Source organism: Terrimonas alba, from assembly GCF_042434975.1.
Lineage (GTDB): Bacteria > Bacteroidota > Bacteroidia > Chitinophagales > Chitinophagaceae > Terrimonas_B > Terrimonas_B alba.
The window spans coordinates 57,672-115,342 of the sequence record NZ_JBHMQM010000008.1 but is presented as its reverse complement, the minus strand read 5'-3'; the positions used below and the strand labels follow the sequence as shown (position 1 = coordinate 115,342).

Sequence of the window (57,671 nt, the reverse complement as noted above, 5' to 3'; positions counted from 1 at the left end):
ATTTGGACTAGTGTTCGTATGAATTATGCGTATAAACGTGGTAAGATAATCGGCCTTAAGACGATTGTTAACTTATTCATCAATGTTCCCGTTGCACAAGAAACTGCGCCAGTTCTTTCACCGGTTGTTTACGTGCCGACAATACGGCTATATCTTCCAGGTGATTGAATGCCTCATCTAAAAACTGGTTTTTTAATTGCAGCGCCCAATCATCCACTTTACAATCATGAAATAACTGTAACACCCTGGCTACTTTGTCATCCGGGTTATTCTTCATCAATGACAGCAGCTCTTTCAATTGTGACGATGTAGCTGTCTCCATCGCATGAATCAACAGGAAGGTTTTTTTATTGGCCAGGATATCGCCGCCCACTTGTTTACCGAATTTCTCCGGGTCGCCAAAACCATCCAAATAATCATCCTGCACCTGGAACGCAAGGCCGAGTTTACGACCAAATTCATACAACAGCTTTTGATTTCTCTCCCCGGCTCCCCCTAAAATCGCTCCCATTTTTAAACTGGCAGCCAGCAATACGGATGTTTTTAATTCAATCATCCGCAGATACTCATCCAGGCTAACGGTTTCTTTCGCTTCAAAATCCATATCGAATTGCTGACCTTCGCACACCTGCCTTGCCGTGAGATTATAGAGCCCGAGTATTTGATGAAGAAAATTGACATGAATTTTGTTAAGATGGTCGTAGGCGACGACCTGCATCACATCGCCGGCTAATATCGCAGTGCTTTCGCCATATTTTTTATGCACGGTTTCCATACCCCGCCGCAGCGGGGCTTTGTCCATAATGTCGTCGTGAATAAGCGTAAAATTGTGAAACAGTTCAATGGCAATAGCTACTTCCCATGCATCAGGTTTTATTTCATCAAACATTTCATTGCCCATGAGGCAAAGAACCGGTCGAACCCGCTTGCCTCCCATTTTCAGGAAATAGTTATTCGCTTCATAGAGCGTAGCGGGTTCAGCAGGAAAAAGAGATTGATCGAAATAGCTGGTAAATTGCTGCGATAACTGTTCAAATGAATGCATGAGGCGAAGATAATGGAAGATTTTTTTCTATTATGGGATCAGCGAATACCAACCGCCCGTTTTGTATCTTCACGGCCTTTGAATATAGAACCGTATGAAAAGACCAATACTACTATTACTTTGTTTTAGCTTTTTTATTTTCTCCACCAATGCACAGGACTCACTGTTGTGGAAGTTTGCGGCCCGGTCGGCCATCTATTCGTCGCCGGTAATTGATGGCGGCATTATTTATTTTGGAAGTCATGATTCCAGTTTTTATGCCTTGGATAAAAATACCGGCGCCCAAAAATGGTCGTATAAAACTAAAGGGCAACTAAAATCGCAGCCTTGTATTTATAAAGGGACCGTTATTTTCAACAGCAGCGACGGGCTGATCTATGCGCTTGATAAAAACAATGGCAAACCGGCCTGGCAGTTCAAAACCAAAGCTGAAAAAACCTATGACTTATGGGATTATTATCTTTCATCGCCCGTGGTTGCTGAGGACCTGCTTTACATCGGGAGCGGCGATAGTTGTGTATATGCATTGAAAGCGGGAACCGGCAAGCTGGTTTGGAAATATAAAACGATGGGCATTGTGCATGCGGCACCTGTTATTGCCGGTAAAAAATTGCTGATCGGAAGTTTTGACGGCAATTTTTATGCACTGGATCACAGGACCGGCAAGCTTATTTGGAAATTCAAAACCATTGGGGATATTAATTTTCCAAAAGGGGAAATAGCCAATGCCGCCGCTGTGTATAAAAACTCGGTTATTTTCGGGAGCCGCGATTATAACATTTATGCATTCGATATAAACTCAGGTACCGGCTTATGGAATATGAAAGAACGGGGAAGCTGGATAGTCGCCACTCCATTCGTTCACAACGACGCCATCTATTTTGGAACATCCGATTCGCACCGGTTTTATTGCATGGATGCAGGTAACGGCGACATCAAATGGACGCTGCCTTTAAGTATGAGGGTTTATGGCCAGGCGGCACTGAATAGGAATAAGATATTTTTTGGATGTTTTAATGGAAAACTGTATGGTGCGGACCATCAATCAGGAAAGGTAGAATACCTGTTTCAAACTCCTGAAAGCCGGGCAAGGTATAACAGCGTTTATACTGACAGCGATAAATTCAAAGACGACTTTAATCTCTATGGAAACAATATGGAGCAATCAGAAAAAACGATACTTGGGTTAGGCGCCATTCTTTCATCGCCGCTAATCGAAAATGACAGCCTTTATTTTGGGGATGCGAATGGTTATTTTTATTGTATAAAGCTGAAGTAAAAGTTCTCTTCCTTTAAAATCTAGTATGATTAACCACAAACTACTGCGGTTAGTATAAAAGAACAGAAACTCACTGAAGAAGACTTTGACATTCCCAGCGACTTATAAAAAATAAAATTTTTATGCCCAGAAAAGGATGGCTTACTCTTGTAGCATTTTTTGTAATATTCTTTGGTATTTTATGTGGCGGGCCCAAATTAACTGCCTTTCTCTTTAGAAAGTATAAGGAAAAAATCGATAAAAATGGGGGCTATTGTCAGGGCCCAGGTATACCTAAAAAAAACTCACAAAGGAAAATCCACTTATTTTAGATATTACTATAACAATCGGGTGTATCAAAACCATGAGCAAAGTACCAGTATTTATAAAGCCGTTGAAATCGGAGACAGTATTACCATTTTAATTGATAGCACCAAGCCTTCAGACTCTTATATAGTCAGTATAGGAAGTTATTAAACTAAGCTACACTTGACAGCACTTTACTTTAAAACACGTCCCATAGATAAGTGACACCGCATCACGGCAATAGAATCTTCAATAACCAAGCGATTATGTCCGGGCTTTACCTTAGCGCTTCTTTTTTCTTTTGGGTCTTTTTATTTCCTCAATGTCTTTACTTTCTATCGCTGTTTCAGAAGATAATACCCATTCATAATCCAGTTGCCGTTTGATAAGATTAGCGGCAGCCACTTTTATTCGCACTTTATCGCCCATCCTGAATTTTTTACCGCTGCGCATTCCCACCAATGCATAATCAGATTCTACATGACGAAACTCATCATATTCCAATAAACTATTGATGCTTACCAGACCCTCGCATTTATGATCAACTGTTTCCACCCAAAAACCAAAACTGGCAACACCGCTGATAACGCCATCAAAATCTTCGCCGAGGTAGTTACGCATATACTGCACCTGTTTATATTTATTGGCAGATCGCTCTGCTTCCATAGCGGCTCTCTCCCTTTCGCTGCAATGCTTACATTTTTCTTCCAGCTTTTTGTCAATTATAAATTGGCTATCGAGCACTTCCTGCAAAATGCGATGCACCATGATGTCGGGATAGCGGCGAATGGGCGAAGTAAAATGGCAATAGTGTTCAAAACCTAACCCGTAATGGCCTACATTTTCGATTGTATACTTTGCCTTGGCCATAGTACGGATACCTAATTGCTCCAACACATGCTGCTCAGGCCTGCCATGTGCATCTTTCAGCAATTGATTAAACGAAGCGGCGATTGCTTCCGGTGAGGACGAATCAAACTTGTGACCAAACTTATTGGCGAATGCTATAAAGGGCAATAGTTTCTCCTCATCCGGTGTATCATGTATCCGGTAAGGAAATGGCAGTGGCTTCCCCTTTACTTTTAATTTGGAAATATTCTCCGCCACATATCGATTGGCCAGCAGCATAAACTCTTCGATCAATTGGTGCGACTCTTTGCTCTCCTTTACCATGATGCCAATCGGGTCGCCTTTTTCATCCAGCTTGAAACGAACTTCCTGCGAAGAAAAATTGATAGCGCCTTTATTGAATCTTTTCTTACGCATTTTCTGCGCCAGTTCATTTAGCAACAGAATTTCTTCTGCATGATCGCCGGCCTTTGTTTCAATAATATCCTGCGCTTCTTCGTAGGTAAACCGGCGGTCAGAATGCATGATTGTTCTGCCCAGCCAGTATTGTTTTACTTCAGCTTTTGAGTTGACCTGGAAAATGGCGGAAAAGGTAAGTTTATCCTCATTGGGACGAAGCGAACAAAGAACATTGGAAATATGTTCGGGCAACATGGGATTCACCCGGTCAGGCAAATACACGGATGTCGCTTTTTGATAGGCCGCTTTGTCCAGCGGGTTATCTGCCTCTACATAGTGGCTTACATCCGCTATATGCACACCGATTTCGTAAAGACCATCCTTGATTTTTTTTACAGAGATCGCATCATCGAAATCTTTCGCATCTACAGGGTCAATCGTAAACGTGAGAATATCCCGGACATCCCGCCGTTTTTTTATCTCCTCCTTACTAATAGTATCGGGTATGCGTCCTGCCACTTCCAGAGCATCATCGGGGAATTCCAGCGGGAAGCCGTTGTCCAGCAGAATTTCCTTCATAGCAGCATCATTGCTGTTTTCGGGATCCATCACTGTCACAACTTCCCCAACAGGCCGCTTATCACCTTTTTCCCAGCGTACCAATCTCACTACTACCCGATCCTTATCCTTCGCCCCGTTGAGATTGCTCAATGGAATAAAAAGATCAGGCATTGGCTTTTCTGTATCTGTTACAAAAAAAGCAAAGTCCTTATTCAGTTGTATATGACCGATAAATTCGGTACGTTTTCGTTCCAGCACTTCAATCACTTCACCCTGCATGCGGCGGCCAAAGCCGCTTTTTATTTTTATCCGCACGGTATCGCCGTGCATCGCCGTATTAAAATCCGATGGGCGAATCAGTACATCGGTTTCCTGCTCCGGTACAATGACAAAGCCCATACCTGAACGGGTGATATCAAGCTTGCCCTTGAGGGTTTTGCCGGAAGAGGAATGATCTTTTTGTTTTTTCCTGGATGAATTTCTTTTACCCATAAATTAAATTTTTGCTGCCCTGGTATTTCGGATAAAATCTATCACGAGTTCACCAAACCGCTTTTCCTCATCAAATAAAAAATGATGCCGGACAGGAATTACAAATAAAGGCAGGTCGGCAATTTCCGTATTGAATTTTTCTAAACGTACAGCATCTTTTTCAGTTGTCAGGATAATTTTATCAACGGCTTCAATGGCTGCAAATTTTTTCCTGATCTCCTTCAGGTCATCAATGGTAAAAATGCGGTGATCGGCATATTGCAGCATATGATAGGTCTTACTGTGTTTCTCCAGCATCGATTTGAGTGGCCTGGGGTTGGCAATGCCGGTGACCAACAAAATTTCGGTGCTTTCCATGAAATAAAAACCGGTTTTATTTAAAATATGGTATGGCTGACCATACTCCATGGCAGCAAAGAATATGGACTGACCTTTCACCGGATTTATTTCGTCAATAATTTTTTGTTTTTCAGCAAGGGTAAGTTCAGGACTGCATTTTGTCACGACGATAATATGGGCCCTTTTATACTCCGACTTGAGGTCACGCAGATCACCTGTCGGCAAATAAAAATCCCGGGTAAAAAGATTAGTGTATTCGGTCAGTAAAATATTCAGACCTGCACTTATGGTCCTGTGCTGAAAAGCATCATCCAGGATGATTACTTCGGTTTCCGGCTTGTCGTGCAATAGCTGCGGAATTGCAACCAGCCTTTCCTCGCCAACCGCTACCGGCACATCAGGAAATTTATGGTGAAACTGCATGGGCTCATCACCAATATCAAGAGCTGTTGATCTTTCATTGGCCAATGCATATCCTTTTGTTCTTCGTTTGTATCCCCGGCTCAATATCCCAATCTTAAACTGATCCTTTAACAATCGAACCAACCATTCTACCATAGGTGATTTACCCGTACCACCCACTGATAGATTGCCGACGCATATCAACGGTAACCCAAACGATGTGCTGCGCAATAATTTTTTATTGTACATCCAGTTACGGACTGCAATGACAAGCCAATAAATCAAAGCGAATGGCAATAAGAGAATGCGAAAGGACTTGAGAAAAAAATTAGAAAACATACACGTTATACGGTGTGATACAAAGATCTAAAGGTAGGTCAAATTCATGTAGCCCCTCAATCTTATCAAGTGGCTCAAAATAGCTGAAACCTACTTTAATGCAATCGGGCCGGCAATGTGCCAGCCATTTATCATAGAAACCTTTACCATAACCGATCCGGAATCCTTTTTTATCAAATGCCAGCAGCGGAACGAAGATCATATCGATTTCATTGGCGGGTAAAAACTCCGCAGTCTGCGGTTCATAAATATTCAATTCTGTTTTGGCAAATGGTGTATCGATATCAGTGATAGCGGCGTACATGACACCCGTAGTAAAATCAGATACGGGATAACAAATTTTCATCTCCGGATTTCTAAATCGGAGAAACTCGGTAAATAAATGCGTATCAGGTTCATGATTTTCTTCGATGGGCCAGTAAGTGAGCAAGCCATCAATAAATGGCAGGTCGGCGGACTGGAATTGTATCAAAAGCAGGTCATCCAGTTTTACCCTTTCTTTTTCTGAAAGAGTCAATCTCTTTTCTTTATATAGCTTTCTTGCTTCCTTTTTTTGCATTACTTATTCATTGACAAAAATGGAAAATATCGTAGTGCCGTAATTTTTTTCATTTTTATAAAAAGGAAATTTTTTATAGTCATTCCGGGGCGTATGCTCCAGCACAAACCAGCCACCTGGATTGAGCAGTTGCTTTTCAAATATTTTCCTGGGCAGGTCATCAATGGTAGTAAGTGCATACGGCGGACCAGCAAAAATAAAATCGAATTTATCTGTACATTGATCAATAAATTTAAAAACGTCCATCTTCACTGTTTTCAGGTTATCGATCCTTAATTCGCCTTTTGTCTTTTTGATAAACTCATACATGGCATTGTCCTTCTCCACAATGGTAAGATCTTTTGCTCCTCTTGAAGCGAGTTCATAACTGATACTCCCCGTGCCACCAAAAAGATCAAGGGTTTTCAATTCTTCGATATCAAGCTGATGTTGCAGGACATTAAAAAGACCTTCTTTCGCAATATCCGTCGTGGGCCTTGTGTAAGGCATTTTGGAAGGCGGGTTAAACTTACGGCCGCCATGTTCACCGCCTATAATTCGCATTTAGCTAAATCGTTGAGTGAGGTAAAAAAGTGAGCGGGATAGCGTAACTCTTCTGCAGGTGATATTTTCCATTCAGATTCCCTGAACTGGATATGCAGGAAATATTGATGCAACTCTTTATACAAAGTGGATTCTTTATCGATTAAACCAGACAGGTATACCCTTACTGTCTCTTGCGAAAAAGAAAACTGGCGGCAGGTATCCAGCAGGTAATAAATAAAATCAGCAGGTGTTGAATAAGGGAATGTTTGCGTGAGCAACAATTTATTTCCCCTGGTAACAACAAGGGAAAAGTCGTCGGTGCGAAAGTCTGCAGCAAGCGATCCTTCGAAATCAGTAGTGATGATGTTCTTTATACCTATTGTGTAGCTGTGCCAGTAGTTGCCTGTTTTAAAATGATCGTAGACCCAGTCATACACTTCTTTTGGCACCGCATATACGTTGTGCATTTGCCAACCGGAAACGGGCTCGTTGACAATGGCATCTTTCCCGCTTATTCCAAACATGGTTTGAAGCATAAGCTTTGCATCATCTTTGTCATATTGATCCATCGGCACCATAATGCTCTGCAGGTAATCATAGCAAATAAAGATGTTTTGATAAGCATGACGGAGCTCAGGATGCTTCATATAAATTTCATCCAGCGTAGATTTATTTATCTCCGTATCGGTGTACCAGCTTAGTTTGTAAAGCTCACCGCCATGCGGGGAAGTAATGGCAAATCCAAAATGTCTTTCACCCACCCTGATCGATAAAACCTGTTGTCCGGCCTCTGCCCCTTTTTCTGATATGATATGATATACCTGTTTCACTATTTCCCTTTTATTACCTGCAATGATATGCAAAAATAATTATTGTAGGTTTGCCGCCCGGCTTTCCGAAACGACGACATTCGTATGGCAAACAGTATTCCAAATACAGATTTACAGGTAGAAATATCCAATAAACAAATATTAAAGATCGCCTTGCCTATTGCTATTGCTATGCTCGTACCCCAAATCAATTTTGTGGCGAACACGGTTTTTTTGAGTGGATTGGGTGAAACGGAACTGGGCGCTGCCGGCATTACCGGTGTTTATTACCTGGTATTTGCTCTCGTAGGCAATGGTCTCAACAGTGGCCTGCAGGCTTTGATAGCCCGCAGGGCCGGTGAAAACAGGCCACTTGAAATAGGGAAAATGTTTTCGCAATCAATTTGGATCGCCCTGCTTTTTGCAATAGCCGGTATTTTTATCACCTATCTTATTGCGCCGGCGTTTCTTTCCACGGTGTTGGCCAGTAACAGGGTGCAGCACGAAGCCATCGGGTTTATCAAGATCCGTATATGGGGGCTGCCGTTCCTGTATTTGTTCCAGATGGGAAATGCAATGCTGGTAGGCACCAACAACAGCCGCTACATGAAATATGGATTTTTTATCGAGGCTGTGATAAACATTTTTCTCGATTATTCGCTGATCTATGGTCATTTCGGAATGCCGGCATTGGGATTTAACGGCGCTGCCATTGCATCTATATTAGCAGAGGCATCCGGCCTTTTGATTGTTTACCTGATTATTTTTTATAAAAAATTTCAGCAGCGTTTTTTGCTGTTTGGTCATTTGAAATTTGACAGTAAAATTTCCGGGCTGATCTTCCGGCAATCCTCACCATTGGTGATGCAATATGTGCTAAGTGTGTCAGCCTGGTTATTGTTTTATATTCTTATCGAACATTATGGGGAAAGGCCGCTGGCGATCAGTAATACCATGCGAAATATCTTTGCTGTGTTCGGCGTCTTTGTATGGTCCTTTGCAAGTACCAGTAATGCCATGGTCAGCAATATCATTGGCCAGGGAAAGAAAGACCAGGTGTTGTTTCTTATCAGGAAAATTGCGAGGCTCAGTTTTATCTCTACGGCGAGCCTTTGCTTAGTGATTAATCTTTTTCCCGGAACTTTCCTGTTATTGTATGGTCGCGACGAAGGGTTTATCCAGGACGCTATACCGGTTATTCGCATCGTCTCGGTTGGTTTATTGTTCATGTGTATATCCACAGTATGGTTAAATGGAGTAACGGGAACAGGCAATACTAAGATCAACCTGGGAATTGAAATAGTGGCAATACTGCTGTATAGCATTTACGTCTATTTTGTCCTCCAGGTATGGAAGTTATCGCTGGTATGGGCCTGGGCTTCCGAAATGCTTTACTGGACAGTGTTGTTCATCTTGTCCTTTATTTATTTGAAGAGTGGGAAATGGAGAAAAAAGGTGATATAGATTTGAAGATATCTTTTATGGACAATTAACCTAGACCGCAAGGTCTTATCAATCCAGAATACACTATTTACTTTTTGTCTTAACATAAAAAAGTAACAAAAAAAGTCAAGGCTTCGGAAAAAATGCTAAAAATTTCCCTGTCCGGCTAAAATGAAATAGTTCAATCGATAGTACAAAGCCAGGCATTTGTGCGACTTGTGAGCTAAGACCATAGCCTGGCAATAGAACATTATTTCATTTTAACGCCTTTCAGGAAAATTTTCTCAACGCATTTTTTCCGAGGCCGCTCCTCAAAACGAGATGCGACTTAAATTAATTATTCTATATCTTTTATATATTGCCTATTCTAATCTTTTAATCTGGATAAATGAAAATATTATCAGGCATCGCTGTTCTGTTAGTGTTCAGTTCCTGTAGTAATACTGACGGCGCAGACAATAAGGAAGGTTCTATAACCGAAACTCCGGCGATCAACTATGTTGTAAAAAACACCTACCCACACGATACTACTTCTTTCACAGAAGGCTTACTGTTTCATAAAGGGCAATTATACGAGAGCACCGGGTCACCTGATGACTTGCCTGGTACTCGTTCGTTGTTTGGTGTGTTAAGTTTAGAGACTGGTCTGATCAGCAAAAAAGTAGAACTGGATCGAAAAAAATATTTTGGAGAAGGAGTCGTCTTTTTTAACGACAAAGTATACCAGCTAACTTATAAAAACAAAATTGGTTTTATATATGATGCAACAACTTTCCGGAAGCTCAGTGAATTTACTATCCCGTCACAGGAGGGCTGGGGAATGACGACAGACGGGCACTTATTGATCATGAGTGACGGAACCAGCCAATTGACCTATTTTGATCCTGGTTCATTACAGGTAAGGAAGACGATTACGGTGTCTGATGCAAGGGGATCGATTCCCTATTTGAACGAACTGGAATTTATAAAAGGATTTATTTATGCAAATGTATATACCACCAATGAGCTTATAAAAATAGACCCCGGTACCGGACGGGTCCTTGCCAAACTTGACCTTTCATCACTTGCTAACGAAGTAAAATCATTGTATCCGGGTTCTTTGGAAATGAACGGAATTGCCTATGATTCGCTGGCCAACAAAACTTACATAACAGGAAAAATGTGGCCTAAAATTTACGAGATATCTTTCGCCTATTAAAAGATCTTTTTATTTAAAATCCGACTTTATAACTCACGGCCGCACTGCCTGTAAATTTATCAATAGGCGGATTCAGTTTTTCTACTGACACATTGATTTCCTTTACCTGTGGAAATTGATGATGTACAGCATGAGCTATGGTCTGCACAAGCGTTTCCAGCAGGTCAACCGGCTTTTGCATAGTCACATTAATGATGTCGAATAGCGCTGCATAATCAATCGTGTCGTCCAATGAAAGAATGGTTCCGCTTTTGGGAACGTAACCAACCTGCATATTGACAACAAAGTCATTTCCCTTTTGTCTTTCTTCCGGGTGCAAACCATGGTAAGCCCTGAAGCGAACATTGTTGAGAGAGATGGTAAGAAGATTGGCCACGCTGCTCATTTGACAATAAATAAAGACAAGAATAGTTTGAAGCAGTTCCCTTATTTGAGCATTGAATATTGAACATTTATACCTGCCTAAATGCTCAATGCCCAATGTTCTATTTTCAATTTGTGAACAATTAATGAATTCCCTTTACACTTAAATATCTTTCCGCATCCAGCGCAGCCATACAACCACTACCGGCGGCGGTCACTGCCTGGCGATAGATCTTATCCTGCACATCGCCGGAGGCGAATACACCTTCTACATTGGTTCTGGAAGTACCGGGTATAGTTTTGATATAGCCAGCTTCATCCATGTCGATATAGGGCTTAAAAATATCTGAATTGGGCTGATGGCCGATGGCAACAAAAAATCCATTAACAGGTATCTCCAGTTTTTCACCTGTTTTATTATTTTTTATGCGTACAGCAGTCACCGTTTTATCACCAATGATTTCTTCGGTTTCTGTATTCCAGTACACTTTTATGTTGGAAGTTTTCAATACTCTTTCCTGCATCACTTTACTGGCCCGCATTTCAGACTTACGAACAAACATGTGAACATTGGTGCAAAGTTTGGAAAGGTATAAAGCTTCTTCTGCTGCCGTGTCGCCAGCGCCTACGATGGCTACTTCTTTGCCCCTGAAGAAGAAACCATCACAAACTGCGCAAGCACTTACGCCGAATCCATTTAAGCGCTGTTCGCTTTCCAATCCCAGCCACTTTGCCGATGCACCTGTTGAGATGATTACGCTGTCGGCTTCAATCCATTTTTCCTCGTCTATTTGTACTTTCAACGGCGATCCGGAAAAGTCAACTTTGGTAGCGATACCATAACGTATATCGGCTCCCATCCTTTTAGCCTGCTTTTCAAAATCGACCATCATCTCAGGCCCCTGGATGCCATCGGCATAACCCGGGTAATTTTCAACTTCTGTAGTAATGGTGAGCTGGCCTCCCGGCTGCAACCCCTGGTATAAAACGGGGTTTAAATTAGCTCTTGATGCGTAAATAGCCGCCGTATATCCTGCCGGCCCGCTTCCTATAATTAACACCTTAACTTTTTCTGTTGCCTTGTCTGTCATAATTTTTAAATATCCCTATTAAAACAATCCCTGCAAAAGAAAGTTTATTTGCCCAAAATGCCAAAATCACTAACGGTAAAATCTAAACCGTTTGTCAACGAAAAAGCCAACCCCTGTGGATTGGCTTTGCACTATTGATCATTTTAGTATTATCCCAGTTTACGATCAACAATTTCTTTGTCTATCTCTTCTTCCTTTTTATGCTCTTCCTGTAGTCGTTTCAGTTTTTTACCATAAGAAAGCCTGGTGATCAGTGCAAACAAAACAGGCACTACAAAGATGGCCAGCGTTGTCGCAGCCAGCATTCCGCCAAATACCGTCCACCCGATTGTTTTGCGGCTCTCGGCAGCCGCTCCGCTTGCGAAAGCCAGCGGCAATACACCAAGTATAAAAGCCATTGATGTCATAATGATAGGACGCAACCTCAACTGAACGGCCTGCAATGTCGCATGAACAATATCCATTCCTTTATCCACCCGTTCCTTTGCAAACTCAACGATCAAAATAGCATTCTTGGCAGCCAGTCCTATAAGCGTTATCAAACCAATTTGTGCATAAATATTATTGGTAAGAGCTGGAATAAATGTCAATGTCAAAATAGAACCGAAGGCACCAATAGGTACGGCAAATAGCACAGAAAAGGGAACGGACCAGCTTTCATACAATGCAGCCAAAAACAGGAAGACAAAGATGAGGGAGATCGCAAAGATGGTTGTTTGCTGGTTGCCTGCTGCTATCTCCTCACGGCTCATACCTGAAAATTCATACCCATAACCGGCCGGCAATGTCTGAGCTACTTCTCTTAATGCGTCAATGGCCTGACCGCTGCTGTATCCAGCTTTGGGCGTTCCATTTATTTCGATTGAACGATAAATGTTGTAATGGGAAATAGCCGCAGGGGTTTCTATCACTTTTGTGGTTACCAGCGAACCCAACGGCACCATACTACCCTGGCTGTTGCGCACATAATACTTTTCAATGTTGGCCAGCGAACCCCGATATGAGCTATCCGCTTGTGACATTACCCGGAAATTCCTTCCATATAAATTAAAGTCGTTGACATAATTACTTCCCAAAAAGTTGGAAAGAGTAGTATAAACATCCGATACCTGCACACCTAATTTTTTTGCCTGTTCCCTGTTTACATCTACCTGGTAGCTGGGAGTACGGGCATTAAAGAAAGTAAAAGCGGCACCAATCTCTGGTCGCTGATACAGTTTTCCTAAGAAATCACGGGCCACTTTCTCAAATTGCTGAATATCGTCAGTGCTGCTGGTTTGTTGAAGCTCAAATGTAAAACCTGAAGTCGCTCCCAAACCGGGAATAGCTGGCGGCGCGATGGGCAACACCCTTGCTTCTTTTATATCTGCCGTCATAGCCCGTATTTTGGCAATAACGGTTTGCACATGATGCTCTTTACCTTTTCTTTCATCCCAGGGTTTTAGCATTACGAAGATGGTCCCTGCATTGGATTTATTCGCAAATGATACGATATTCAACCCGGCCAACCCTCCTACCACTTTTACTTCCGGCAATGACCTGATGCGTTTACTGATCTCCAATAACATTTCAACATTGCGGGTTGTAGATGTAGCTTCCGGCATTTCATACGTTACAAACATCCGGCCCTCATCTTCTATCGGGATAAACCCTGTCGGTTTATTTTTAAACAAAAAGAACAATCCCACAAATAATACTACCAGCATCACCAATACATAAGGCGTTCTTCTGATCCATGTTCCTACTCCTTTTGTATAACGATAGTTTAAACGGCTAAATCCTCTGTTAAACCAGGCAAAGAATTTTTCCAGGATATTTTTCTTTGCATTTTCATCTTTCGATGGCTTTAGCAAAATAGTACACAATGCAGGCGTTAGCGACAAAGCCACGAATGCAGAAATAATAACCGATACAGCAATAGTGATTGCAAACTGCTGATATAATCTTCCAACAATGCCGGGAATAAAACCAACCGGAACAAATACAGCCGCCAGGATCAATGCAATGGCTATTACCGGGGCGGATATATCCTTCATCGCTTTCCTTGTCGCTTCTTTAGGGTTCATTTTTTCATGGTCAATATTATGCTGCACCGCTTCAACAACAACGATTGCGTCATCCACCACAATGCCAATAGCCAAAACAAAGGCAAACAGCGTGAGTGTATTGATGGTAAAACCAAGTGTGTTGAATAGAATAAATGTACCTATCAATGAAACAGGGATAGCTAATACAGGAATGAGTGTGGCCCGCCAGTTTTGTAAAAACAAAAACACCACCAGTACCACCAATATCAACGCCTCCACCAGTGTATGCACAACCTCGTTAATAGACACTTCTACAACAGTAGCCGTTTCAAGCGGTACCAGGTAATCAATGTCCTTCGGAAATGTTTTTTTCATTTCTTCCAGCGCCTTATTAACCCCTCTGTATGTATCCAGTGCATTGGCGCCAGGCGCCTGGTAGATCAAAACAAAAGCTGCAGGCTTGCCATTGGCAAATGCTTTAATTGTATAATCAAATTTTCCTAACTCTACTCTCGCAATGTCTTTCAGATAAACAATACTTCCGTCAGCAGGACGTGTGCGCACAACAATATTTTCAAATTGCTCTTGTGTATTGAGCCGGCTATCGGTAAGCACAGTGTATTCAAAAGTTTGCGTTCCTGGTTGAGGGTTACCGCCAACTGTACCGGCTGCTATTTGTATGTTTTGTTCCTGCAACGCTGCATTTACTTCGCCAGGCGTCATATTTAAAGCAGCAAGTTTTTCAGGATTGAGCCAAATGCGCATACTGAAATCATCGGCACGGGAAAGAATATCACCAACACCCTTCACTCTCGATAATGCATCTTTTACATAAATATTGACATAGTTACCAATGAATGTTGCATCGTGTGTTCCATTAGGCGAATAAAAAGCCAGTACCATCATGATGCTGGGATTACGCTTACGCACCGTAAGGCCTAATCTTTTCACCGCATCGGGCAATGAAGGTTCAGCTACACTTACCCTGTTTTGCACATCCAGCGTTGCAATATTGATATCAGTACCTACCTGAAAATTTACAGTAATGCTACTTTGACCACTGCTGGTACTGTTGCTGGTCATATACGTCATTCCCGGTGTACCATTTACCTGCGATTCAATAGCAGTAGTTGTAGTTTGCTCAACGGTTTTTGCGTCAGCACCAATGAAATTACCGGTAATATTGACGGTAGGAGGAGAAATTTCGGGATACTGAGCTACGGGAAGACTGATCAGCGAAATAATCCCCACCAATACCAACACAACAGAAATAACTATTGCGGTGACGGGTCTTTTTATAAAAGTTTCTGCTATCATGTTAGTGAATAGTGAGTGGTGAATGGTGAATTAACTTCACTCAATCAACACTTATAATGATAATTAGTTTTTTGTTAACCAGTCCCGATAACTATCGGGATACTACCATCATCTTCGTTGCGCCTGCCCCGACGAGGAGCAAAGCGACGGAACTCGGGGTCGCACATTGCATCATTCTGTTCGCTACTGAGCAAAGTCGAAGCATCAGTATTTTTGATTTTACTTTTTTGCTGCCCCGGGTTGTTGTGGCGGCGCCGTGGTGATTACTGCTCCTTCTCTTAAATTCTGCACTCCTTCCGTTACAATTTTCTCTCCTTCCGATAAGCCGTCTTTTATAATTACATTGGCAGCTATCTGTTTTCCCAATACCACTTTTCTTTGCGATACTTTGCTGCTATCACCTACTACGTAAACAAAATATTCGCCCAACTGCTCTGTCACTGCTTTATAAGGAATAGTTACAGATTTTTGTGAAGCGTTATTTAACACTCTTACCGTAGTGCTCATGCCAGCCTTTAATAAGTTTTTATCATTTGGAAATGACAACCTTGTTTTGATAGTTCCGGTTTGTGGATCGACGGCACGGTCTATCAATGTAATTTTTCCATAGTAAGGATATACATCGCTGCCAAAGGCAATGGAAAAAGTGGAGTCGCCATTTTTTTGTGATTGCTGCAATTGGCTAAAACGATAAACTTCTTTCTGATCAACTGTAAAATCTACTGCGATGGGATTATCTGTAGAAATTGTATTTAATACGGTTTGCCCTGCTACAACTGAAGTGCCTGATCTAACCTGTGAAATCCCGATAGTGCCGGTAAAAGGTGCTGTAATTGTCGCAAAATTTACACTGGCTTTTACCGCATTGACATTCGCTTTTGCAGCGGCCACTTGTTTTTTTGCTGCTTCGAGTGCTGCGTCGGCATAGTCTACCTGTTGTTTTGCAATGGCGTCTTTTCTATCCAATTCATGATAACGATCTGCATCTTTCTGCGCTTTCAGCAAATTAGTTTCCTGCACCTGCAGGTTAGCGATTGATTGCTGATAGTTGGCGTTGTACAACTGCTGATCGATTGAATACAATCGCTGTCCTTTCCTTACTTTGGCCCCGTCTTTAAAATAAATACCGGTGACATAACCAGTAACCTGGGCTCTTAGTTCCGTTTGATTCAGTGCCACTACTGTACCGGGATACTCATCATAATAGGCCGCATTGCTTGTTTCTACTCCCTCTACAGTCACAGGGACAGGCGGTGGTGGTCCCTGCTGTTGCTGTTGTTTGGCACCGCAGGAATATAAAAACAACATGACTACTGCTATCGCAACATTCGCTTTAATTGATTGGACTTGCATGGTCTTTAAACTTTGAGCTGAAACCCTCTTTTTTGAAAATTAAAATTTTATTTCCCCCAAACTTCTTTGTACATCGATCTTGCTGCTCAATACCTGGTATAATGCATTAAAATAATTGATCTGTGATGTACGCAGATCCGTCTCTGCTGTTATCACTTCCAGGTAAGTTTTTATACCAGAGCGATATTGAAGGTTGATTACCTCGTATACATCCAGTGCGAGCAGCACATTTTCTTTCACCGCTAAATAATTATACAGGCTCGATTTATAACTGGCTAATGCAGATGTGTATTCCGTATTCACTGAATTTTTTAAATTCACTAAATCCAGGCTGGTCCTGGCTAATTGAACTTCGGCCAATTTGATCTCGTACTTCCTTTTTCCCCCTTGAAAAATTGGGAAGCCTAATGTTATCCCTGCAAAAGAATTTGGAAAAGACTGGCTGTATAGTTTACCAAAATTATTATTCAGGTAATTAAGGTTATATCCACCATTAGCGGATACTGTCGGAATAAAACTCCATTTATTGTATTTCACATTGGCTTCCTGCAGTTTCAACTGTGTTTGCAAAATCTGGTATTCAATACGCCGGGAATAATCGATTGACTGCAGGGTATCAAGCGCAATTTCATTTTCCAGCATAGCACTATCATAAAGAATATTCAGATTAGCTGCTTCAGGATAGTTGATTAGCGATTTCAGGTAATCCGTTTTCGCTTTTAAAGCTTCCCCGTTACTCTTGCGGCTTGCCCTGGCATTATTTAAAGCAATCGTAGCTCTTTTGTAATCCGTTTTGTCAACAACCCCTGCATCATAAGCGGCACGGGCATCATTTAAACTACGCTCCAGTCTTACGATGTTCTCATCAATCACTTTTATTTGCTGATCGGTAGCCAGCACATCGTAAAATGCTTTTGACACATTCGCTACTACATTGATCCTCGTATTTTCTGTTTGATGTCTCGCCTGAATACGTACATCATTTTTTGTCCGGCTTGCCAACAGCACATCCCGGTTAAATATGGCTTGTGATGCTTCAAATTGAAGAGCAGAGGTATTATTTACACCTAACCTTACCGGGTTACCGCCAATGACACTGGTTTGAACCTGGAAATTATGTTGATAGACATAATTGAAATTAACCTGCGGGTACCAATCGGCAAGTTTTGATTTGATTTGAAAGTCGATGCTTTTTTCGTCAATTAATGACTGTTGAATAACGGGCTGCCGTTTCAGCGCATACTGAATAATATTTGGCAGGTCTGCTTGTTGTAGCAAGCTATCAGTTGTTGCTTGCGCATGGGTCGATGATGCAAAAAAGGTTGATGCCAATAAAAAAATAGAGCCAGGGAAAAACTTTTTCCTAACGGATGGATTGTTCAACATAAAGAATTTGACTTTGTATTCTACGGCAGGAATCACATGAATGGATCCCGAAAGATATGAACAACAAGGGTGGCTGAAAATTGTTCAATATTTAACGGGATTTCAAAATTAAAGGTAACACAAGTAAAAAATTTGTTAGCCCTTTTAAATATGACTTTGTTGGCTGAAGGGTGCCAAATAAAAACAGCCCCGTTCAATGACCGGAGCTGCTTTTGTAAATAAACCCACCAATTTTCTCCCGGTGCAACCCAGGAGACGTTGCTATGTTAACCCAGGTAGGCTTTTAATGCACTACTATAACGGGCTTTTTGTAAACGTTTAATTGCTCTTTCCTTGATCTGGCGAATACGTTCTTTGGTAAGATCATACTTCTGACCTATTTGCTCGATCGTAACACCTTGTTCGCCATCCAAACCGAAATAAGCATTCACTATCTCCGCCTCACGGGGACTCAATGATTTTAAAACTCTGCGGATTTCATTTCTCAATGAGTCTTTCATCACGTCATCGTCAGTATCGTCACCACCTTCCAACAGATCACCCATTGCCACATCTTCTGCCTCATGCACGGGCGCATCTAATGAGGTGTGACGAGTGTTACTTTGAAAGATATTGTTGATTTCTGTCTCACTCATTTCAAGTAATTCCGCCAACTCTTCTGTGCTAGGCTCCCGCTCGTGTTCCTGCTCGAAAGCCATATACGCTTTATTAGCTTTATTATAAGTACCGATCTTATTTTGTGGTAAGCGAACCAATCTTCCCTGTTCAGCCAAAGCCTGCAAGATGGACTGACGAATCCACCATACGGCATAAGAGATGAATTTAAATCCTTTTGTTTCGTCGAAACGCTGCGCTGCTTTAATCAAACCAAGATTTCCTTCATTGATAAGGTCACTTAATGACAAACCCTGGTGTTGGTATTGTTTTGCAACTGACACCACGAAACGAAGGTTTGCCTGCACTAATTTGTCCAATGCTTTTTGATCACCCATCTTGATACGCTGGGCCAATGTTGTTTCTTCTTCTGGTGTGATCATCGATATTTTCGAAATCTCCTGAAGGTATTTTTCTACCGCCTGTGAGTCCCTGTTGGTAATCTGGGTAGCAATTTTGAGTTGCCTCATAGTAATTTAAGCTGTTTAATTATTAAACAAATAAGTGCTAATCCTGGTTTAAAGAATATTGCGAAGGGCAGAATAAGGAGACCGTCCGGGTCTACGGGCAAAGGTACACTGCAATGACCGAAAATCATAATAGTTGTGAACAATTAACTGGGAGTCAACCCGAGACAAACGTTTTCCCAAAAAGATTGATTCGATGAAATCATTTATGGGCGGGACTTTCGTCGGATTTGCTAAAGAACAAATAAATTAGAAAAGATGACAGGCCTCAAGGGCTTATAATGTGGATTTCGTAGCCTCCTTCCTCTTTTTTAAAACAATCCATAAAACGAGTCCGGAAATAAAGAGTAAAGAGGAAATCACCTCAGCCTGGGTTGGTTGGAAGCCAAAAATGTTTAGCCTCGTGTTTACTCTTATTTTCTCGACGAAAAACCTTTCCAGTCCATTTAGCATGAGATATAGGGCAAAAAGGGTTCCCGGCGTCTTCAATTTTTTTCTTATGGCCCATAACAAGCCGAAAAGGGCTAAACAAACGACGATCTCGTAGAGCGGAGTGGGATAGACTCCTGCAGGCAACTCATAACAATACTTCGCTTCCGTGCAGCCGGCCATTTTCACCCCGGCTTCATTCACGTTGTGAGGGTAGGTATAAGCCCACATCCAGTCTGGTAACCACGAAAAGGGCTTTGGGCTTGTATTTACGATTCCCCAGTCACCATCACCGGCAACCTGGCAACCCACCCTGCCTACTCCATAAGCGAGCATCAAAGCCGGAGCGGCAGCATCGTTGAGATGCCAAAAGCCGATATTATGTTTTTTAGCATAAATCCAGATAGCAATGGCGGCACAGATCAGTCCCCCGTAGAAAGTAAGCCCGGATGGAGAAAGCAGGTACGAAGAAGGATGTTCCAAAAAATCACCCCAATTTTCAAAAATATCAAACAGCTTAGCGCCAATTAGTCCAAACACCAGGGCCAGGATGGTCATTTCTCCCACTCTGTCCTGTGGCCAGATTCTAACGGCCCTTTTCTCTGGTTTCGGCAATTTTTGTTTATTCTTCTCATACCATTTCAACCCTGCGAAAAGCAAACCCACGATTATACCGGCGGGCCAGCTCCCTATTCCTGAAAAAATAAAGGCCTGTGGATCCTCTGTAGCAGAACTATCCATGATGAATAGAGCGATAATCTTAAAGCCCAATAAAAAGCCCAACAGGAAGTTTAATATTAATTCAGCGGCAGTTGCGGGCCGACCGACCATTACTTGCATTTCGGTGGGGTGCAAGAGGCCTTCGCTGCTCTTTCTCTTCAACTCGGCGGCCAATACGATTGCGGCAAGGATAAATGATATAGCTACGAAAAATCCGAAAGAATTCACAAAACGAAGAAAAGACCACTCTACGCCAAAAAGGTCTTTAAAAGCGAAATATAGATTAGGATACATTTGCCGGTGATTGTTTTTTGAGCAGGCGAATATACAATGGAAAAATCGGTCGTCCTGAAATAATAATAGCTTCCTTAATTGGGAAGCTATTCTGGATGAATATAATAAAGGGCTTAATTACAGTATTCTGTAAATGCTCCTATCAGGTTGTTTGCTATAACCTGTGCCGATCTTCCTTCGATTTGATGTCTTTCGATAAAGTGAACTAACTGACCGTTTTTGAACAAAGCGATGGCTGGAGATGAGGGTGGATAAGGCGCAAGATGTTGGCGCAAAGCCTTCACTGCTTCAATATCATAACCCGCAAAGCTGGTGGTCATATAGTCGGGCTTTTCCTTCGCATTTGCAACAGCCATCAATACACCCGGACGGGCGGTTCCTGCAGAACAACCACAAACAGAATTGATCATAACAAGAGTTGTCCCTTCTTTGGACAGCTGAGCTTCTACATCAGCAGGCGTCAATAATTCGGAAAAGCCATTATCAGTTAGCTCTTCCTTCATTGGAATTACTATTTCTTCTGGATACATATTTTATGAGTCTTTTTTAAAGAACGCAAAAGTAGACAAAAAGTTTATCTTCCGCTGAATAATGAAATTATGTCAGTTCAAAAATTAAAAATATGCAATAATGGCATTTGATCAAATTTGAAAGCTGATCAGGTGGCATAAAAAAATTGTAAAAAGCCAGTGGTACAGCGTTTGAAACTCACTTCCTGTAAATTTTTAAAACAAAAAACATAAATAGCTATGACACTCGTAAAATTTAACCGCAAACCATTTGAAGGAACCTTTAACAGTTTAATAGACGACCTTTTTACAGAGTTCCCCGTCTTTTCAAAAAACGAAGCTTATCCTAAATGGACTGGTTCGGTACCGGCAAACATTAAGGAAAACGAAAAAAGCTATAGCATTGAAATAGTTGCTCCTGGTTTTGAAAAAACAGATTTTAAGGTAAGCCTTGATCAACAGTTGCTTACTATTTCGGCTGAGAAGAAAGATGAAGTGAAAGAAGAAAACGAAAAGAATATTCGCCGTGAATATAGCTATCGTTCGTTCAAAAGATCTTTTACATTGGATGACAAAACTGATGGCACCAACATCGATGCAAAATATGTTAATGGTGTTTTGACATTAAACCTTCCGAAAAAAGAAGTAGTCAAACCAGCAGTAAAAGAAATAACTATTCAATAAGTCCTTTAATAAATTAAAATTTTCTCATAAGCAGTTGGTTTTGGTTTACACCCCGTCGTTTCTACGATGGGGTTTCTTATTTGCACATCACTATCCCGCAGCCATATTTACAACCAAAAGATTTAGATTTGCGTCTTTTAGTACATTATCTATCAAATTTTTAAGGATGAGGAAACTAAGGTTCTGCTTTTTTCTTGTTACCCTATTATCCGTACAGGCCTTTAGCCAGGTACCTGACACTATACCAACCATTACTTCACCCGCTATTGTAGATACACCGCTCCGAATTACAAATCTTAACCCCTACTTTACGGTGCAGGTAGATTCCACCTTATCGTACCAACTAATTATAAATAAGGATGAGGATAAATATTATTGGTACTTGCGTAACTCACCAGCAGGCATGAAAATAAGTAAGGATGGCTTGCTTAGTTTTAAAGCAGAAAAATCTTTTTTTCTTTCAGGTAAATTAAAATACGATACGGAATATTCCATTAAGCTGGGAGTTCAGAATTTGTCCAACCCTGCTGATAAAATTGATACCAGTGTTACATTGGTATTTTATAATACCGAAGTGGTGCAACCTAAAGTAAAGTTTACAGTATCCAATAATCTAACCGTTGAAGAAGGCAGACCCGTTGAATTTGGAGTAGTCTGCGAAGCCGGTAATTTCGCAATTGAAGATATTTTGTTTAGCAGCAGCATCCCGATCAGCGGATATAAACTTGTCAAGCATTGCGATGATCAGTTTTCATGGACGCCACCGTTTGATTTTGTTTCCGATACAGACACTGGTAAACAGAAAACTGTTCTGCTCAATTTTGTGGGTACTACCCGTTTTAAAGTCAGGGACACGGCGGTCATAAAAATAACGGTAAAAGATGCTTTGAATTACCCCTTTGCAGTGCAGGAGCATGCAGCGGTGTCAAATAATGTACGGTTTTACGTTATGCAGTTGCAGTATGTTTTTTTTCAGCTTGACAAAAAAGTAAGAAAGACCAAAGGCGCCCGCACAGGATTTGATCTTACCGCAGCCAGCTCTGCCTTAACGGGAACTATTTTGAATACATCATCCAGCAAATCGTCGCAAAATACCGGTAAAGTGTTACCCAGTGTTGGCGTGGCATTGACACCCATTAAAGAAGCGACTGCACCGAATAAATCAGTTGAACAAAACCAGGCGACGGTAATTCGTGCAGCCATCAAACGCCTGCAGTACATGGTGACTGATAATATGCTCATTGGAGAAAGAGATCCTGATATCAGTAAGAAAACTGCCAAGCTCCGTGAAGAATTAAGACAAGTACAAATACAATTGGTAGACGTGCCGTTGGAAATGGTACCACCGGATATGACCGAAAAGGAACTGAATGATTACTTCAATAGTTCCAGAGTGAATAAGAAGTACCGGTTCAAGAAAAAATAATCAACTACGAAAATCAGGGCTGGCATCCAGCCCTTCTTCTTGTATCAATAAGGTACTGTATTTTCCATACTCCCTCATATCGCACCAATTGAAAAGAGTTGACGCCGCAGTGGCTAAATGAGCCATTGTAGAAAAAGTTGTAAGGCGTCCAAACAATTGCTAAAGGCCCGTCTATTTTTATTGTTTCAAAACTGATCCGTTCATCAGCCGAATCTTTCTTTAGTTTACTGACAAAACTGGCAACTTCGCCGACATTATCTGTCTTCACCAGCAGTTTACCTTCTTTATTGCGGGTGATTGTTTGCAGGATCGCACTATCTGAAAAAACATCTTTAAAGGCAGTGCCATTCCCATTTTTCATTGCCGCAAATAATGTATTAATGGTCGTCTTTATTGAATCTTCAGCAGTTTGTGCTTGCGTTTTATCAATAAAAAATCCAAAGGTTAACAATAGTAAAAAACGTTTCATCTGTATACTTTTTATTTTTTAATTGCCAGATGTAATCTTTCCTGCCGGCAGAGAGGTTCGCCATAAAATTTTCATCGCTCACCTGTTAAAGTAGCTCGAAAATTTTATGGCTCATTTCATATTAACAATACTTAAGCTTTTGTTTTAAAATCGATGACGTCTCTAAACTAAAATAATTCGTTATGAAAAAACTGAGAATTGTACAAGCGGTTTTATTAGTGGCAGCAGTGGCCTTACTGGCAAGCTGCAGCTCAGGCCGCAGAAACTCCTATGGAGAACCTTATCCACCCCGGCAGGCAAACTTTTCTTTGATCATTAGTTCTTCCCCCGGCATGGTCATCCACCGCTATCATGACGGAAGATATTATTACCGTAACCCCTATGGCTATACATACTGGCGGGGATACGATAACCGGTATTATCTTGACAGATCATATATCCGAAGAGTTCATTATGACAGGCGACAATATGACGCCTGGAAACATGGATCAAAAAGATATTACAGGAGAGGCCATTACCGTCGGTAGAAAATAAAAAAGCCCAATGCAATCGTTGCAAAGGGCTTTTTTAATCATTCTTGCAAATACTATTTCATATATCCCAATATCTTCAGCATACTTTGAGCCGTCTGCTGCTTGGCATATACCCAGTCAACTAACTTTCCATTTTTATCATAGTCCACAAGCACATGCTTTGGAGAAGGTATCAGGCAATGTTTGATACCACCATAGCCACTTATTTGATCCTGGTAAGCTCCCGTATGAAAAAAACCAACATACAAAGGTTCGCCATTATTTATCTTGGGTAGAAACACTTCATTGATGTGTTCTTCTGAATCATAATAATCATGACTATCGCAGGTAATACCGCCTAATACGACCCGCTGGTAATCCTGGTCCCATTTATTGACAGGCAGCATCAGGAATTTTTCACCGATCCCCCAGGTATCAGGAAGCGTGGTGATAAATGAAGAGTCGATCATGTACCAGGTCTCTCTATCATTTTGAACCTTTTCGCCAATCACACTGTATATATGCGCCATGCTCTCCCCTACTGTATAACTTCCAAATTCAGTAAAGATATTCGGCATCGGCACCTTTGCTTTTTTGCAGGCAACTTTAATGTTGCGAACAATTTCATTGATCATGAACTGGTAGTCATATTCAAAGCCTAATGAGTGCTTGATCGGAAACCCACCGCCGATGTTAATGGAATCCAGCTCGGGGCATATCTTCTTCAACTGGCAGTAGAGGTTGATGATCTTATTTAGTTCACTCCAATAATAGATATCGTCTTTGATACCTTTATTCAAAAAAATATGAAGCATTTTCAATTGAAATTTGCTTTCATACCCTTCTATCCTGTCTACATAAAACTCCAGAATATCTTTAGCCCGGATGCCTAACCGTGAAGTATAAAAAGGAAAACTTGGCTCTTCTTCGGCAGCTACCCTGATTCCTAATTTAAAGGGGGCTTTTACCGTCTTCGCATACTCTTTCAATTCTTCTTTATTATCAAGGACCGGGATCACATTGGTAAAGCCGCTGTTGATAAGGTTTGCAATCCGTCGTGTATATTCCTTTTGCTTGTAACCATTGCAGACGATATGAATATCTTTCGTGATTTTCTTTTTTTCGTAGAGCTTTTTTATGATCTCAATATCGTAGGCATACGAAGTTTCCAGGTGGATATCATTCTTTAACGCCTGCTCCACCACAAAAGAAAAATGCGAACTCTTGGTACAGTAACAATAAAAATACTTGCCCTCGTATTTATGTTTTTTAAAGGCGTTGGCAAACATAGTTTTCGCCTTTTGTATCTGCATACTGATCTTGGGTAGAAAGCTCAGCTTAAGCGGTGTTCCATACTTATCGATCAGTGCTTTTATATCCACACCATTGTACTGTAGATATTCATTCTTCACCTCAAAGCCTTCCTGCGGAAAATTAAATGTCTGTTGTACGAGGTCCTGGTAAGAGTTTGTCATTTAGAACTTAATGGGAGTTGTTGATCACCGAATTTTTTTAACGGGACAAAAGTAGAATTTTGGAGAAATTTCAAACTAAAATTATTTAGCCTGCTCAATCTATTATTCCGCCTGTTAAAAAGGCTTGTTTATTCAATCTCAGAAATGAAAAACCGTCCCGCCTAAACAGGCGGAACGGTCGAATTTTATTAATCACTTAACGCTTATTTAACCTGGTCAACCAGGCTTTTGAAAGTTTCAGGATTATTCATGGCCAGGTCAGCTAATACCTTACGGTCAAGAGTGATGCCCTTTTTGTTCAGCTTATTGATGAACTCAGAATAGGTCAGGCCTTCAGCACGAACTGCCGCATTGATACGGGCAATCCACAGGCTACGGTATTCTCTTTTCTTTAGTTTACGACCTACAAACATGTAAGTCATACCTTTTTCTACTACGTTCTTGGCAACGGTTAATACATTTTTACGTTTGCCATAGAAACCTTTGGCTTGTTTTAATATTTTTTTGCGGCGAGCTTTTGAAGCTACTGCATTTTTTGAACGAGGCATATTTTTAAGTTTGAGGTCAGAAGTACCAGGTACGAACTGACAGAGTTATCAAAAGTGTTTTAAAAAATATTGAAGGGAAATTGAAGGTCAGACATCTGACTTCAGATTTCTTACTTCAATCGCAAAAGACGTTTTACAAAATCAACGTGAGTTTTGGATACTGTTCCATCCATTCTCAGGCTGCGTTTACGTTTTTTGGATTTCTTTGTCAGGATGTGACGCTTAAAACTCTTTTGGTGCATGATCTTTCCGGTTGCCGTTACTTTGAAGCGTTTTTTGGCACTGGAATTTGTTTTTACTTTAGGCATTTTACCCAGTATTAATAATTATACCCTTGAGGCGTTCCCCACCGGGGGATCCTTGTCGAACCTCTTCAGGAAATGTCCGCCCTTGCGGGGCAAGGGAAAAGAAGAACTTTATTTTCGGGCTGCAAAGATAATGGCGGAATCAATAGTGGCAAAGGCTTCCTGAAAATAAAATGAGGCCCGATAAAAAGCCTCCATTTTACTTGATTCTTTTCAAAATCTCTTGTACTATGGCTTAGGATTCAGGGAGTTGTCAATTCTCGTTACGATATCCTGTAAATGATAGCGGCTCATCGGATCGTTAATTCCACCTATTGACGCTTTGATTTCGCTTCTCAGTGCTGTAAGATGGGCTCTTACTACACTTATTATATCCGACTTTTCCGTGTTGGTAGTAGAGCCGGCTCCAAGGACCATGATCACGATGCCCTGGCCACTGCCACTTTTTGGCGGATTTAGTAAATCACTCAAAATACCGATATAGGACTTTTGCAGGTTTCGGCGATAGACATCAATTTTTGAACGAGACGGCAACTCGGTCCAAATACCTTTTTTAAGATCGCTGAACAGATCGGTGATGGTGTATGCGGCGGAACCCTGCCCTGCTTCCGCATCAATCAGTTTGGAAAGACCGCGGGTAGCTAACAAGCGATTTAAAACATTATCCTGTAAATTTCCGACGGTGCTTATTGCATTGATACCTGTTTTGTCAAAAATATCTTTATTGATCAGCCATGAAGGTGTTGCAAATAGCTGCTTATTTAAAAAATCGACTGCTTCCCGCTGCTTTCCTTTTGAAACCACCTCGTATACTGGCCCTTTTTCTTCCACCATTTTGGGAGTTTCCATAATGCCACCGACATATTTGGCAACATGACTTATGTACATTGAAAACTGGCTAGTTACCTGGTTGTACATACTCCTGAGATTGCTGTAATCTTTATTGGGCATTTTTGTCCAATCTTCCAGGTTAGGAACAATACGTTGCAGGTTTTTGATACCATACATTGCTCCCTTCATACCGTCATCTCCTACCTGCTCTCTTTGCGACCGCGGATCATCCGGGTTTGTTTCTGTGCCAAACCATAAACGATTATCCTTTAATTTTTCCATGACCCATTTATTCAGATAAGTTTTTTCGGCCTCTGAATCTTTAAACTGGGGAAATAGTTTATAGCCCCACTCAATAGCCCAATTATCGTAATCGCCGATGCGGGGGAAAAGACCTGCACGACTTATTTTATCTTCTGGTTGCGCTACGTAGTTGAACCTGGCATAGTCCATAATGGAAGGTGTGTGACCATGCTTTTCAACCCATGCTTTATCCCGAAGTTTTTCAACCGGAACCGATGAACTGGAACCGTAGTTGTGACGAAGTCCTAATGTGTGGCCTACTTCGTGGGAGGAAACAAAGCGGATGAGCTGCCCCATCAACTCATTATCATAAATCATTTTTCTTGCCGCGGTATCCATTGGGGCGCATTGAACAAAATACCAATGGTGGATCAACTCCATCACGTTATGATACCAATTGATATGGCTTTCCATGATCTCCCCACTCCGTGGATCACTAACGCTCGGGCCGCTGGCGTTAGCCACATCAGATGGTTTGTAAACAATAGCTGAATAACGGGCATCCTCGAGGCTCCATTCAGGATCCTCTTCTTTTGAGGGAGCCGTTTTTCCAATAATGGCATTTTTAAACCCGGCTTTTTCGAATGAAGCCTGCCAATCATTTATGCCTTGTATCAGGTATGGAACCCAAACTTTCGGTGTGGCCGGGTCAATATAAAATACGATCGGCTTTTTAGGTTCTACCAATTCACCTCTTTTGTATTTTTCAATGTCTTCATCTTTTGGTTCAAGCCTCCATCTCTTTATTAAACGGGCCGTCTCCACACCCTGAGGGTTTGCATCAAAATCAGTATAGCCGACGGCAAAATAACCAACCCTTGGATCAAAATATCTTGGCTGCATTGGCAGTTTCGGTAACAATACGAATGAACTATTCATTTCAATTGTCAGGTTGCCTCCTGGTGCACCTCCGCCTATCCCTGAAGTAGGTCCGGCCATTCTGCTGTAAGTTTTTACTGATGAGAGTTCAATATTTAATGGAAAAGACCTGATACCAACGATATAAGATTTATCAGACTGTTGCGAGCCAATTCGCATAGATGTTTTTAGCTGGCTGTTGAAAAACAACACGTCGTTATCACCATTGACATAATCAGTAACATCAATGACACTTCCCATGGAATCTTTTGAAAATGCTTTAATATCAAATGCTGCAGCTATGGGCTGAACGTTTGATTTGTTTACTGCCGTAAACATGGGTGAAGTAGAATCCTTTGAATACTCAGCAAAAGAAACATTGCGGAGAAATATCTTATTATTTGGCCCCTTCTCAAAGCGAATAACGTTTTGCCCGATCTGATCTCCCGCATAGCCAAAAAAACCATTGCGCATTCCTGCAGCTGCTTTTGCGATACGATTTACTATCAGTATGTCCCGTCCCAACAGGGTGTCGCCAATTTCAAAAAAGAATTTATCATCTAATTTATGAACACTGAATAAACCCTCATCTGTTACCGCTTTTGCGGTAATTACATCTTTATAAGCTTTCGGCCCTGATGATGGCTGACGGGGGCCTCCGCCTAATGGCGATTTGGTCGTATCAGTTCGTGGCTGTGCGATGGCAAGGGCACAGGTTGTTACTGCAATAAAACTTACAGCCAGGCGGGAAAAAAATGGGTGCATGCAGAGATATTATTTTTTAATTAAATAAACCGGTGTAAGATAAGCAAAGGTTGAATCTGGATATTTTGCCATTGCCGATTTTGTATCAACGGCAGGCAACTCATATAAGCCTCAACAAATTATTGAGTTACCTCTACGAATCTTAACCAAAGTAAAAACCCCGCCTAAGCGGGGTTAACATCGTTTAGACGCTATTATTTGCCGGGACTTGCATCCGGCTTCTCAGTTTTTTCGGCCTTCTTTTTTCCTTTTGGAGCAAACATGGCCAACATTCTTCTTCCTTCCAGTTTGGGCATGCTTTCCAAAACGCCAATCTCGGAAAGACGTTCGGCAAATTTTAGTAATAATAACTGACCCCTGTCCTGGAACTGGATAGCACGGCCCTTGAATTGAACATAAGCTTTCACTTTATTTCCATCCTTCAAAAAACCTTCGGCATGCTTTGCCTTGAAATCAAAGTCGTGATCGTCGGTATTTGGAGTGAACCTGATTTCTTTTACCTCAGAGACTTTGCTTTTAGCTTTCATCTCTTTTTCCTTCTTCTTCTTGTCATAAAGGAATTTATTGTAATCGATAATTTTGCACACAGGCGGATCTACATTTGGCGATATTTCAACAAGATCCAATTGCTGATCCTGTGCCATACGCAACGCTTCCTGGGTTGGATAAATGCCTACTTCTACATTGTCGCCAACAAGACGAACCTGCGGAACCCTGATAAAATGATTGATACGATGTTCGGCTTCTCTACGCGGACCAAATTTGTTCCTGTTGAAACCTCCTTTGTTGAAACCACCACCGCCGGCTGGCCTGTTGAATCCGCCTCCGGGTGGTCTGTTGAACCCGCCTCCGGGTTTTTGTGGTACTGCCATTTACGTTTTTTGAGTGAAACCCCCATCCCCTGAAGGGGGGCTTAAATCTTACTTTATTAATAATACCTCATACAGGATTTGAGGATCTTGAAAATACAATTTTATTCTGCTTTTCTGTCTTTTATTTCTATGGTGATCTCAGATAAAAATTCTTCAATTGTTTTTACACCGAGATCTCCTTTACCCTGCCTTCTGACGGCTACTTTTCCTTCGTTCATTTCCTTTTCACCAATTACCAGCATATAGGGCACTTTCATCAATTCCGTATCGCGGATCTTCTTTCCTATCTTCTCCTGCCGGTCATCCACCTCTGCACGAATATCTGCATTTTTCAGCTTCTGCGTAACAGTTTTGGCGTAATCCAAAAACTTGTCGCTGATGGGCAACACTTTTACCTGCAAAGGTGCCAGCCAGGTTGGAAATTTACCAGCATATTGCTCTAGCAAAAAGCCAATAAAACGTTCATGTGTTCCCAGCGGCGCCCGGTGAATAATCAGGGGTGTTTCAGCTTTGTTATCCTGGCCGGTGTATTGCAGTTTGAAACTCCTGCCTTGTGAAAAATCCACCTGGTTGGTAGCCAGGGTAAACTCCCGGCCTATCGCACTGAAAATCTGAACGTCAATCTTTGGTCCATAAAATGCTGCCTCATCCTGCACTTCCACAAAAGGTATATTGGACTCAGTCAGTACATTCCTGACCATTGTCTCGGTCTCCTTCCAAAGTTCAGGCTCATTTACATATTTCACGCCAAGTTTTTCAGGAGAATGCAAGGATAAGCGCATTACATATTTTTCTATCCCAAATATTTTAAAATACTTCAGGTACATGTCATTCACTGCCCTGAACTCGTCATTGAACTGCTCCTTTGTGCAATAGATATGGGCATCATTCATATGAAGACACCGTACTCTCATTAAACCAAATAACTCGCCGCTTTGTTCATAGCGATATACGGTTCCATATTCGGCAATACGATAAGGAAGATCCCGGTAGCTCTTTGGTTCTGCTGCAAATATCTTGTGATGGTGCGGGCAGTTCATGGATTTGAGATAATATTTCTCTCCTTCCATCTCCATTGGCGGGTACATACTATCAGCATAGTATGGCAAGTGACCGCTCGTCAGGTACATGCTTTCTTTTGCAATATGTGGTGTAACCACTCTTTTATACCCACCTGCGTTTTCTGTTTCCTTCGCCAACTTTTCCAACTCTTCAATTACCACGGTACCATTGGGCATCCACATGATCAGGCCCTGGCCAACATCATCATCCATGGTGTAAATGCCAAGTTCCTTTCCCAGTTTTCGGTGATCCCGCTTTTTGGCTTCTTCCAACAGCGCCAGGTGTTCGTCCAATTCCTTCTGCGAAGGAAATGTAACACCATACACCCTGGTAAGCTGCTTATTCTTCTCATCACCTTTCCAGTAGGCACCGGCAATGCTGGTGAGCTTTATCGCCTTTATCAAACCGGTACTGGGAATATGGGGACCACGACAGAGATCAGTAAAATTTCCCTGCGTGTAAAAGGTTATTTCGCCATCGTTAAGGTTTTGCAACAAATCAAGTTTGTAAGCATCATCTTTTTGTGTGAAATACTGAATAGCCTCGGGTTTGGAAATTTCCTTTCTTACATAAACATTATTTTGCTTCGCCAGTTCATTCATCTTTTTTTCAAGCTTGGCCAAATCCTCCTCCGTCATCTTCTTATCCCCAAGATCCATGTCATAATAAAATCCATTCTCAACCGGTGGACCCACCCAAAATTTTACACCGGGAAACATAGACTCGACTGCCTCGGCCATCAGGTGTGCCGATGAATGCCAAAAAGTGCTCTTACCATCTTTTTCGTTCCAGGTCAGGAGGTTTATTGTCGCATCATCACCAATAGGTCTTGTGGCATCCCAAACCTGGCCATTCACACTTGCTGCCAGCACTTTTCTTGCCAGCCCCTCGGAAATTGATTTTGCAATATCCAATGCAGACACCCCTTTTTCATATTGACGTACTGCACCATCCGGAAATGTAATATTGATCATCTTTTGTTAGTGGTTACCGGTTACCTGTCACCGGCTTTGAACCTGAAATTTTTCATGATTAAAAAACAATGCTACTTTTTAAAAACTAGTATACCAGTAACAGGAAACTGGTAACCTGCTTTTTAGAGTGGGCAAAATTAACAAACTATTGCCGCAGAACAATCAGGGCATACGAACTAATTCGTTAGTTTTGATGCTTCATGAAACTGGTACGACAAAAGAGCTGGCTAATTCTTTTATTATCTGTTTTTTGTTTTTCTGTCACCTCCTTTTCGCAAGGCGTTACAGGTATCTGGCGGGGCTATTTTATTGCCGACAATGGTTATCAATACAAGTTAGAGTTCCAGGTAAAGCAAAATCCCAGTGCGGCTGTAGCAGGGGTTTCCTACTCATGGCAGGATGACATTCGTTTTTATGGTAAAGCCACTATGACCGGTAGCTATATCGGCTCTTCGCAAAATTTCAGAATAAGAGAAATAAAAACAGTAGAAGTCAGAACCGGCGGACTTGGCGGCGGTACCTGCATTATGAATTACAACCTGCAGTATTCCCGATCCGGCAACGAGGAGTTTTTAGAAGGTACCTACCTGGGAAAACAGGAAGTAAAAGAAGGTCCAAATCCTTTTAACTGGGGTGACTGCGGAGGCGGCAAAGTTTTTCTTAGAAAAGTGACTACTTCTGAATTTTACATTGAACCTGCACTGCGACCAAAAAAGAATCAACCCAAAAACAATCCACCGATTGTTAAAAAGTCGACTGAAAAACCACTTACTCCACCACCTGTTGTTAAAAAAACAACTCCAAAAACAACAACCCCCAAGACAGGCATAACCAAGAAGCCGGATACTCCGCCGACAAAAATCCTTGTTGACAGCACTAAAAAGTCGACACCGGAAATCAATAAACCAACAACAAAACCAATCGTCATCACACCATCAGTATTAAAAACCAGGGAAAATAAATTGGCCCAGTCCATCATTGTAAGCGATCCTGATGTAACTGTTAAACTGTACGATAATGGCGAGATCGATGATGACACTATCTCGGTCTATCTCAACAAAAAACTTATTCTATCCAATAAAAGATTATCAGCCGCTCCTATCAAATTAAACTTATCCATGCAGGATGATGAGGACCAGGAGCTAACAATGGTAGCCGAAAATCTTGGGCGCATTCCTCCAAATACTTCACTTATGATAGTGGAAGCAGGCGATCAACGTTTCGAAGTTCGTATCACTTCATCAGAACAGAAGAATGCGGTAGTCCGCTTTAAGTATCAAAAACCGAATTAAAGAAGCCGGAAGCCAGAGATCAGAATTTTGTTTCAGAAGTAAAACTTAGTATTGTGACTCGTTGACCTTTATCATCTTGTGCTTCAGGCCTCTGTCTGCCGTTTCTGTAAATTTTATTTCACCTTCCGGTTTTTCATTTATTTTCATTTTCGATGCGACGTTACCTGTTAATAATTATCTTTTTCACCAGCTCTTTCGGTTCCGTTTTATCACAACAGATAAATGGCTTTTGGAAAGGCATGCTGGTAATGGAACCCGGTGGCTGCTTCCCTGTTTATAACATCGAATTTCAATTACAAATAGAAGGCAATAGAATACGAGGCAATTCCTATCACTACTCCGACACCACCAACTACGTTAAAGAAGAGTTTGAAGGTTTGTTTGATTCAGTAGGCAGGTCATTAAGCATTGACGAACAAAAAGTATCTGTATTTCGCATCCCGGCTGATTGTATTCCCTGCATAAAAAAATATACCCTTACCTATCATACGGATGGAAAAGAAGAACAGTTGAGAGGATCGTGGACAGGTAAAACCATGGATGGTAAGAGCATTTGCCCATCTGGTACCATTGTGCTTACCCGTATTCAAAAATCAGCTTTCAAACCAGAGGTACCCCCTGTATTGATCGAAAGAAAATTAGACCTCGTAAAAGAAATCAAATGCGACACCGGAACCCTGCGGCTTGATTTTTATGATAATGGTGTCATCGATGGAGATACAATTTCAGTCTATGTTAATGATGTGGCAGTTGTTTCAAGACAGGTGCTGGCGACAAAACCTATAACGATCTATGTAAAAATTGAATTGAGCAAACAACGGCAGGAAATGGTGATGGTGGGAGAAAATTTAGGCGCTATCCCGCCAAATACAGCGCTGATGATCGTCGATGCCAATGAAAAAAGATACCAGGTTTACCTGACTTCAGACAATAAAAAAAATGCGATGGTCAGGTTTATATACGAAAAACCAAAATGAATGGTTATTTTTTCTTAGCTGCAAAAGTTTTATCCAGGGCCGCAGCTTCCGCTAATATTTTAGCAATAGGCTTTTCATCAATTTCCTCTACAGATTTAAATATCTTATAAAAAACCTGTTTGTTTGTACCATGCTCAAGATAATGATCGTCATCATTCAACCTGTTGCCATACCAAAATCCTAATAACACCCCTTCTTTTATTCCTCCTCTTAGAATGCTTGCCGGCCAGATAATACAAATGCTTCTGTTGCCGTAGAAAAAAGGAACATTATAAGCTATTTTTTCTTTGCAATAAGCAGGCAGCAATTCACTCACAATTTGCCTTAGCACATCAACAATTATTCTCTCATGCTCCGGAATGAGCTCATAGAGTTGAACAATGCTTTTTACTTGCGGAAAAGAACCTGTTTTCATGAAATAATTTTTACCTATAAGTCATCAATTTATTTCAATTTCATATTTATTTAAAAGACTTGTGAGAAAACAGTAGAATGAAAAAAGTCCTGTAAAAAACAGGACTTACTAATTTATAAAATTTATTCACCTCTCAATTGTCACCACTCACTAATTCTGGCTCTGGTTCAAATTTCTGAAATCGACACTTACCAGTTTACTTACTCCCGGTTCCTGCATTGTCACTCCATAGATTACATCCACGGTACTCATCGTCATTTTATTGTGGGTTACGATGATGAATTGTGAGTTATCACTGAACTGGCGGATCATGTTGGTAAACTTGCTTACATTGGCATCATCCAGCGGCGCATCCACCTCATCCAAAATACAGAACGGTGCCGGTTTGATCAGGTAAATGGCAAACAAGAGTGCCGTTGCAGTCAATGTTCTTTCTCCTCCACTCAACTGGGTCAACGAGGTAGGACGTTTCCCCTTAGGTCTCGCTATTACGTCGATACCGGTTTCCGCTAAATTCTCAGGGTTTTCGAGTACCAGGTCACACTGATCGTCTTCAGTAAATAGTGTTTTAAAGACCTTGATGAAATTTTCCTTTACCGTTGTAAATGTTTCGAGGAATTTTTGGTTGGCGGTTGCCTCAACTTCTTCAATTGTTTTCAACAAACTTTCCTTCGCAGTTACAAGGTCATTTTTCTGTTCTACAATAAACTCATAGCGCTTCTTCATTTCAGTAAAGGCTTCGATTGCCGTTGGGTTTACTTCACCCAGGTTTTCCAAACGCTTTTTCATCCGGTCGGCTTTCTCCTGCAATTCCTCAACCGTTGTCTCTGTGTTTCGTTCCTGGTCAAGAATATCTTCCAGTTGAATACGGAACTCCACATTCAACCTCTCCTTTGTTCCTGCTAACTGCAATTTCAACTCATTCAACTTGTCTTTAATTGCCGCCAGCAAATGTTCAATCTGTTCTTTGTCTTTTACCTTATGGCGCAACTCGCTTTCTTTTTCACTTAATTGGTTGCGTAAATTATAATAGGCCTGGTCGGCTTCGTTCAATGCTCTTTCTTCCTCTTCTTTCCGGCGCATCAGCTCAATCAATCCTTCTTCAATTGCCTTCAACGATTCTTCCGACTGGCCAATATTGCTGCCTGTATCAGCTAACTGGGTCGTATTGTTTTCAATTTGTAGCTTCAGATCATTCAATTGGTTGCTTTTAAAAGTCAACTCCTGTTTTAATGCGTTGATCTTGCTTTGCTGCCTGGTCACATTCAGGTTAAACTCGTTGTACTGGCGGGTTGCTTCACTATACTCTGCCTCTACTGATTTAAAAGCCTCATCAGCTTCTGCCAGCCTGGAAGAATTGGCTTGTAATTCTTCATTCAATTCTGCCAATTGGAAGCGGACACTTTCTACGGAAAGCTGTGTCTGCTCCATTTGCTGGGTCAACTCTTCCCAACGGTTTTGACTACTGGCTTGCAATGAATGCAGATTTTCCAATTTATTATGCAGCGCAAAAACCTGGTTGGTCAGGTGCTGTATTTCTTTCTCTGTTTCACGGATAGCTGATTCACGCAAGTCTTCGTTAAAGGCAATTACCTCATTATGTCTCGACTGGATATCGCCGCGCAGTGACTCTACCACGGCATCCTGTGCTGCGATCTCATCCTGTAATTTTTCGAGGTTTTTGGCACGACCGATTTTCTTTCCTTCAATCAAACCAACACTACCACCGGTCAGTGAATATTTTCCCTTTACATACTTGCCACCTTTTTCAATGATCACAAAACCATTGCTGTTTTCCAAAGCATCTTCATTATCGGCGATAAACACATTACCTAATAAATGTTCAGCCAGTTTCCTGTATTTATCATCTACTTCTATCACACTCATAGCAGGAATACCACCTTCCAGTTGATGTCCATCAGCCGTAGCCGAATCATTAGCGGCTACTTTATCCAGCAGGAAGAAATTGGCCTTTCCTTTTTTGTTTTCATCCAACAGGTGTACAGCCTGCAGGCCTTCCTGCAAATTATTTACTACATAATAGCTGAGGTAGGGCTCCAATACATTTTCCAAGGCGGTTCTATATTCCTCTTTCACATACAACACATCAGACAGTATCGGCGATTCATGGTTCCAATTACTATTATTATGCAGGAACTTCACACTGTCCGGATAACCCTCCATTGAGTCAATCATGCTCTTAAGCAGGTCATGTTCATTCTTCTTCGCATCCAGCTTTCTTGTTTCCTCCGCCAGCTCATTGCGAAGTGAATCAAGTATAGATTGCGTTTGTAATATTTGCTCCTTAGTATTTTCATTGTGCTGTTGCAACTGCTCAAGATCTACTTTTTTTATCTCCAGCTCTTTTTCATGCAGCATTCTCTCCTGGTCAAGGCGATGACGTTGGTCATCACGTTGAGCTCTTTCTTCTTCTATTTGGGTGATAGCTCTTTGCAGGTTTTGAACAGACGTATCTGCTACCGCCACCTTTTTCTCTGCATCAAACTGGTTGCGCTGGATTTGCTGATAAGATGTACGGAAAGAATCTACAGCTGCTCTTCGTTCATCCACTACATTTCTCTTGGTATCCGCTTCTTCCCGCAGTTGAGCTAATCGCTCCGTTAAACCGGTCAGCGACTTTTCCTCCTCTTCTACCTGCAGGCTTGTAAACGCAATGCTTTCATCGATGCCCTTTAACTGTCCCTCGGCCTTTTGCAAAAACTCTTTGAGGCTCCCTTCTCTTTCTTTTAAATACTCGAGACGCTGCGCAGAAAGATTCTTTTCATTTTCTTTAGTCCGCACAGTTTGCACCAATTCGTTAAACACATGCTGCATACTTTGCAGGGCTCTTTCTTTTTCAATAAAAGCCAGTTTTTCCTGCTCCAATGCAGCTTCTTCGGTAGCTACTTCAGCCTCCAGTCTTACTTTCTTATCTGTTTCTATTTCCTGTTGCTCATTCAGTTCTTTATAAGTGAGATTAAAGCCTTCCAGCGCCGCCTTTGCCAATTCGATGCTTACTTCGCGGTAATCTTTTTTGATCTCATGATACTTTTCCGCCTTTTTCGCCTGGCTTTCCAGTGATTTTAACTGGTTGTTGATCTCAAACAAAAGGTCCTCGATACGGGCCAGGTCCATTTCGGTAGCATCCAGCTTTTGCTTTGCTTCTTTCTTCCTCGTTTTATAAATGGAAATTCCCGCTGCTTGTTCCAGCATGCGGCGGCGGCTGTTGTCTTTGTCTTTGATCAGGTCGTCCACCATATCAAGGGCTATGATGGCATAGCTATCGGTGCTGACCCCGGTATCCATAAAAAGATTTTGGATATCCTTTAGCCGGCATTGCACATCATTCAGGCGGTATTCACTCTCGCCGCTTTTGTAGAACTTACGGGTAACTGTTACAGTATTGAACTCTGTTGGCAACAGGTTTTTGGTGTTTTCGAATGTCAGGCTCACCTCGGCCAGCCCACTTGCAGAGCGGCTCTTGGAGCCATTGAATACCAGGCTATCGAGGTTCTCGCTTCGCAACTGGCTGATCTTTTGCTCCCCTATCACCCAGCGGATGCTATCCACGATATTGGACTTACCGCAACCGTTCGGTCCTACGATGCCCGTGATATTTTCGTCAAAGTTGACAATCGTTTTATCGGCGAAACTTTTAAATCCCTTGATTTCTAAGCTCTTTAATCTCACTGTTTTCAGGTTTTTAGTAGCGGCGAATTTAAGGTAAAGAGGAGTAAAACAGGTTTTAGCTAACAAGCATTTATTCACAAGGGATTGGTAAAAATGGGGAGAAGAATCCTGATCTTGACGAAGGATTGTTTTACCAGCACCTGTATTTCATGGCATCACCTGTTGTGTCACTCCCTTGTACGTTCCGTTTTCATGGCATCATAGTTCTTGGAAAATAACGGTTTATTCTTCATTTTCCCACATGGAGAATAAGAAAATTTAACCACGAGTTCGAATATTCGTTGTTTTTGAGTTTCCTGATTTGTATAGTAGATTTTTGAAACTAAGTAGAATGGCAATTTATTATGACGAAGACTCAAAGAATTAGAAGCTTTTACCGCTAAGCTTTGTTATCGGTGTTAACATCACCTTACGAAATTCCACTTCTGAACCTTCGGCCTGCAAGGCAATATTGCCTTTACTGGCAGTAGCATTAAAACCATAATTTACCAGGTCTTTATTAACCCAAACTTTAATAGAGTTGCCAACGCACTCAACGGTCATGCTGTTCCATTCTCCCAGTGGATTTTCAGAACTATCTGTAAGATTTTTAACCCGCCGTTCTTTGCCTTCGGTAACGCCCCAGCCAGCTTTTGGTCCACGGCGGGTTTCCATATCAGGCACGGTAATGTCTTCCCCAATGCACCAGAAATCACCTGCATTTTTATGCATCAGTTGTACCTCTATTGATTTAGGAAACATCTTATAAAGAACCCTTGGTGTAGATGCAAACACCAGCACACCACAGTTTCCGGGCTTGGCAGCAAAACGATATTCTACTTCCAATCGGAAATTTTGATACACTGAATCGGTAATCAGGTGACCTTGTGGTGTACCGAGGCTTACCAGCAATCCATTCCGAATGATGAAAGGATTAATAGCTGCAGCATTAGTATCCATTTCGGGAACATCAATATGCCAGCCGATTAGATCCTTTCCATTGAAAAGACTATATGATTGTGCAAAAGAAGATAACGTACCAAAAAGAATTGATAAGCCTGCCAGGATTTTTATAATGCCCTTCTTCATTTATTAAAATATTTTATTACAGGAAAGTTAATGAAAAGACGGATGAGTTAAATTCCTGACAGGAGCCGTCAATTTATCTAAAGTATCTTCAGATAAGCTCCGATTAAAAATCGGGCTGTATTTATTAACCTGTCTTTTATAAACTTGCTGCATTTGTATTTCGCTGAAAAAATTAATTATCCCATTCCCGGATTTAAAGCCTATCTTCATTTCGTGATAAAAAGTTCTTCCAACATTCAGTCCTGATCAGTTTCAATTTTTACTCTTCCGCTTTAGTAATAGTTATTCTCCTCACTACTTTTTGCTGTAGTCCTTTTTCACATTCAATTTATTGTATTATTAAATTATTGTTTTATGAACATGTACGTTTCAAACCTGAGTTTTACTACATCAGATGCAGACTTGAAAAAATTATTTAGTCAATTTGGTGAAGTTTCTTCAGCAAAAGTCATTACAGACAGGGAAACCGGCCGCAGTCGTGGTTTTGGCTTTGTCGAAATGCCATCAGACACCCACGCAAATAGTGCTATCAAAGCTCTTGATAATAAAGAAATCGATGGCAGGGCGATGAGTGTTTCTGTCGCAAGAGAAAAAAGTTCAAGGCCAGATAATAAAAGATGGTAACCAACCACAAGCCGGCAAAAGAAGAGTTATAAATCTCCTTTTCTTTTGCCGGTAAATTGACGACGGTAGCACCCGCTGTGAATATAACCGGTATATTTTTCCCCAATTTCACCAACGGCAAGAATGAACAATGATACTATTGTACAGTTTGTTTGCTTCGTCACCAATCTTGATGCAGCGGAGTTTATACCGAAATGGAAATATTTTGCTCAAAAACTCGTCGTTGAGCAATTCAGGCCGGCGCTACAGGAGAAAATGGCAAAAACAATAACCCGGTTTCGCTATATTTCACAACATGAATGCGACGAGAACAATTTTTATTTTAGTTTCATGAAGGGAAGAACTTCCGAGTTCTTTCCCGAACATGCCGTAAAGGTGATCAATGCCGGCGGTTACCTTCCGCTTGAGTTAAAAAAAGGATACAAGCAAACAAAAGAAGAAGTCCGGTTGATTGCCTGCATAAATATCTACGACACAGGCCTTGATCATTATCGCCGACTTCCCTTATACCTCCATCTCAATATTTACAAAGCCTACTATGAAAGCTGTCTTTACAGCCATATCATGGAATTTATTGTACCAGCCATACACGCCGAAGAATTGGAGCAAATGCTTAAACATTTACCGGATACGGAAACCGGCATCTACCGGGCATGTGTGGTAGCCTGATTGCCATAACTCCCGGGTAATTGAACCTTGCACTTAAAAAGAGAGCTGCAACTTGCCCAATTAAGCCTATCTTTGCACCTAAAATTTGAGTTTTATGGCTCTTGTAAGCGAACAATAGCTTCCTGCCACCTCGTATTATTCTTTTACACCTGCATTCTTCTCAAATACACCAGTGCCCAAACTCAATCCTGCCATTAAGATTTTCAGTCGGTAATAAGCCGGGGGATGGGTTGTAAACTAAGCATGATGTAGATTTTTTTGTTTTATATTCTTTAATTAAATACATACGTTGATGACAGTTGAATTGATTGAAAAATTTGTAGCAAACAAGATTAAAAAAGGTGAATCGGTTAACATTCACTTCAAAGACCGGCACACTGTGACCGGCTTATTCATTCACGCTGTTGATTATGATGAGCTGAAATCAAAAAATTTCTGGCGGATTATAAATAATCAAAATCTTGCTCAGTGGAAACAAACAAAGGATATGAACCTGGCCCGTTTGTTCAATGGAGCTTCATTTACCCGGCTGTCAGAAAGCGAATCGAAGTAAAACAAAGCCGGCGCCAGTAGCAGAGATTGCTGCCGGCTCATATTTTTGTGACATAAAATCAAGTGTTGAGTATGTTTCGATCTGTTATTACCGGAACTGGTTCTTATATTCCACCACATATCCAATCGAATCTTGATTTTGCCAGCCACCTTTTTTACACCGAAAACCGGCAGCCGTTAAATACGCCGCCTGCTGAGGTAATCGAAAAATTCAGGCAAATCACTGGTATCGAGGAAAGACGCTATACAACGGACGACTTAAATGCTTCAGATATAGGAAGCCTCGCAGCCAAAGCGGCGCTTGCTGATAGTGCAACAGACCCTGAAACAATTGACCAAATAATTGTTGCACACAACTTTGGCAATGTAATTAAGGATACTGTACAAACCGACGCTGTACCATCTTTAGCAAATCATATAAAGCATTTACTGGGGATACAGAATCCGGATTGCATTGCTTATGATATCTTATTTGGTTGTCCCGGTTGGGTGCAGGGTTTAATACAAGCTGACGCTTTTTTTAAAGCTGGCATTGCTAAAAAAGCTTTGGTCATCGGAACAGAAACTTTGTCGAGAGTAATAGACATGTATGACAGGGACAGCATGATCTTCAGTGACGGGGCAGGTGCCGCTGTTGTGGAATACAAGGAAACAGGTGTAAATGGTGCAGGAATACTTGGCGCAGCGGCAAAATCACATTCGTTAAACGAACTGGATTATATCAGCCTTGGTACTTCATACTATCCCGATAGTGATTCCCGTATCCGGTATATTAAAATGAAGGGGCGTAAAGTGTATGAATATGCTATGAAATACGTACCCGATGCAATGAAAGATTGTTTGAATAAATGTGGCGTGCCGATCCATGAATTAAAAAAAGTGTTTATTCACCAGGCAAATGAAAAGATGGATGACGGGATCATAAAAAGATTGTACCAGCTTTATGGTATCGACAAACTACCAAACGATATTATGCCGATGAGCATACATTGGCTTGGTAACAGTTCAGTGGCAACAGTGCCTACCTTATTTGACCTGGTACGCAAGGACGAAATGGACTCTCATCGTTTAGCACCTGGCGATATCATTTTATTTGCATCGGTGGGTGCAGGCATGAATATAAACGCTGTTTGTTACAGGTATTGAAAATCCAATTTCAACCGGATATCAATTTTCACTTAATTAAAAAACTTAAAAAATACTATGGCAACATCCTGGAATAAAAAGGAAAGAGAAAAGAAAAAGCAATTAGACAAAAAGAATAAAGCCGAAAAAAAATTGGAGAGAAAAGAAAATGCCAAAAAAGGAAAAAGCCTCGATGAGATGATGGCATACCTTGACGAAAACGGCAATCTAACTTCTACTCCACCAGATCCAAGCAAAAGGATTATAATTAATGCGGAAGATATTGAGATAGGCGTGCCTAAGCTGAAAGACAGAGATCCCGCCGAGTCCCTGCGAAAAGGTGTTGTCACCTTTTTTAATAATGAAAAGGGATATGGATTTATTAAGGACAAGCAAACCATGGAAAGCATATTTGTGCATGTTAATTCAGCTATTGATGAAATAAAGGAAAATAGTGTCGTCCTGTTTGAAGTAGAAAAAGGTCCCAGAGGGTTGCAGGCAGTAAACGTAAAACTCGGTAGCTAAGCTTTAACAATTTCGGGTTGCGACAAGATTAATTAATTACTCAATTGATGTTGTCGCAACAGCGTTCCTATGAATCCTATAGTCTTCTCCAATTTTTTGATCAGACATTTTTCGAATCCCACCGTTTACAGTAAAACTACAATAGGATAAACCGGTCATCTACCTAAAAATATCCAAGCCCTGGTAATCATTTCTTCAAAAAGCTCAGATCTTCCCCTGAATAATTTAATGGTACAGGCAATAGCTTTAGTAATTTTCCCATAAACTCACGTTATCTAAAACACCCGGTCAAAAAATAATTATCCGAACCAACAAGCATTAAAAGGCTGACACGCAAATAACTATGCACCAACCCGGTTTAAAAAGAAATTGGTATAGGGATTTTTCATCGTAAAAAACTTGCACTGGTAGATTTTCTTTTCTTGTTTTGTGATTAATACTGATTCGCAGACGGTTTTTACGAACAGTATTCCGTATAAATACCTAACCTTATGAAGAAAATTGTACCCTTTACCGCATTTTTATTAATGGCCTGCTTTTCTAAGGCCCAAATTGTAACTCCGTTTATCAAAGCAAATTTTGGGGTTGACGCTGATCTGAAAGCCAATTTTTTTAATGGTTCTCTTTCTCCCGGCAATGATGACTGGTTTAATGACGGCACACCTGGCACAGGTGTGTTTGTTATTGATACTACCGGTGCCGCAGCCATGATGAGCCAATACATAGCTGATCCCACGTTGCGCAAAAAATCATTTACCCGCGGTATGAACTACCCCATGTATTCCACTGTTAACGGCAAATTTTTGTATGATGCCCTTTATGTAAGGGATCATAATAAAAACGATTCTACAGCCTTTGTCAATAGTAATAAAAACGGTGAAAGCCCTGCAGTTTGGAGTGGCGCAACAACACCGATTCCTGTCAAAAATGATATTAATGACGTAATGGTCCATGTAAGAAGAGATGGACCATCTTTAACAGACTCATTATGGTTTTTCGCAGGTGTATCAATACACGGGAGTACGGGTAGCCGGTATTTTGATTTTGAATTGTACCAGACTGATATTTTTTTCAATAAAGCTGATAGCAGTTTTTATAATTATGGTGCAGAAGCCGGGCATACGGCCTGGCAGTTTGATGCAGTGGGTAATGTAACAAGACCCGGTGATGTCATCTTCACTGCTGAATTTAGTAATGCAGGGCTGGAACTGCTTGAAGCCCGCATTTGGATTGACAAAAGCTCGCTGTCACTAACACCTGCACCGTTTTCCTGGAACGGCGCCTTTGATGGAGATGGAACATCAGCTCAATATGGATATGCGAGTATCAAGCCCAAAACCGGCGGTATTTTTTATGGCGGCAACCAGTGCACCAATAATACCTGGGGAGGTCCGTTTGGCTTTGTGGATGTAACCAATGTATCTATTACAAATTACGCCAGCCCTGACTTTATGGAGATCGCGGTAAATATGACAAAACTCGGTTTGGATCCTTATACCATTCTGGGTAGTAGTTGCAATCTTTCTTTTAGAAAAGTTTTTGCAAAGACCAGGAGCTCCAATTCTTTTACATCTTCCCTGCAGGACTTTGTAGGCCCTTATAGCATAGCCCGTCCGGAAGAAGCTGTAGTCGCCGGCAATCTTTCTCTTTTCTGTGGTAGCGGACCCGGATTTTCACAGTTGTCAGTAGTAAATCCTCTTTCAACATCCACTTATAACTGGTCAACTACAAATGGAAATATTGTTACAACGCCAGCTGAGGGAACAATCATCGTAGCCAATATGCCGGGTACTTATATCGTTACCCAAACTTTGCATAGCGGATGTTCCCCCTATTCCGCTGACACTATTGTCCTTATTAAAGACTCGAGCCGGTGTATGATATTGGCGGCAGAGGATTTACGGCTGAATGCAAGAAGTAATAATTCAGATATTTTAGTAACCTGGACCTCCACTGCTAAAGATGTTCTCAAATATGAAGTGGAACGCAGCACTGATAACCGATCTTTTCAAACCATTGGTAGTATTAATGCCATTAGCAATAACGCAGCTGAAAAAAACTACCAGGCTATTGACCAAATAGACCATCTAAACGCCGGGAAAATTTACTATCGTTTAAAGATCACCTCTATAAATTTCCAGGTTAATTATAGTAAAATTATAAGCATAAAAAACAACAACGGGCTGGCGGCCGATTTCACTATAACACCCAACCCAGCAAGTGATTACTTACAAATTTCTTTCAGAAAAATGATGAAGGCAGGAATGTCAGTGAGGATCTACAATAATTTTGGAACTGAGGTCAAAAATCTGCGGTTAAAGAATGAAAATGAAAAAATCAGCCTCCGCGAATTGACACCAGGAATTTATATCATCCAGGCCTTTGCTGCTGATGGTTCGTTTAAAGCCCAACAGAAATTATTGGTAGCACGATAAGAAAGTTGTCATCGTTTGAAAAAAGGAGTCATTACCACATGACTCCTTTTTTATTCAGCAACCTGTTGCCCAGGCCAGAGTGAATTAAGATAAATAATCATAACGACGATATCCCAGGTCATAATTCATTGTTCGCTCATTCGCCGTGCAGCCGGAAATCATGTAAAAAAGCCGTTGAAACAATAATCCACCCCTGTTAATATCTTTCCATTTTTTGACGGGAAGCTGGCACAATTTTTACGATTTTTTTTGAAACCAACCTTATGATGCATACATACACTTCCTCCATAGCTTCCAGGAAATTACTCCTCCGGTTTATCATGGAAAATATTGATTATCGCAAGAGGTCTTTGTACCTGCAGGAAATCATTTCCATGAGCCGGGTGAATGATGTTTGGCGCCGCGCATTAGCGACATTTTTTGATACCCCCGCTGCAAGCTTTTCGGTAAAAGCGTTTTGTAAGAATTAACCGAATCTTTTTTGCAATCGATTTTCTAAAACTGTGTCTTTTAACTGGCTGTTCTACCCTACCGCTTTCATTTCATTTTGCAAGTTCTGTCGTCTCAAATTAAATCAGACAAAAACACGGCACTATCCTATCTTTGATTAGCACTCAGAAACTTATGAGCATGGAGCCGGAAAGGAAAAAATCATTTATTGTAAGAAATCTTGAATGGATTGTCCTTTTGATTCTCATATTGGCTGGGTTGATAGCTATCTGGCAATTCTTCTACCCCGATCTTTTTAGAAAATAAATCACCCCAATCGCGACCCGGAAAACAGGTCTCATTATTGTTTGTATAGCTCAAAATACTTTTATGGATACCAAACAAAAACTGGAAGAACTCAACCGGGAATCTCTAAAGCATTTAGAAGAATATCTTAAATCCAAGGGTGAATTGAAACAGGACGAGCATCTCAAAATAGTTAAGGCCAGCGAAGAGTGGCAAACCGCCTGGAACAAACTGAAGGAAGCCCTGATGGTGCTGGAACGCCTGGAGTTATAACCACCGTAAAACAACTTAAGGAGTTTTTTATCCCTGCAACCGGTCGGTGCAAGCAATCAACAGCCTGCGTATGTTGAGTAGTGAGCAAACAATGATTAGATTACAAATAATATTTATGGCATGCGCAAAGTAATTCTGCAGTTAGCTGTAAGTCTTGATGGCTATATCGAAGGGCCTAAGGGGGAATTTGATTGGTGTTTTACAGACAATGACTACGGAATGTCAGCATTCTTTCAACGAATAGACGCCATTTTTATCGGCCGCAAAAGCTATGAGCTGGCAGTTTCCATGGGTGGCTCTGCCCCGCCAGGTTTTCCCGCCCTAAAAGAATATGTTTTCTCCAATACATTAAAAAAAGTAGAAGGAGATCGGGTTATTGTTAGTGGTAATTTTCTTGAGGAAGTGAATAAGATAAAGAACCTTCCGGGCAAAGACATTTGGTTGTTTGGAGGAGCTGAGCTTGTAACATTTTTTATAAACAATAACATGGTAGATGAAATGTCGCTTGCTGTTCATCCCATTGTTTTGGGAGCCGGAAAACCCTTATTTCAAAATATTACGGAACGAAAAAAGCTAAATTTAACCGGAATCGAAACATATCCCAGCGGCCTTGTAATGATCTCTTACAAACTTTCTACTTAAACTGATTTTGCGTGTTAAGCATTGTACATCCATTCCCTGAATTGGGGGGCCATTTCCTGGCTTACTACCAGGAAATGATGATTTAACCTGGGCACGGTCAACTCAATTACCAACTTCACTTTTTCGTGTGTTTTATACCCATGAATGAAATTGATATTGACAATATATTGCCTGTTGACTCTAAAAAAACTACTCCTGTCCAACTCAAGCTCTATATCACATAGGTTTTTATCCACGATGTACTCCCTGCCTCTTTTATCAATGGCATATACGGTCCTGTGCTCTGTATGAAAAAGAACAATATCGCTCATGGGCAATGAAATATTTTCTTTACCCTTTTTCACCAACATGCGATGACGTACATGTGTTGCCGGCTTGTCGCTCCCCTGATTGCTTGCCAAGCTATTATTTGCCTGTTCCTGCGTATATAGCATCCGGTACTTAGCAATGGCTTTGTAAAGCCGGTCCGGGTCGAGTGGTTTTAATAAATAGGCCAGGCAATTATACTCAAAAGCTTTAAGCATATGTTCCGGCTCGTCAGTCACAAAAATGACTGGCGTACAAGCATTTGTCTGGTCAAAAATCTTGAATGAAAATTCATTATCCACCTTGACTGCACAGAAAACGATATCGACAGCAGGCCTGGTATGGAGGTAGGTTATCGCCGCATCAATATTGTGGAAGGAAGCGACTATGTTTACGTCAACAGCCACACTCCCGATGGCGTCAGCTAATTGCGCCGAGGCCTGTTCATTTTGCTCAATAATAATAGCTTTTACCATGGTGAAAGACTCTTTGGCTTGAAAACTTACTCCGTCCATTATTTCCAGGGTAATGCTACAATGAAGCCACTAATAACTCTCAATTAAAGTTCCAACATTTTTAACACAACTCCCTTGTTTTTTGCTATCGGTTGTTCAAAAGATTAAAGGCAGGAATAAAAAAACAACGCAAAACTGACTGGCATATTTTATGAGTTGCTCTTTGTTAAAAGATTTTAATTATGACAAGTGAAAACAAACTCAAAGTATACAGCACCGTCTTTAGTCACAACGGTCACATTCCCCCGGAATACACCTGTGACGGGAAGAACATCAATCCGCCGATTGAGGTAGACAATATCCCGGAAGGGACCAAAACCCTGGCGCTGATTATGGAAGATCCGGATGCACCGCGGCAAACATTCGATCACTGGGTGGTATGGAATATTTCTCCGACCGAAGCTATTACCGAGGAAAGCGTTCCGGGGATAAGCGGCACCAATAGTTTTGGACACACCGGCTATGGCGGACCTTGCCCTCCTTCCGGGGCGCATCGCTATTTTTTCAGAGTATATGCACTGGATAAAAAGCTCGACCTTATGGCCGGCGCAACCAAAGAGGAATTGCAGGAAAGCATGCATGACCACATACTGGCACAGGGAGAACTCATGGGATACTATCAAAAAAAGAAAGTTCCCCATCCAGAAAGCGAAAGCCAGAAAGACTAAAACTACAAGCCGGGCGTCTTATGAAAAATTTTGAGATACCCGGCTTATTTAACATAGGTGCTCAATAATACGATACAGTCTGAGACAGCTTTGAAGGAATGAATGACATGAGGATGAAGGGTTACCAACTGATTTTCTTTCAGCTGTACATCTCCCTCACTGGCAGTAAACACTGCCTTTCCGCGAAGCATTTGAATTGACATATAGCCCTCTACTTCATTTTCCTTGATAAAGGCCCCGGCTTTTAAGGCTGAAATGACGATGCGTATATTACCTGACTTAAAAACCGTTATCCCATTCCGGTCGTTTTTATCCCAGGCTTTTTCGTCTTTGAGTTGATTAATTGTAGCAGCAATGTCCGTAAAAATATACGAAGCATCAATTGCTCTGGCACCTTCCGGACGATTAAGTGTGGCTTCAGTTCTTTTGATTTCCATAATCAATTTTTAAAATGTGTTAATAGGTCCAATTAAACATGCATAAAAATCATTCCGAAAACGGGATTTACAAATTCACCTGTCTTCCTGCCATATAAATCAATACAGGAGGGCAGTCTAATAAACCACTGTTAAAACTTATTGTAACTAAAAGTGAATGGTTTTCTACATCAAAAGTGGCGCTAATTCCTTCCCTTGAACGATCCGGGAAAAATTAACGGGCTGTTAAAAACTATTCATTTGCTCTTTTTAACGTAAACTGGCCTAATCCTTTTATCAAAGCAGAAGTCATAAAAACAATTTATTTCAACTAAATAAAAGATTATGAAAGCTATAATTTCTACGCTTGTACTGGCTGTCGTATTATTATCGTCTTGTGGCACTGCTAATGTAAAGGAACCCGAGTACCGGGATATCCGGGACATCAAAATGTTGGAGCTGGGGATATTACAATCTATGGCGGGCATCGACTTCATTTACTATAATCCTAATGATTTTGGCGTGCAGCTTTCCGAAGCAAGAGGCGACGTGTATGTTGACAATACTTACCTTGGCCGGTTTGAGTTGGGCGAGAAAGTACAAGTTAAAAAAAGGTCAGAGTTTATTGTACCAGCCGTTATCAAACTGGACATGATCGGCGCCATTAAAAACCAACGTGATCTTTTAAAGAAAAAAGAAGCGTTGATAAGAATTGATGGAATAGCAAGGATTAAAAAAGCAGGTTTTACCAGGGACATTGCCATCAAACACGAAAGCATGCAGAATATTGAGCGTTTGCGAACCCTGGTCTCCAGGTAAATTTTTAAACCCCCGGAAAAACCGGGGTTTCTTATTTGAAACAAGAAAATAAGTCGTTTTTATCCTATAGGATTTAGTAAATTCAAAGAAAAAAATGGCCAGGTCACATCACCGCAAAAAACACAAAGAACATTTGCGGCAATACAAACACAAGGAGGAAACAATAGTAAAAACAGCAACCAGCAAAGCGGCCGGCGTTTTTGCGATTGTTGGCGCAATTATCGGTTTGGCTGTAAGCTATTTCGGCAGTGAAGGTTCTATTCTTTGGATTATTATTGGACTTGTAGCAGGAGCCGCAGCAGGTTATTTCGTTGGGCGCAACATTGACAACAGTAAATGATACGTCGTTATCTCAACAGAGTCACCGTTCCTTTTAATATTCCTCCTCCGGCTTTCAGATCTATCATATACACGTAGACTCCTACCGGCAATAACTCGCCTTTAAATTTCCCATTCCAGGCCCTATTCATTTTCTTACTTTGAAAAACAATTTGCCCCTGGCGGTTGAATACCGATAATTCAAATTCCGGATATGCGGCCAAAGCCGGAATATTCCAGGTGTCATTCAAACCATCTCCGTTCGGAGAAAATGCCGTTGGCACAAATACATCATCATAAACAAATATCTGTACTGAATCTGTAGCCGTCCCGCAGCCATCATCCGAGACAACAGTTAGTACATACACAGTATCACGGGTTGGATTGATGACAGGTTGTAATGACCGGGGATTATCGATATTGGTTACGGGTGTCCAGGAGTAACTGATATTTTGCCCCGACGCTGTAGCCGAAAGCTGTGCTGAAGTACCTTTTATAATCCAGCGATCAGGTCCGGCATTTGCCTCAGGCTTCGTGACAACATTTACGATAACCGAAGCAGTGTCTTTACAGGAAAAATTATTGGAAACAATTACACTGTACTGCACCGTTGTATCCGGTGATGCGACGGGGTCAGCAATAACATCGGATGATAGTGCCGTGCCCGGTATCCACAGATAAGCGGCTCCACCACCAGCAACCAGCTGAACATCATCACCTTCACAAATAAAAGCTTCCGGAGAAATCGTTACTGCAGGTGCAGGATCGACTACAATATCTACAGAATCAATTTGCGCACAGCCTGCATCATTTGTTACCTGCACATAATATTTCCCTGCTTGATCTGGCTGCACATTGTTAATCGAAACCGTTTCGCCGCTTGCAGCAAAATTATTTGCCCCATTCCACTGATAGCTATTGCCGCCTGAGGCTGTCAAATTCAAAATGGTATTTTGACACACAGGACTATTGGTGATAGTGCTTATGACAGGTTTTTCTGCTACCCGTATACTTAATGGCTTTGATACGACCCGGCATTGAACAGAACCCAAATTACCTGCTTCCGCTGCAGCCATCCGAAAACTATAGTTGCCTGTTTGAAGTGCAGGAATAAAGTCTTGTGTCAAACTGGTGGTTATAGCTCCGGGTATATCCGTCCAATTTATACCATCGTTACTTTTTTGCCATTGAAATGTTGGATTGTTAAATCCCTGCGAGACAGTAGACGAAAAAATAAAGGATCTTGTATCACCCTGGCAAATAGTCACTTTATCCGTATTGCTTCCTGTAATCGAAGAAATAAGCTGAGGCCCGCAGGGTCTGAACGTAATATCATCCAATGCAAGATCGTTACCACAGCCGCCTTGTGAGTTATTGAATATTCGCAGCACAACGTCAGATACGTTCATTGGTGTGGTAAAGAAAAAACCAAATTGTTGCCACACCGGTGTGGCTGCCGCTGAAATATTATTGGTATTATAAGTTTGTAATACCGTACCGTTAGTTTGCTCAATTGAAAACGTAAGGTTGGGCTGAATGCCAGCGTTATTACAAGAAGTTGGTTTCAATACGTTGACGATCCAGGCGGCAAATTCATAAGTGGTGCCCCCGCATAATCCCCGAACAGTATCTAAATAAAAAGCGCTGGGTTGAATAGATGCATTGACCAACATAAAATATCCGTTTCCATTACCGGTGTGATCGCTACTCAACGAATGCCAGGTATTTCCAAAACAATTGGACGTACTATTATTTCTTACGGTATAAAATCCATCGTTGGGACAATCGCCCGAAATGTATTGATAAGAAGTAGTAGCGGCTGCCAAAGCCGGCCCGGGATTGGAACCCGATCCAAACGTAACATTTACGATCGGATCACCCAAACTGCCCTGGCAAAGCTGTGCCCCGGTTTTGTAAACAGTTAGTAAAATGATTAGAGATAAAAAACAAGTCCTCCTGAATGTAGCCACAAATTGCCCTTTAAAAATTTGCCTAATATAACCAGTTTATCCCAAAGTTTTTATAGCGCTCTTTAAACAGATCAATGTAAGGGCCGCAATCTTTCTATTATTCCATCCTGACATTTATCGCTGGTCTTATGCATCATCATTCCTGCTAAGTTTATTTACTGATCATTATCTAAATTCGGCAAAATAAAAATTGCAAGATTCAAAAAAACAGCACATGAAGAAATTCGCCTTTTTACTTCTTATCATCCTGTCATTTAGTACAGGCATTGTTAAAGCGCAAAATAAAGACTCAGTTACTATTGAGGCCATTGTAAAGGAAGCAACGGAAAATTCTCAATTGGAAAAATTAGGACATGAGTTGATGGATGGCATAGGACCGAGATTAGTGGGTACACCGCAAATGAAGCAGGCCCATGAATGGGCCATTGCCAAATACAATGACTGGGGAATAACAGCCCACAACGAAAAATGGGGCGAATGGCGCGGCTGGGAAAGAGGCGTATCCCATATAGATATGATCTATCCACGGGTGAAGACATTGGAAGGTATGCAATTAGCGTGGAGCCCCGGCACCAAAGGAAAAACAATCACCGCCGAAACAATTATCCTGGCCGATGCAGCGGACTCTGTTGCCTTTCAGGAGTGGCTGCCTTCAGTAAAAGGAAAATTTGTGCTGATCTCTATGAATCAGCCGACAGGCAGGCCCGATTATAACTGGGAAGAGTTTGGTACCAAAGAATCAGTAGAAAAAATGAAAAAGGAACGTAGTGTTATGACAGATGCCTGGCGCAAACGAATTTCCAAAACAGGACTGACCAACAAAACACTTGCTTTGGCACTCGAAAAGGCCGGAGCAGCCGGTCTTGTCGCATCTAACTGGTCGTCGGGATTTGGCGTCAACAAAATTTTTGGAGCCAACACAACTAAAATTCCAACAGTTGATATTTCTCTCGAGGATTATGGTCTTTTGTACCGGCTTACCGAATCAGGGAGTAAACCAAAAATCAGCGTAAGGACCGACTCAAAAGAATTGGGCGTCGTTCCCACCTTCAATACGATTGCAGAGATAAAAGGCGCTGAAAAACCCGATGAGTACGTGATGCTCTCTGCACACTTTGATTCATGGGATGGAGCCTCCGGCGCTACTGACAATGGAACCGGCACATTAACGATGATGGAAGCAATGCGCATCCTTAAAAAAATATATCCCAATCCAAAACGCACCATCCTGGTAGGTCATTGGGGGAGCGAGGAACAGGGGCTGAATGGCTCAAGGGCATTTGTAGAGGATCACCCGGAGATCGTAAAAAATATCCAGGTTTTGTTTAACCAGGATAATGGAACGGGCAGGGTTGTAAATATTTCCGGGCAGGGATTTCTGCATTCGTATGACTACCTTGGACGCTGGTTGGCAAAAGTGCCGGACACGATTCGTCAACAAATCGAGACCCGTTTTCCCGGATCACCCGGTGGAGGCGGCTCTGATTATGCATCTTTTGTAGCAGCAGGTGTTCCGGCATTTTCACTAAGCTCCAATAGTTGGCTGTATGGTTCTTATACCTGGCATACCAACCGGGATACGTATGATAAAATCGTTTTTGATGATGTACGCAACAATGCAATACTTACAGCGATTTTGGCTTATATGGCCAGTGAAGACCCATCGAAGACTTCCCGGGAAAAAGCCGTTTTGCCATTTAATCAACGAACAAAAGAACCAGGAAAATGGCCGGAACAAAAATCGCCAACCCGCAAAGGTGGGCTGGATTAAATAAAACAACAGACAGAAAACTATAGGTTTTATTTCTGCAAATAAAAATTGCTGCCTGTTTACAAACGATAAAGCAAACGGATGAATACCTATCAATTTTTGTTCTCCCGGAAGCGGCTGATGTTGTGTGCAATTATTTTGGCTGCAGGCTGCAATAATGCCGGAGAAAGTTCGCTAATCGAAAAGGATGTTTCAGCTTCGTCGTCATCCGTCCTATTTGATCAGCTGGTCGGAACCTGGGAAAACGAAAATGGAAAATCTTTTGAACAATGGACAAAAAATCCGGATGGAACCTTTAACTCGAAAGTATTTTCTGTGAAAGGAACGGACACCTGTTATAATGAAGAAGGGATCGTTTATAAAGAGAACGAAAATTGGGTATTTGAAAACAGGGTAAAAAATCAGAATGATGGAAAGGCCGTAAAATTTACTTCAACTCAACTCTCCAATTTAAGCGTCCAATTTAGCAACCCTGCACACGATTTTCCAACTGACGTTAATTACACGGTGGTAGATTCCGTAACAATAAGGGCATTTATTATCGGGCCTGCAGTCAACGGCAAAGACACTTTTTATTTTAATTACCACAAGGTAAAATAGAGAGTCGCTGTGATTGTTCATGATAACAGTAAATACATTTAAAAATGACCTCACGAAAAGCCTTCTTTAGTATCCTTCTTACACTGCTATTCACGGCTAATAGTCAACTAAGGGCGCAGTATCAACTGGATTCTATACTTCCTGTACGGGGATTCGCCATTGCGGCGCCGCCCTCTTCCTTTGTGGATTCATTCGTTCAGTTTATTGAAAAAGAAGTGGCGCCGAGACAGGTAAATACATTGCTCTTACGGGTTGATTTTAACTACCAATACAGCAGCCATCCTGAACTTCGGGACAGTATTGCACTATCAAAAAATGAAGTGAAGAAAATCGTAAATGTTTGCCGGGCCAATAAAATCAGGGTCATTCCACAGATCAACCTTTTAGGCCATCAATCATGGGCAACAAAAACGAATAACTTATTGAAAGTATACCCCGGGTTTGATGAAACTCCGGAGGTGAAAATGCCGGAGGTTTACAAATGGCCTAACGCTGATAGCTTGTATTGTAAAAGTTATTGTCCACTGCATCCAAACGTCCATCCAATCGTGTTTGCCTTAGTGGATGAACTATGTGATGTATATGAGACAGATGCATTTCATGCCGGAATGGACGAAGTATTTTATATCGGCAGCGATAAATGCCCGAGATGTAAAGGAAAATCTAAAGCTAAATTATTTGCTGACGAAGTGAATCTCATTCATGATCACCTTTCGAAATCAAAACGTGAATTATGGATCTGGGGGGACAGGTTGATCGATGGCACCACTACCGGCATTGGGATGTGGGAAGCCAGTCAAAACAATACTCATGCCGCTATTGATATGATCGACAAAGATGTGGTGATCTGTGACTGGCATTATGAAAGACCTGATAAGACAGCTGTGTATTTTGCCATGAAGGGATTTAGAGTGGTTACCTGTCCCTGGCGAGATCCATCAATTGCCATCACTCAGTTGCAGGACATGATCGCATTTCGCAAAGGCTCAACTGTAAACATGCAGCCCAGATTCATGGGGATGATGCAAACCGTTTGGTCGGGGGCGCAACCTTTTATCCGTGATTTTTATGCCAACAAACCAGATCAGCAGCGGGGCACTAATACGCCGCATGAAACCTTTAAACAGCTTTTTGCTGAAATAAATAAGCTTACAAGGTAATTAACCCGGCACGATATAAAATTATGCCTGTTGCTCCAATAGGTTTTTCAGATCAGCCAATACTTTGTTCCAGTTTTGCAGCGAGTGCTCTTTTGTTTTTTCATCAGCAATATTATCCTGCGTTATCACTAGTTCTGTGGCGTTCCCCTTTGCTGACAATTGATAGCTCACGTTGGCATAATTCTCAGGTTTATCTTCTTTGCCCGACATGGAGCTCCAATACGAATAGCGAAGCAATTTATCATGTTCGAAATCGAGGATGGTACCTTTGTCCTCGTAGGTTTTGCCCTCCCACTCTCCCTTGAAAATTATCGGTCGGCCTACTTTCCAATCTGTAATGGTGTTGGTCCCAAAAAAATATTGCTTGATAATAGACGGAGTGGTTAATGCTTCCCAAACTTTTGACACGGGTGCATTGATCACAATGCTGGTACTGGCTGTTATATTATTTTTCATCCGTATGCTTTTTATTGTTTTTGCCGGATGGAACTTACCTAAAATTTTTATTCCTCTGTGTGATAAAAATGAAAATTTTAGTATGGACGTTTCATCGTTGGCTTTTCCTTCCGTCCAAAAAAATAATGCCATGTTTTGCCGGAACAATCATTACTGTACTTCAAATAACAATAATAGCCTTTGGGCATGCTGTTTCACCGTTTGAGTAGAATGCTGTCGCACAGGCTTTTTTTCTTCGTAATTTATTGAAGCAATTATTTTTTTAATCCTAAAAAATAGGCGATGCCAAAATTATTAACTGCGAAATCTGTGCTGGTATTATTGACCGCACTGGGTTCTACATCTTTAAACAGCCAGGGAATTACAACCCCGCGAACTCCAAGCCCTGCTGCAATCGTCACACAGACAATCGGAATTTCCACTGTCACGATTAACTATTCAAGGCCATCGGTAAAAGGACGACAGGTTTGGGGCAATCTTGTTCCTTATGGGTGGAATGTGCAACCTTTTGGTGCGGCAAATGAAGCTCCTTGGCGGGCCGGTGCGAACGAAAACACCACCATCAAATTTTCTCATGATGCAAAAGTGGAGGGCCAGGATGTTCCAGCCGGTTTGTACGGTTTGTTTTTTGTAATTAACCAGGATAATACCGGTGAAGTCATATTATCAAAAGACAACCGCTCCTGGGGAAGCTTTTGGTATGATCCAAAACATGATCAACTCAGGGCTAAAATTCAACTACGAGACATTGCGCCCACTGAAATGCTTACTTATGATTTCTCCAACCTTACAAAAAATTCCGCTGAACTTAATCTTACCTGGGAGAAAAAACAATTCCCTGTGAAAATCGAATTTGATGTAGACAAAATAGTGATGAGCAATGCTGCGGAAGAATTAAAAGGACCTATTGGTTTCAATTGGCAAGGATATTCCAGTGCTGCTAACTATGCCCTTCAAAATAAAATCAATTACGACCAGGCGATAAAATGGATAGACCAGGCGATCACGCAAAATAGCAACTTCACCACACTGAGTGTTAAATCCAATCTATTAAAAGAAACGGGAAAGACAGAAGAAGCAGCTAAGATGATGACGGACGCCATAGCTATTGCAACTGAAAATGAATTGAATTTATATGGCTACCAGTTGCTCAACCAGGGTGCGCATGATAAAGCAATTGAAATATTTAAATTAAATACACAAAGACACCCTAAGAGTGCAAATGTTTGGGACAGTCTTGGTGAAGCCTATGTGATAAAAGGCGATAAGAAAAATGCAATTATCAACTTCAAAAAATCGCTAAGCATGAATCCCCCGGCCAATGTGAAGGCCAACTCTGAAAAATATTTAAAGCAGCTTGGTGCATTATAATCCTGAGTGTTGCGTAAGTGAAAGTATGTAGTAGAATAGCTACAAAATGACAGAATAAAAT

At 41.3% G+C, this 57,671-nt stretch carries 53 protein-coding genes; 25 read left to right on the top strand and 28 right to left on the bottom strand.

Annotation, left to right across the window (positions count from 1 at the left end):
- Positions 1 to 79: 79 nt before the first annotated feature.
- Entirely contained in the window at positions 80 to 1,045 is a 966-nt protein-coding gene (locus tag ACFEL9_RS21670; RefSeq protein ID WP_385894517.1) for a polyprenyl synthetase family protein, read from the bottom strand.
- A 94-nt stretch (positions 1,046 to 1,139) separates the two neighbouring features.
- On the opposite strand from ACFEL9_RS21670, the gene ACFEL9_RS21665 reads away from it, so the two are divergent.
- Together ACFEL9_RS21665 and ACFEL9_RS26190 are read left to right on the top strand one after the other, a co-directional pair.
- Positions 1,140 to 2,324 carry an outer membrane protein assembly factor BamB family protein gene (locus tag ACFEL9_RS21665; RefSeq protein ID WP_385894515.1) on the top strand — a complete coding sequence of 395 codons (1,185 nt, stop codon included), beginning with the start codon at positions 1,140 to 1,142 and terminating at the stop codon, positions 2,322 to 2,324.
- A gap of 243 nt (positions 2,325 to 2,567) precedes the next feature.
- Positions 2,568 to 2,780 (top strand): DUF3592 domain-containing protein, encoded by a 213-nt coding sequence (locus tag ACFEL9_RS26190; protein ID WP_446753369.1) that lies wholly within the window; start codon positions 2,568 to 2,570, stop codon positions 2,778 to 2,780.
- A 111-nt stretch (positions 2,781 to 2,891) separates the two neighbouring features.
- Here ACFEL9_RS26190 and rnr read toward each other — a convergent pair whose 3' ends face one another.
- The 5 genes from rnr to ACFEL9_RS21640 are packed head-to-tail and all read right to left on the bottom strand — an operon-like array spanning position 2,892 to position 7,904.
- Positions 2,892 to 4,910, bottom strand: coding sequence for a ribonuclease R (rnr, locus tag ACFEL9_RS21660; protein ID WP_385894513.1), 2,019 nt, complete (start codon positions 4,908 to 4,910; stop codon positions 2,892 to 2,894).
- Positions 4,911 to 4,913: 3 nt separating this feature from the next.
- A complete protein-coding gene (lpxK, locus tag ACFEL9_RS21655) occupies positions 4,914 to 5,990 on the bottom strand; it encodes a tetraacyldisaccharide 4'-kinase (RefSeq protein WP_385894511.1) in 1,077 nt (358 codons plus the stop codon).
- Positions 5,980 to 6,549, bottom strand: a complete 570-nt coding sequence (locus ACFEL9_RS21650; protein ID WP_385894510.1) for a 5-formyltetrahydrofolate cyclo-ligase — start codon at positions 6,547 to 6,549, stop codon at positions 5,980 to 5,982. The genes lpxK and ACFEL9_RS21650 overlap by 11 nt, the downstream gene beginning before the upstream one ends.
- Positions 6,550 to 6,552: 3 nt before the next feature.
- A complete protein-coding gene (locus ACFEL9_RS21645) occupies positions 6,553 to 7,092 on the bottom strand; it encodes an RsmD family RNA methyltransferase (protein ID WP_385894508.1) in 540 nt (179 codons plus the stop codon).
- Positions 7,080 to 7,904, bottom strand: a complete 825-nt coding sequence (locus tag ACFEL9_RS21640; protein ID WP_385894507.1) for a DUF3822 family protein — start codon at positions 7,902 to 7,904, stop codon at positions 7,080 to 7,082. The genes ACFEL9_RS21645 and ACFEL9_RS21640 overlap by 13 nt, the downstream gene beginning before the upstream one ends.
- 84 nt (positions 7,905 to 7,988) lie before the next feature.
- Here ACFEL9_RS21640 and ACFEL9_RS21635 point away from each other — a divergent pair, with 84 nt between their 5' ends.
- Both ACFEL9_RS21635 and ACFEL9_RS21630 read left to right on the top strand, forming a co-directional pair.
- Positions 7,989 to 9,347, top strand: coding sequence for an MATE family efflux transporter (locus ACFEL9_RS21635; protein WP_385894506.1), 1,359 nt, complete (start codon positions 7,989 to 7,991; stop codon positions 9,345 to 9,347).
- Positions 9,348 to 9,714: 367 nt separating this feature from the next.
- Complete coding sequence (locus tag ACFEL9_RS21630) at positions 9,715 to 10,524, top strand: glutaminyl-peptide cyclotransferase (RefSeq protein WP_385894505.1); 810 nt, start codon at positions 9,715 to 9,717, stop codon at positions 10,522 to 10,524.
- A 13-nt stretch (positions 10,525 to 10,537) separates the two neighbouring features.
- Here ACFEL9_RS21630 and folB read toward each other — a convergent pair whose 3' ends face one another.
- From folB to ACFEL9_RS21590, 8 genes are all read right to left on the bottom strand, one after another.
- Positions 10,538 to 10,900 carry a dihydroneopterin aldolase gene (folB, locus tag ACFEL9_RS21625; protein ID WP_385894503.1) on the bottom strand — a complete coding sequence of 121 codons (363 nt, stop codon included), beginning with the start codon at positions 10,898 to 10,900 and terminating at the stop codon, positions 10,538 to 10,540.
- A gap of 130 nt (positions 10,901 to 11,030) precedes the next feature.
- Positions 11,031 to 11,978, bottom strand: a complete 948-nt coding sequence (trxB, locus tag ACFEL9_RS21620; RefSeq protein WP_385894501.1) for a thioredoxin-disulfide reductase — start codon at positions 11,976 to 11,978, stop codon at positions 11,031 to 11,033.
- A gap of 149 nt (positions 11,979 to 12,127) precedes the next feature.
- Positions 12,128 to 15,322, bottom strand: coding sequence for an efflux RND transporter permease subunit (locus tag ACFEL9_RS21615; RefSeq protein WP_385894499.1), 3,195 nt, complete (start codon positions 15,320 to 15,322; stop codon positions 12,128 to 12,130).
- A 219-nt stretch (positions 15,323 to 15,541) separates the two neighbouring features.
- Positions 15,542 to 16,675, bottom strand: a complete 1,134-nt coding sequence (locus tag ACFEL9_RS21610; RefSeq protein WP_385894497.1) for an efflux RND transporter periplasmic adaptor subunit — start codon at positions 16,673 to 16,675, stop codon at positions 15,542 to 15,544.
- Between the two features lie 39 nt (positions 16,676 to 16,714).
- Positions 16,715 to 18,061, bottom strand: coding sequence for a TolC family protein (locus ACFEL9_RS21605; RefSeq protein WP_385894496.1), 1,347 nt, complete (start codon positions 18,059 to 18,061; stop codon positions 16,715 to 16,717).
- A 266-nt stretch (positions 18,062 to 18,327) separates the two neighbouring features.
- Positions 18,328 to 19,185 (bottom strand): sigma-70 family RNA polymerase sigma factor, encoded by an 858-nt coding sequence (locus ACFEL9_RS21600; RefSeq protein ID WP_038107151.1) that lies wholly within the window; start codon positions 19,183 to 19,185, stop codon positions 18,328 to 18,330.
- Between the two features lie 273 nt (positions 19,186 to 19,458).
- Entirely contained in the window at positions 19,459 to 20,625 is a 1,167-nt protein-coding gene (locus ACFEL9_RS21595) for a prolipoprotein diacylglyceryl transferase (protein ID WP_385894493.1), read from the bottom strand.
- A gap of 113 nt (positions 20,626 to 20,738) precedes the next feature.
- A complete protein-coding gene (locus ACFEL9_RS21590) occupies positions 20,739 to 21,155 on the bottom strand; it encodes a BrxA/BrxB family bacilliredoxin (RefSeq protein ID WP_385894491.1) in 417 nt (138 codons plus the stop codon).
- A 219-nt stretch (positions 21,156 to 21,374) separates the two neighbouring features.
- Here ACFEL9_RS21590 and ACFEL9_RS21585 point away from each other — a divergent pair, with 219 nt between their 5' ends.
- Positions 21,375 to 21,818, top strand: a complete 444-nt coding sequence (locus ACFEL9_RS21585) for an Hsp20/alpha crystallin family protein (protein ID WP_276502272.1) — start codon at positions 21,375 to 21,377, stop codon at positions 21,816 to 21,818.
- A 166-nt stretch (positions 21,819 to 21,984) separates the two neighbouring features.
- Positions 21,985 to 23,244 (top strand): hypothetical protein, encoded by a 1,260-nt coding sequence (locus ACFEL9_RS21580; RefSeq protein WP_385894489.1) that lies wholly within the window; start codon positions 21,985 to 21,987, stop codon positions 23,242 to 23,244.
- A 13-nt stretch (positions 23,245 to 23,257) separates the two neighbouring features.
- Here ACFEL9_RS21580 and ACFEL9_RS21575 read toward each other — a convergent pair whose 3' ends face one another.
- Positions 23,258 to 23,713, bottom strand: a complete 456-nt coding sequence (locus tag ACFEL9_RS21575) for a nuclear transport factor 2 family protein (protein WP_385894488.1) — start codon at positions 23,711 to 23,713, stop codon at positions 23,258 to 23,260.
- 182 nt (positions 23,714 to 23,895) lie between these two features.
- Here ACFEL9_RS21575 and ACFEL9_RS21570 point away from each other — a divergent pair, with 182 nt between their 5' ends.
- Positions 23,896 to 24,240, top strand: coding sequence for a hypothetical protein (locus ACFEL9_RS21570; RefSeq protein ID WP_385894486.1), 345 nt, complete (start codon positions 23,896 to 23,898; stop codon positions 24,238 to 24,240).
- A gap of 59 nt (positions 24,241 to 24,299) precedes the next feature.
- Here ACFEL9_RS21570 and ACFEL9_RS21565 read toward each other — a convergent pair whose 3' ends face one another.
- The 6 genes from ACFEL9_RS21565 to thrS form a co-directional block, all read right to left on the bottom strand.
- Complete coding sequence (locus tag ACFEL9_RS21565; RefSeq protein WP_385894484.1) at positions 24,300 to 25,700, bottom strand: type III PLP-dependent enzyme domain-containing protein; 1,401 nt, start codon at positions 25,698 to 25,700, stop codon at positions 24,300 to 24,302.
- 203 nt (positions 25,701 to 25,903) lie between these two features.
- On the bottom strand, positions 25,904 to 26,248 hold the full coding sequence (gene rplT, locus ACFEL9_RS21560; protein WP_276502277.1) for a 50S ribosomal protein L20: 345 nt from the start codon (positions 26,246 to 26,248) through the stop codon (positions 25,904 to 25,906).
- 110 nt (positions 26,249 to 26,358) lie between these two features.
- Positions 26,359 to 26,556: a 50S ribosomal protein L35 gene (gene rpmI, locus ACFEL9_RS21555; RefSeq protein WP_276502278.1), complete on the bottom strand. Its 198-nt coding sequence runs from the start codon at positions 26,554 to 26,556 to the stop codon at positions 26,359 to 26,361.
- Positions 26,557 to 26,781: 225 nt separating this feature from the next.
- Positions 26,782 to 29,310, bottom strand: a complete 2,529-nt coding sequence (locus ACFEL9_RS21550) for a zinc-dependent metalloprotease (protein ID WP_385894481.1) — start codon at positions 29,308 to 29,310, stop codon at positions 26,782 to 26,784.
- Between the two features lie 194 nt (positions 29,311 to 29,504).
- The gene (infC, locus tag ACFEL9_RS21545) at positions 29,505 to 30,182 is read right to left on the bottom strand and encodes a translation initiation factor IF-3 (protein WP_385894479.1); all 678 of its coding nucleotides are present in this window, start codon (positions 30,180 to 30,182) and stop codon (positions 29,505 to 29,507) included.
- Positions 30,183 to 30,283: 101 nt separating this feature from the next.
- Positions 30,284 to 32,218 carry a threonine--tRNA ligase gene (gene thrS, locus ACFEL9_RS21540; protein ID WP_385894478.1) on the bottom strand — a complete coding sequence of 645 codons (1,935 nt, stop codon included), beginning with the start codon at positions 32,216 to 32,218 and terminating at the stop codon, positions 30,284 to 30,286.
- 200 nt (positions 32,219 to 32,418) lie between these two features.
- Here thrS and ACFEL9_RS21535 point away from each other — a divergent pair, with 200 nt between their 5' ends.
- Both ACFEL9_RS21535 and ACFEL9_RS21530 read left to right on the top strand, forming a co-directional pair.
- A complete protein-coding gene (locus ACFEL9_RS21535) occupies positions 32,419 to 33,510 on the top strand; it encodes a hypothetical protein (protein WP_385894477.1) in 1,092 nt (363 codons plus the stop codon).
- A gap of 152 nt (positions 33,511 to 33,662) precedes the next feature.
- The gene (locus ACFEL9_RS21530; protein WP_385894475.1) at positions 33,663 to 34,487 is read left to right on the top strand and encodes a hypothetical protein; all 825 of its coding nucleotides are present in this window, start codon (positions 33,663 to 33,665) and stop codon (positions 34,485 to 34,487) included.
- 4 nt (positions 34,488 to 34,491) lie between these two features.
- Here ACFEL9_RS21530 and ACFEL9_RS21525 read toward each other — a convergent pair whose 3' ends face one another.
- The 3 genes from ACFEL9_RS21525 to ACFEL9_RS21515 form a co-directional block, all read right to left on the bottom strand.
- Positions 34,492 to 34,902, bottom strand: coding sequence for a DUF1801 domain-containing protein (locus tag ACFEL9_RS21525; RefSeq protein ID WP_385894473.1), 411 nt, complete (start codon positions 34,900 to 34,902; stop codon positions 34,492 to 34,494).
- A 150-nt stretch (positions 34,903 to 35,052) separates the two neighbouring features.
- A complete protein-coding gene (gene smc / locus ACFEL9_RS21520; protein WP_385894471.1) occupies positions 35,053 to 38,592 on the bottom strand; it encodes a chromosome segregation protein SMC in 3,540 nt (1,179 codons plus the stop codon).
- Positions 38,593 to 38,955: 363 nt separating this feature from the next.
- On the bottom strand, positions 38,956 to 39,660 hold the full coding sequence (locus tag ACFEL9_RS21515) for a 3-keto-disaccharide hydrolase (protein ID WP_385894469.1): 705 nt from the start codon (positions 39,658 to 39,660) through the stop codon (positions 38,956 to 38,958).
- A 354-nt stretch (positions 39,661 to 40,014) separates the two neighbouring features.
- Here ACFEL9_RS21515 and rbp point away from each other — a divergent pair, with 354 nt between their 5' ends.
- From rbp to ACFEL9_RS21470, 9 genes are all read left to right on the top strand, one after another.
- Positions 40,015 to 40,284 (top strand): RNA-binding regulator, encoded by a 270-nt coding sequence (rbp, locus tag ACFEL9_RS21510; RefSeq protein ID WP_385894467.1) that lies wholly within the window; start codon positions 40,015 to 40,017, stop codon positions 40,282 to 40,284.
- Positions 40,285 to 40,407: 123 nt separating this feature from the next.
- A complete protein-coding gene (locus ACFEL9_RS21505; RefSeq protein ID WP_385894465.1) occupies positions 40,408 to 40,953 on the top strand; it encodes a hypothetical protein in 546 nt (181 codons plus the stop codon).
- A 292-nt stretch (positions 40,954 to 41,245) separates the two neighbouring features.
- Positions 41,246 to 41,506, top strand: a complete 261-nt coding sequence (locus ACFEL9_RS21500) for a short-chain dehydrogenase (RefSeq protein ID WP_276502291.1) — start codon at positions 41,246 to 41,248, stop codon at positions 41,504 to 41,506.
- Positions 41,507 to 41,577: 71 nt separating this feature from the next.
- The gene (locus ACFEL9_RS21495; protein WP_385894463.1) at positions 41,578 to 42,651 is read left to right on the top strand and encodes a 3-oxoacyl-ACP synthase III family protein; all 1,074 of its coding nucleotides are present in this window, start codon (positions 41,578 to 41,580) and stop codon (positions 42,649 to 42,651) included.
- 57 nt (positions 42,652 to 42,708) lie between these two features.
- Positions 42,709 to 43,155 carry a cold-shock protein gene (locus tag ACFEL9_RS21490; protein WP_385894461.1) on the top strand — a complete coding sequence of 149 codons (447 nt, stop codon included), beginning with the start codon at positions 42,709 to 42,711 and terminating at the stop codon, positions 43,153 to 43,155.
- 491 nt (positions 43,156 to 43,646) lie between these two features.
- On the top strand, positions 43,647 to 45,590 hold the full coding sequence (locus ACFEL9_RS21485; protein ID WP_385894459.1) for a T9SS type A sorting domain-containing protein: 1,944 nt from the start codon (positions 43,647 to 43,649) through the stop codon (positions 45,588 to 45,590).
- A gap of 263 nt (positions 45,591 to 45,853) precedes the next feature.
- Positions 45,854 to 46,060 (top strand): hypothetical protein, encoded by a 207-nt coding sequence (locus tag ACFEL9_RS21480; protein ID WP_385894457.1) that lies wholly within the window; start codon positions 45,854 to 45,856, stop codon positions 46,058 to 46,060.
- Positions 46,061 to 46,409: 349 nt separating this feature from the next.
- On the top strand, positions 46,410 to 46,598 hold the full coding sequence (locus ACFEL9_RS21475; RefSeq protein ID WP_276502296.1) for a hypothetical protein: 189 nt from the start codon (positions 46,410 to 46,412) through the stop codon (positions 46,596 to 46,598).
- Positions 46,599 to 46,718: 120 nt separating this feature from the next.
- Positions 46,719 to 47,240 (top strand): dihydrofolate reductase family protein, encoded by a 522-nt coding sequence (locus ACFEL9_RS21470; RefSeq protein ID WP_385894455.1) that lies wholly within the window; start codon positions 46,719 to 46,721, stop codon positions 47,238 to 47,240.
- Positions 47,241 to 47,254: 14 nt separating this feature from the next.
- Here ACFEL9_RS21470 and ACFEL9_RS21465 read toward each other — a convergent pair whose 3' ends face one another.
- Positions 47,255 to 48,061: a LytR/AlgR family response regulator transcription factor gene (locus ACFEL9_RS21465; RefSeq protein ID WP_385894454.1), complete on the bottom strand. Its 807-nt coding sequence runs from the start codon at positions 48,059 to 48,061 to the stop codon at positions 47,255 to 47,257.
- 182 nt (positions 48,062 to 48,243) lie between these two features.
- Here ACFEL9_RS21465 and ACFEL9_RS21460 point away from each other — a divergent pair, with 182 nt between their 5' ends.
- Complete coding sequence (locus ACFEL9_RS21460) at positions 48,244 to 48,729, top strand: YbhB/YbcL family Raf kinase inhibitor-like protein (RefSeq protein WP_385894452.1); 486 nt, start codon at positions 48,244 to 48,246, stop codon at positions 48,727 to 48,729.
- Between the two features lie 44 nt (positions 48,730 to 48,773).
- Here ACFEL9_RS21460 and ACFEL9_RS21455 read toward each other — a convergent pair whose 3' ends face one another.
- Positions 48,774 to 49,166, bottom strand: coding sequence for an AraC family ligand binding domain-containing protein (locus tag ACFEL9_RS21455; protein WP_385894450.1), 393 nt, complete (start codon positions 49,164 to 49,166; stop codon positions 48,774 to 48,776).
- Positions 49,167 to 49,490: 324 nt separating this feature from the next.
- Between ACFEL9_RS21455 and ACFEL9_RS21450 the strand changes: the two genes are divergently transcribed.
- Together ACFEL9_RS21450 and ACFEL9_RS21445 are read left to right on the top strand one after the other, a co-directional pair.
- The gene (locus ACFEL9_RS21450; RefSeq protein WP_385894448.1) at positions 49,491 to 49,964 is read left to right on the top strand and encodes an LEA/WHy family protein; all 474 of its coding nucleotides are present in this window, start codon (positions 49,491 to 49,493) and stop codon (positions 49,962 to 49,964) included.
- 94 nt (positions 49,965 to 50,058) lie between these two features.
- Positions 50,059 to 50,304: a hypothetical protein gene (locus ACFEL9_RS21445; protein ID WP_385894447.1), complete on the top strand. Its 246-nt coding sequence runs from the start codon at positions 50,059 to 50,061 to the stop codon at positions 50,302 to 50,304.
- A 7-nt stretch (positions 50,305 to 50,311) separates the two neighbouring features.
- Here ACFEL9_RS21445 and ACFEL9_RS21440 read toward each other — a convergent pair whose 3' ends face one another.
- Entirely contained in the window at positions 50,312 to 52,252 is a 1,941-nt protein-coding gene (locus ACFEL9_RS21440) for a T9SS type B sorting domain-containing protein (protein WP_385894445.1), read from the bottom strand.
- A 214-nt stretch (positions 52,253 to 52,466) separates the two neighbouring features.
- Between ACFEL9_RS21440 and ACFEL9_RS21435 the strand changes: the two genes are divergently transcribed.
- From ACFEL9_RS21435 to ACFEL9_RS21425, 3 genes are all read left to right on the top strand, one after another.
- A complete protein-coding gene (locus ACFEL9_RS21435; RefSeq protein ID WP_385894443.1) occupies positions 52,467 to 54,023 on the top strand; it encodes a M20/M25/M40 family metallo-hydrolase in 1,557 nt (518 codons plus the stop codon).
- An 81-nt stretch (positions 54,024 to 54,104) separates the two neighbouring features.
- Entirely contained in the window at positions 54,105 to 54,623 is a 519-nt protein-coding gene (locus ACFEL9_RS21430; protein ID WP_385894441.1) for a DUF6265 family protein, read from the top strand.
- Positions 54,624 to 54,667: 44 nt separating this feature from the next.
- Positions 54,668 to 55,783: a family 20 glycosylhydrolase gene (locus ACFEL9_RS21425; RefSeq protein WP_385894440.1), complete on the top strand. Its 1,116-nt coding sequence runs from the start codon at positions 54,668 to 54,670 to the stop codon at positions 55,781 to 55,783.
- 21 nt (positions 55,784 to 55,804) lie between these two features.
- Here the strand turns inward: ACFEL9_RS21425 and ACFEL9_RS21420 are convergent, their stop codons facing one another.
- On the bottom strand, positions 55,805 to 56,371 hold the full coding sequence (locus tag ACFEL9_RS21420) for an SRPBCC family protein (protein ID WP_385894438.1): 567 nt from the start codon (positions 56,369 to 56,371) through the stop codon (positions 55,805 to 55,807).
- A 150-nt stretch (positions 56,372 to 56,521) separates the two neighbouring features.
- Between ACFEL9_RS21420 and ACFEL9_RS21415 the strand changes: the two genes are divergently transcribed.
- Positions 56,522 to 57,610 (top strand): DUF2911 domain-containing protein, encoded by a 1,089-nt coding sequence (locus tag ACFEL9_RS21415; protein WP_385894436.1) that lies wholly within the window; start codon positions 56,522 to 56,524, stop codon positions 57,608 to 57,610.
- The last annotated feature ends 61 nt before the right edge of the window (positions 57,611 to 57,671 follow it).

Coding starts and splice junctions, on each gene's coding strand:
- ACFEL9_RS21430 (WP_385894441.1), top strand. CDS start 54,105: ATGAATACCTATCAATTTTTGTTCTCCCGGAAGCGGCTGATGTTGTGT.
- ACFEL9_RS21525 (WP_385894473.1), bottom strand. CDS start 34,902: ATGAAAACAGGTTCTTTTCCGCAAGTAAAAAGCATTGTTCAACTCTAT.
- ACFEL9_RS21645 (WP_385894508.1), bottom strand. CDS start 7,092: ATGCGAATTATAGGCGGTGAACATGGCGGCCGTAAGTTTAACCCGCCT.
- ACFEL9_RS21470 (WP_385894455.1), top strand. CDS start 46,719: ATGCGCAAAGTAATTCTGCAGTTAGCTGTAAGTCTTGATGGCTATATC.
- ACFEL9_RS21610 (WP_385894497.1), bottom strand. CDS start 16,675: ATGCAAGTCCAATCAATTAAAGCGAATGTTGCGATAGCAGTAGTCATG.
- ACFEL9_RS21650 (WP_385894510.1), bottom strand. CDS start 6,549: ATGCAAAAAAAGGAAGCAAGAAAGCTATATAAAGAAAAGAGATTGACT.
- ACFEL9_RS21445 (WP_385894447.1), top strand. CDS start 50,059: ATGGCCAGGTCACATCACCGCAAAAAACACAAAGAACATTTGCGGCAA.
- ACFEL9_RS21530 (WP_385894475.1), top strand. CDS start 33,663: ATGCGACGTTACCTGTTAATAATTATCTTTTTCACCAGCTCTTTCGGT.
- ACFEL9_RS21630 (WP_385894505.1), top strand. CDS start 9,715: ATGAAAATATTATCAGGCATCGCTGTTCTGTTAGTGTTCAGTTCCTGT.
- ACFEL9_RS21595 (WP_385894493.1), bottom strand. CDS start 20,625: ATGTATCCTAATCTATATTTCGCTTTTAAAGACCTTTTTGGCGTAGAG.
- ACFEL9_RS21570 (WP_385894486.1), top strand. CDS start 23,896: ATGAAAAAACTGAGAATTGTACAAGCGGTTTTATTAGTGGCAGCAGTG.
- ACFEL9_RS21575 (WP_385894488.1), bottom strand. CDS start 23,713: ATGAAACGTTTTTTACTATTGTTAACCTTTGGATTTTTTATTGATAAA.
- ACFEL9_RS21580 (WP_385894489.1), top strand. CDS start 21,985: ATGAGGAAACTAAGGTTCTGCTTTTTTCTTGTTACCCTATTATCCGTA.
- ACFEL9_RS21590 (WP_385894491.1), bottom strand. CDS start 21,155: ATGTATCCAGAAGAAATAGTAATTCCAATGAAGGAAGAGCTAACTGAT.
- ACFEL9_RS21535 (WP_385894477.1), top strand. CDS start 32,419: ATGAAACTGGTACGACAAAAGAGCTGGCTAATTCTTTTATTATCTGTT.
- ACFEL9_RS21605 (WP_385894496.1), bottom strand. CDS start 18,061: ATGTTGAACAATCCATCCGTTAGGAAAAAGTTTTTCCCTGGCTCTATT.
- ACFEL9_RS21500 (WP_276502291.1), top strand. CDS start 41,246: ATGACAGTTGAATTGATTGAAAAATTTGTAGCAAACAAGATTAAAAAA.
- ACFEL9_RS21480 (WP_385894457.1), top strand. CDS start 45,854: ATGATGCATACATACACTTCCTCCATAGCTTCCAGGAAATTACTCCTC.
- ACFEL9_RS21670 (WP_385894517.1), bottom strand. CDS start 1,045: ATGCATTCATTTGAACAGTTATCGCAGCAATTTACCAGCTATTTCGAT.
- ACFEL9_RS21450 (WP_385894448.1), top strand. CDS start 49,491: ATGAAAGCTATAATTTCTACGCTTGTACTGGCTGTCGTATTATTATCG.
- ACFEL9_RS21505 (WP_385894465.1), top strand. CDS start 40,408: ATGAACAATGATACTATTGTACAGTTTGTTTGCTTCGTCACCAATCTT.
- rpmI (WP_276502278.1), bottom strand. CDS start 26,556: ATGCCTAAAGTAAAAACAAATTCCAGTGCCAAAAAACGCTTCAAAGTA.
- ACFEL9_RS21485 (WP_385894459.1), top strand. CDS start 43,647: ATGAAGAAAATTGTACCCTTTACCGCATTTTTATTAATGGCCTGCTTT.
- ACFEL9_RS21515 (WP_385894469.1), bottom strand. CDS start 39,660: ATGAAGAAGGGCATTATAAAAATCCTGGCAGGCTTATCAATTCTTTTT.
- rplT (WP_276502277.1), bottom strand. CDS start 26,248: ATGCCTCGTTCAAAAAATGCAGTAGCTTCAAAAGCTCGCCGCAAAAAA.
- ACFEL9_RS21490 (WP_385894461.1), top strand. CDS start 42,709: ATGGCAACATCCTGGAATAAAAAGGAAAGAGAAAAGAAAAAGCAATTA.
- infC (WP_385894479.1), bottom strand. CDS start 30,182: ATGGCAGTACCACAAAAACCCGGAGGCGGGTTCAACAGACCACCCGGA.
- trxB (WP_385894501.1), bottom strand. CDS start 11,978: ATGACAGACAAGGCAACAGAAAAAGTTAAGGTGTTAATTATAGGAAGC.
- ACFEL9_RS21415 (WP_385894436.1), top strand. CDS start 56,522: ATGCCAAAATTATTAACTGCGAAATCTGTGCTGGTATTATTGACCGCA.
- ACFEL9_RS21460 (WP_385894452.1), top strand. CDS start 48,244: ATGACAAGTGAAAACAAACTCAAAGTATACAGCACCGTCTTTAGTCAC.
- ACFEL9_RS21465 (WP_385894454.1), bottom strand. CDS start 48,061: ATGGACGGAGTAAGTTTTCAAGCCAAAGAGTCTTTCACCATGGTAAAA.
- ACFEL9_RS26190 (WP_446753369.1), top strand. CDS start 2,568: ATGGGGGCTATTGTCAGGGCCCAGGTATACCTAAAAAAAACTCACAAA.
- ACFEL9_RS21435 (WP_385894443.1), top strand. CDS start 52,467: ATGAAGAAATTCGCCTTTTTACTTCTTATCATCCTGTCATTTAGTACA.
- ACFEL9_RS21425 (WP_385894440.1), top strand. CDS start 54,668: ATGACCTCACGAAAAGCCTTCTTTAGTATCCTTCTTACACTGCTATTC.
- rbp (WP_385894467.1), top strand. CDS start 40,015: ATGAACATGTACGTTTCAAACCTGAGTTTTACTACATCAGATGCAGAC.
- ACFEL9_RS21565 (WP_385894484.1), bottom strand. CDS start 25,700: ATGACAAACTCTTACCAGGACCTCGTACAACAGACATTTAATTTTCCG.
- rnr (WP_385894513.1), bottom strand. CDS start 4,910: ATGGGTAAAAGAAATTCATCCAGGAAAAAACAAAAAGATCATTCCTCT.
- ACFEL9_RS21600 (WP_038107151.1), bottom strand. CDS start 19,185: ATGAGGCAACTCAAAATTGCTACCCAGATTACCAACAGGGACTCACAG.
- ACFEL9_RS21420 (WP_385894438.1), bottom strand. CDS start 56,371: ATGGCATTATTTTTTTGGACGGAAGGAAAAGCCAACGATGAAACGTCC.
- thrS (WP_385894478.1), bottom strand. CDS start 32,218: ATGATCAATATTACATTTCCGGATGGTGCAGTACGTCAATATGAAAAA.
- ACFEL9_RS21635 (WP_385894506.1), top strand. CDS start 7,989: ATGGCAAACAGTATTCCAAATACAGATTTACAGGTAGAAATATCCAAT.
- ACFEL9_RS21585 (WP_276502272.1), top strand. CDS start 21,375: ATGACACTCGTAAAATTTAACCGCAAACCATTTGAAGGAACCTTTAAC.
- ACFEL9_RS21455 (WP_385894450.1), bottom strand. CDS start 49,166: ATGGAAATCAAAAGAACTGAAGCCACACTTAATCGTCCGGAAGGTGCC.
- ACFEL9_RS21665 (WP_385894515.1), top strand. CDS start 1,140: ATGAAAAGACCAATACTACTATTACTTTGTTTTAGCTTTTTTATTTTC.
- lpxK (WP_385894511.1), bottom strand. CDS start 5,990: ATGTTTTCTAATTTTTTTCTCAAGTCCTTTCGCATTCTCTTATTGCCA.
- ACFEL9_RS21550 (WP_385894481.1), bottom strand. CDS start 29,310: ATGCACCCATTTTTTTCCCGCCTGGCTGTAAGTTTTATTGCAGTAACA.
- ACFEL9_RS21475 (WP_276502296.1), top strand. CDS start 46,410: ATGGATACCAAACAAAAACTGGAAGAACTCAACCGGGAATCTCTAAAG.
- ACFEL9_RS21615 (WP_385894499.1), bottom strand. CDS start 15,322: ATGATAGCAGAAACTTTTATAAAAAGACCCGTCACCGCAATAGTTATT.
- ACFEL9_RS21495 (WP_385894463.1), top strand. CDS start 41,578: ATGTTTCGATCTGTTATTACCGGAACTGGTTCTTATATTCCACCACAT.